Source organism: Provencibacterium massiliense, from assembly GCF_900169495.1.
Taxonomy (GTDB): domain Bacteria; phylum Bacillota; class Clostridia; order Oscillospirales; family Ruminococcaceae; genus Harryflintia; species Harryflintia acetispora.
Map to the genome: position 1 here is coordinate 230,687 of NZ_FWCH01000010.1, position 47,729 is coordinate 278,415.

A 47,729-nucleotide genomic window follows, 5' to 3' on the forward strand; every position below is an offset into this window, starting at 1 on the left:
GTTATTGCTTGCGGTCTTTTTCTAATATACCGTGTACCGCTTCTGCCGCCGGATTCGCCATCCGGCGGCTTTTTCTTATCCTGATTCTCATTTTCCTCCCTGCCGGGCCCTGTTTTTAGAATATGGTGCATAACTCTACAAAGTTTTCTCCTTCGCTTCGACCGCTCCCTTTTCCCGCGCGGCTTATAATGAAGGTTGTAATCCATTTTTAGGGGAAAAAGCGTGATTGTTTATGTAGATGTGCTTATCGTGCTAAACTTCATTGTCAATTACCTGCTCCTGCTGCTTTCAGCCCGCTTATGCGGCAGGGGGGTAAAGCTCTCCCGCCTGCGGATCACCCTGGCGGCCCTGATCGGGGCGGCGGGGTCGCTCATCATCTTTCTGCCACAGATGGGCGCGGCGGCGAACATCCTTTTTAAGCTCGCCTTCTCTTCCTTGCTCGCGGCGGTTTCGGGCGGCTATAAAGATGGGCGCGGCTACATAAAGCGGCTCTTTATGCTGCTTGCGACCAGCTTCGTCTTCGCGGGATTCATGCTCTTTATCACCCTGCTCTCGGGCGGGCGAAGCGGGTTCTATTACAATGGGGTCTGCTATTTCAATGTCTCCGGGGTCGGGCTGCTGATCTGCTGCGCGCTGGTCTACGGGATCGTCACCGCCTATCAGCGGCTGATCAGCAGGGGGGCGCTGGCGGTAAAGGAGCTGCCGGTGACCATCGTTAACGACGGGAAAGAGCTGTGCTGCACCGGCGTGGTGGACAGCCAGAACAACCTCTGCGACGCCTTCAGCGGCACGCCGGTGGTGATCGGCTCCTACTGCCTGCTCTCGCCCATCCTGCCCGACGGCTTCTGGCCGGCGGCGCAGACGGGGCAAGGGTGCGCGGGCCTGCGGCTGATTCCCTGCGCCACCGTGGCGGGACAGGACCTGCTGCCGGCCTTTCGGCCGGAACATATGCTGCTTGATCTGGGGGAAGGCCCCCTCATGGTGCAGGACGTTTACATTGCGGTTTCCAAGGAGCTCGACGGCGTCCCCGGGCAGCAGCTGCTGCTCAATCGCGCCCTGACGGGGAAGAGGGTACAGACAAAAATGAGAGAAAAGGCGGTGCACAAATGCTGACAATGGTGACGAGCGCTCCGTGCCGGTTGCTGCAGCGGCTGCTGAAAGCGCTGGGGCTTCTCGACACGGTCCATTATATCAACGGGCCGGAGGTGTTGCCCGCTCCGCTTTCCAAGGCGGAGGAGGAGAAGGTCTTCATCGAACTGAGCGCGGGGGAGAGCACGGCGCGCAAGACGCTGATCGTACATAACCTGCGGCTGGTGGTATACATCGCCAAGAAATTTGAGTCCAGCGGGGTCGGGGTGGAGGATTTGATCTCGATCGGCACCATCGGGCTGATCAAGGCGGTGAACACCTTCTCGCCCGAGCGCAACATCAAGCTGGCCACCTATGCCAGCCGCTGCATCGAAAACGAGATTTTGATGTATCTGCGCAAGTTCCAAAACCAGAAAAACGAAATTTCCATCGACGAGCCGCTCAATATCGACTGGGACGGCAACGAGCTGCTCCTCTCGGACATTTTGGGGACCGAAAATGACAGCGTGAACAAGAACATCGAGCACGACGCGGAGAAGAGCATGCTCCTTTCGGCGGTGGAGCACCTGGGCGAGCGGGAGCGCCACATCATGCAGCTGCGTTTCGGCCTGCTCGACGGCAAGGAGCGTACCCAGAAGGAGGTCGCGGACATCATCGGGATTTCCCAGTCCTACATCTCGCGGCTGGAAAAGCGGATCATCAAGCGGCTCAAAAAAGAGCTGGAGCGGCTGATATGACCCTGCGCGAGCTACGCCCGGGCCAGAGCGGGGTCGTCGTCGCCATGCGTTGCGAGGGCGCCCTGCGCCGCCGTCTGCTCGACATGGGACTGACGAGGGGAACATTGGTGCGCCTGCTGCGCATAGCGCCGCTCGGGGACCCGCTCGAGATCGCCCTGATGGGGTACGAGCTTTCGCTGCGCCGGGCGGATGCGGGAAAGATCGAAATCGAGCTTATTTCTGAATGAATACTATTTTGTCCTTGCCCGGCATAGGGATGTGGGGGAAAGCCCCGCGCCCTGCGCCGGGTTTTTCGCGTGAAGATGACAGCGAAAAGAGGACAAACCGATGGAAAAGAAAGCGGCGCTCGTAGGAAATCCGAACTGCGGAAAGACGACCCTGTTTAACCTCCTGACCGGGCAGCGGCAGTATGTGGGCAACTGGGCCGGGGTCACGGTGGACAAAAAGGAGGGCCGGCTCTCCCTTGGCCGGCTGAAAGTCAGGCTTACCGACCTGCCGGGGATCTATTCCCTATCCCCCTATTCCCTCGAGGAGAGGGTGGCGCTGGGGTTTTTGCTGGACGAGCGTCCGGACGTGGTCATCAACATCGTGGACGCCGGGAACCTCGAGCGCAACCTCTACCTCACGGTGCAGCTCATGGAGCTCGGGCTCCCGATGGTGGTCGCGCTCAATATGGTGGACGAGGTCGAGAGCCGGGGCGGCCGGGTGGACCATGCGCTGCTGCAGCGCCGTCTGGGGGTGCCGGTGCTGCCCATCTCGGCGCGCCGGGGCGAAGGGGTGCAGGAGCTCGTCGAGCTCGCCGGAGAGCTCTGCCAAAGGAAGGTGAGGCTGCTGCCCCGTGTGCGCTACGACCGCGAGACGGCGGGGGCGCTCGAGGAGATCGCGGGGCTGATCACCCGCCAGGTGCCGGAAAAACGGCTATGCGCCTTCTTCGCCGCCAGGCTTCTCGAGGGCGACACACAGACCGCCGCGCGGCTGCATCTCGGCGATGGTCTCCTCGCAAAGGCAAAGGCGGCCGCGGCGCGCTACCACCCCGAGCCCCAGCAGCGCCAGTCCCGCCTGGCCGACGCGCGCTGGCGGCTGATCCGCGCGGGGGCGGCGGGAGTGGTCCGCTACCCCCGGCGGGAGAAGGGGCCGGGGCTCACCCAGCGCCTGGACCGCATTCTCATCAGCCGCGTGTGGGGCCTGCCGTTTTTTTTGCTCATCTTCTTCTGCATGTTTTCCATCACCTTCGGGCCGCTGGGCAATATGCTAAAGACCCTGCTCGAGGGGCTGATCGGGAGGCTCGGCGGATTTTTCGGCGGGCTGCTCGCGCAGAGCGGCGCGCCGGACTGGACCTACAGCCTGCTGCTGGACGCGGTGATCGGCGGGGTGGGCGGGGTGCTCGCCTTCCTGCCGCAGATCATGCTGCTCTTTTTCTGCCTGTCTATTTTGGAGGACAGCGGCTACATGGCCCGCGCGGCCTTTTTGATGGACCGGCTGCTGCAGGGGCTGGGGCTGACGGGGAAGTGCTTCATCCCCATGCTGATGGGCTTCGGCTGCACCACCCCGGCGGTGATGGCCGCGCGGGGGATGGGGGACGAGCGTGAGCGGCGGCTCACCGTCCTGCTCATCCCCTTCATGTCCTGCTCGGCGCGGCTGCCGATCTACGCCCTTTTCGCCGGGGTGTTTTTTAAGGGGCACGAGAATGTGGCGGTGCTGGGGATGTACCTGCTGGGGCTGGCGGTGGCGGTTCTGTGCGGGCTGCTGCTGCGGCATACCCTCTTTCGCGGGCCGGGGCGTCCCTTCGTGATGGAGCTGCCGCCCTACCGGCTGCCTACCCTGGGCGGGACGCTGCGGCACATGTGGCAAAAATGCGTGGGCTTCCTCACCAAAGCGGGTACAATCATCTTTTCGATGAACGTGGTCATCTGGCTGCTGCAAAGCTTCACCCCCTCGCTGCAATACACCGTGCAGCCCGAGCAGAGCCTTTTTGGCGCCCTGGGCCGGGCGCTCGCGCCGCTGTTCGCCCCATTGGGCTTCGGGGAATGGCAGGCGGCGGTGGCGCTGCTCTCGGGGCTGATCGCCAAGGAATCGGTGGTGGCGACTTTTGGGGTGCTCTTCGGCGGGCAGGGAGGTCTGACCGCCGCGATCTCCGCCCACTTTACCCCGCAAAGCGGCCTGGCCTTCATGGTGTTTTCGCTGCTCTACATGCCCTGCATTTCGGCGTTTGTCGCCATCAGCCGGGAGCTTGGGAGCCTGCGCGCGGCGCTCTCGGCGGCGCTGCTGCAGTGCTCGGTGGCCTATCTGGTGTCCTTTGCCGCCTACCGGGTGGGCGGGATGTTTTTGGGAGGTGCGGTATGCTGATCCTGATTTTGACCCTCTGCGTCTTTTTGGTGCTGATCGGGCTGCTCCTGTTTTTGGAAAACCTTGCGCGTATGCTGCGCGGACGCTGCTGCGAAGGATGCCGCGGCTGCCCCCAGCGGGGGCGGTGCAGCGTCGGGGAAGGGGAGGAAAAAATCGGAGATAAAAAACGGCGGCGGTGAAAACTCCCGGGAGCCATCCATAGGGTTCCGGGAGTTTTCCCGGTTTTCTTCGGCAAAAACAGGGCTTTTTTCCCATTAACAGAACGGTGATTTTATGTTATGATGGGTGCGGTAATGTTTCAGCGGTGGGAGGGGATTTTATGAAAAAGAAAACGTCGATCAAATCCCAGCTCACCTGGTTGCTGATCTACTGCTGGATCGTGCCGGTGCTGGCCATCTCGGCAGTCTGTGTGATGTACATCCAAACCGCCGTCAAGGACCGCGCCGAGGGGAACATCCGCTCGGGCGCGAGCTATGCCGCCCAGATGAGCAGCCAGAAGCTCGAGTCGGCCATCCAGCAGATGCGTGACGTCATCTACGAGGGGGCCGTCGCCAAGCATTATAAGGAGCAGCAGGACCAAAACGCCCTCACCGCCGCGGTGCGCGGCGAGCTGCTGCGCAAGTTCGGGCTACAAAAGGAATACCTCTTCGCCGGGATCTTCTTTTCCGCCGATCCGGGGCGGATGATCTATGAAAGCCCCTACGGCGGCGCCTATCTGGACGCCTATCTCAAGGACGCCCACGCGCAGGTGGTGTCCGCCCTGGGCGAGGAGGACAACACCACCCACCTGCTGGTCAGCGGGAGGAGCCTCTACCTCTATCAAAACCTCCTGGACAACCGGGACCTGAGCCGCTATGGGGTGATTGTGATCCAGCTGGACCCCGCGGCGGTTTTCGACGCCTTTACCTCCCTCGACCCCGCCGCCGACTACGTCCTCCTCTCCCTGGACGGGCAGCCCTATTGGCTGGGGGGCGAGCCCACCGAAGGGCCGCTGCGCCAGTTCGAGTTCCCCACCGCGCGGCAGGAGATGAAGGTGGGCGCCCTGAGGGGGTATATCACCGGGACGGCCGTGCAAAAAGAGCAAAACTACGATTTCGGCTACCGCGTCTATGTGAGCGACCGGATCGTCTCCGAAAGGGCGTATATGGTGCTGGTGCTGGCGCTGGTGCTCGCCTGCGTGGTGCTGCCGCTGCTGGGAGTGGGCTTCTACCGCATTTATAAAAACATCGCCGGGCCGATCGATGCGCTGGTGGTCGCGACCGAAAAAATCGAGAACGAGCAGTGGGACGCCACCATCCCATTCACAAGCGACAACGAGTTCGGCCGGCTGATCCGCTCGTTCAACTCGATGAGCGCCCGGATCAAATACCTCTTCGACTACGCCTATAAGGAGGAGCTCGCCGCGAGCGAGTCGCGGCTCATGATGCTCCAGTCGCAGATGAACCCCCAATTCATGAAAAACACCCTCGGGCTGATCAACTGGAAGGCGCGCCTGGCCGGCAACGAGGAGATTTCCAAGATGATCGAGGCGCTGGACAACCTGCTCGACGCCAGCCTCGACCGTTCGCAGCAGCGCAGCATCCCGCTGCGCCAGGAGCTTTGCTACACGCGCTCCTACCTGTTCATCATCGGCGAGCGCTTCGGGCGGCGGCTGACGCTCGAGGAGCATATCGACGAGAGCCTGCTCTCCTGTCCCGTGCCCCGCCTGATCATCCAGCCGCTGATCGAAAACGCGGTGGTACACGGGATCGAGCCGGTGAGCGCCGGGACCATCGAGATCTGCATCGGGAAGATGGAGGGAAAGCTGGCCATCGAGATCATCAACGACGGCAACATCCTCTCGGACGAGGACCTGCGCCGGATTCGGGCGATCCTCAGCGAGGACTACGGCGCGCTGACCGACAAGCAGCGCCGGCTGGGGCTCAAAAACGTCTATGAGCGGATCCGCCTGATGTACGGCGATGCGGGGTCCCTCACCCTGCAGCGCACCGCCGACGGCAGGACGTGCACCCGGATCCAGATTCCGTTTGCGCCGCCCGAAGCGCAGCCTCCCGCGAAGGATGGCAGGCTCCCGGGCGCGCGGGAAGGAGAAGCCAATGATCGTTAAGGGTATGCTTCGCTTCCTGGCCGGGCTTTGCGCCTCGCTCCTGCTCGCCGGCTGCGCGCGCACGCGGCCCGAAGCCCCGGGCAAGAGCGCGCCCGGCGCCGTCGAGCTGCGCACCGCCTCGGTCTTCGGGGGGAGCGACCCCTCGGCGATGGATTACCAGGAGCTGATCGCAAAATTCATGGAGAAATATCCCGGCGTGAAGGTGCTCGACGAGTCCTCCCTCTCGGACGAGAGCTGGAAGGGCAAGGTGCTCGGCGACTTTGCCTCGGGCAACGAGCCGGATGTGCTCTTCTATTTTACCGGCACGGACGCGCGGGCCATCATCGCCAAAAACAAGGTGGTCTCCCTGGAGGAGATCCGTAAAGAGTATCCCGACTACGGGGGCAACCTCAAGCCCTCGGCCATGGAATACATGGTCGAGCCGAACGGCAAGTCCTACGCCCTGCCGGTGCGCGGCATCTGGGAGGGGCTGTATTGCAACCGGGACCTCTTCGAGCAGCACGGCATCGCGCTTCCCACCGACTGGACCACCTTCCAGGCGGCGGTGCAGGGCTTTTCCGGCAGCGGGATCATCCCTGTGGCGGTGTCGCTCTCGGACGTGCCGCACTACTGGATCGAAAACCTCATCCTCTCGGCGGGCGGGGCGCGGGAACACGCCTTCGAGCCCGTCCCGGGCGGTGGGGCGCAGCAGTATCCCGACAGCTGGAGCGAGGCGCTGATCGTACTGCGCAGCCTCTATGAGAAGGGCGCCTTCGCCCCGGACGCGGCGGCCATCACCAACGCCGCCGCCTGGCAGTCCTTTACCCGCAAGGAGGCGGCGATGATCCTCGAGGGCTCGTGGTTTTTGGAAGGGGTCGAGGACCAGGAGAACACCACCGTGCTGCCCTTCCCGGCGATGGGCGAGAGCAAGGGCGCGGGGGAGGCCGTCTCGGGATATTCCATGGGCTTCTATATCACCCGGCGCGGCTGGGACAACCCCGAAAAGCGGCAGGCCGCAATCAATTTCGTGCGGGAGATGACCAGCGACGAGTCGGTCGCCGTCTTTGCCAGGGTGGCGGGCAGCCCGGCCGCAAGGGTCGATTTGCCGCGCGGCCTGACGCCGCTGGCCGCGGCGGGCTTTAAGCTGTCCGAGTCGATAGAAAGGCCGGTCATGCCGGTCGACTCGCGGCTGACCAAGCGCGCGTGGGATAAGCTCTACTCCTCCATCCCCGGGATCGTCTCCGGCTCGCTCGGGATCGACGGGGTGCTCTCCCAGGTGGCCGACCTCAACGAATGATCGGGAAACGAATCCTGTGTCAGCGACAGGGACCGCGGCGGCGGTCCCTGTTTTTGTATGTTTTCTCCCCATTTGGCCCAAAATAAGCGGGATCAGACCGCAGGGCGGGAAAGGGGAGAGACGCGATCAGAGAGCAGACACTCGGTGAAATTGTAAGGCGGCTTCAAAATGAGGAGCACCCGGGCAGGCGCTGGAAGGCGCGGCTGAAGGGCGAGCTGCGCGATTTGCGCAATCGCTATCAGCAGGCCGGCTTGCGGCAGGAGCCGGGGGAGCGCGGCGCCCTCGGGCAGTGGCTGTTGGATAACTTTTACCTGCTTGAGGGGGAGTACCTTCAGGCGCTGCGCTCCCTGCGCGATGTGCGCGATAAGGACGGGGTATGCCTGCTCGCACAGGTATGGGCGGAGGGCTTTTGCGCGCGGCGGCTGCCCGTCGCCCAGCGGGAGGCCGGGGAGTTTTTGCGTCAGCTTTGCGCTTGCATGTATCTCAGCTTCGAGCAGCTTTCCCTGTGCGAGGCGGCGCTGCGGGCCGCCCTGCTGCACACCGCCCACAGCGCGCTCGCCCTGCCGGCCGAAGCTGCGGCCGCCGCGATAGGGTATGCCGTCGGCGGGCTGCGGGACGTCGGCTCGGTGGATTTCGTGTCCCTTACGGCGTCGGTCAGCGCCATCGAGGCGATCCTGCTGCGCGACCCTTCGGGGGTCTATCCCCGCATGGACAAGGAGAGCCGCACCGGCTACCGCGAGCTCGTCTACCGGATCGCCCGGCGCACCGGCACGGGGGAGCGCACAGTGGCTGAGAAGGCGGTTGCCAGCGCCGCCGGCTCTGACACGGAGCCGCAAAACCACGTCGGCTACCACCTGCTGTACCACCCCGCCCTCAAGGCGCAGCAGGGGCGGCACAGGGCCTTCTTCCTCTGGGGCAGCGTGCTTTGCACCCTGCTGCCGGCGCTCGCCTGCGCCCTGCTCGCTGGAAGTCCGGTGCCTGGGCTGCTCCTGCTGCTGCCGCTCTACGAGCCGGTACGGGAAATCATGCAGGGGCTTTCTTTGCGGGGGCTGCCGCCCGTCATGCTGCCCCGCATGGACCTTCAAAAGGTGCCGGCGGCGGAGGCTTACACCCTGGTGACGGTTTCGGCGCTGCTGGACGGCAAGGACCTCGAAAAGCGCCTTGAGGAGCGCCTCGAAGGGCTCTACCTCTCCAACCGGACGGCCCCGCTGGGCTTTTTGCTGCTCGGGGACCTGCCCGCCGCCGACCGCCCGCAGCTGGCAAAGGATAGCTCCGCCCTCGACGGGGCGCAGCGGGCCGTCGAGCGGCTCAATGAACGCTACGGCCAGCGCTTCTTTCTCTTTGTGCGCGCGCGCAGCTGGAGCCCCACCGAAGAGAGCTACAGCGGATGGGAACGCAAGCGCGGGGCGATCGGCGAGCTGGTGCGCTATCTGCATGGCGAGGAGACCTCCGCCTGCCGGGTGGTGGGCGACCTTGGCGTCATGCGAAGCGCGCGCTATCTCCTCGCTTTGGACAGCGACACCAGACTGCACTTCGACACGGCCGCCCTGCTCATCGCCAGCGCGCTGCACCCCTTATGCCGTCCGCGGCTGGACGCAGAGACGGGATATGTCAAGGAGGGCTACGGGATACTGATACCCCGCCTTTGCAGCGAGCTGTGCGCCCCGAACGCCACTCCCTTCGCCCGGCTGATGACCGGCTGCGGCGGGGTCAGCGGCTACGACCAGCCCGGGCGCGACGCCTATCAGGACCTTTTCGGCCAGGCGATCTTTACCGGCAAGGGGCTGATCGACCTTAACTGCTTTTACAAGGCGGGGCTCTGCCTCCCGCCGGGCCAGGTGCTCAGCCACGACATCCTGGAGGGCGGCCTGCTCGGCTGTGGGCTGGTGGGCGAGGTCGAGATGTCGGACGGCGAGCCCCAGACTTTTTCCTCCTGGCTGCGGCGGGCCCACCGCTGGATGCGCGGCGACTGGCAGAACCTGCTCTTTTTGCGCCGCAGCTTCCGGCTTTCGGGCAAGCGCTACCGCTACCGCACCAAGGGCGTGGTGCGGCTGCAGCTGGTCAATAACCTGCTGCGCTCTCTGGCCCCGGTCATGGCGGCGCTCGCGCTGCTGCTCTCGCCCCTGATGGGGAGCCGGGCCGCCGCCGTGCTGGCGGGCGGGGTGTTCCTCGCCGTGGCGGGCCGGCCGGTGCTCGGCGCGCTGCGCGCGCTTTGGCGCGGCGGGGCGGCTGTCCTTCTCAGACGTACCTTCTCGGGCGCGCTGCCGCAGGTCTATGACCAGCTGGGGCGGGCGGCCTTCTGGTGCATAACCCTGTTTGCGCGGGCGCAAAACAGCCTGGACGCCATGCTGCGCGCCCTTTGGCGGACCTTCGCCTCCCGCAAACATCTTCTGGAATGGACCACCGCCGCCCAGAGCGAGGGGCGGCGCGATTCGCTGCCCGGGCTGCTGCGCCGCTTTTTGCTGCCCGAGGCGTTGGGCGTGCTGCTGCTCCTGTTCGGGCGGTATCCCGCCTTGCGGCTGTGGGGGCTCGTGCTGGCGCTGCTCGTCCCCTTCGCGCACCGCACCGCCAGGCGGGGGGAGGAGGCCCCGACGGCGGGGGAGCACTACGACGAGCTGCGCGGCTATGTGGCCGACATGGTGCGCTTTTACGACGACTATGCCACCGCGCAGCGGCACTTCCTGCCGCCGGACAACGTACAGCTCGCACCCCGCTATGCGCTGGCCGAGCGCACCTCCCCGACCAACATCGGCTTTATGCTCCTCTCCTGGCTGGCGGCGCGGGACTTTGAGCTGATCGACACCCCCGCGCTGCTTGGCAAGGTCGGGGGTACGATCGACACCCTGCTCACACTCGAGACCTGGAACGGGCATCTCTACAACTGGTACGACCTGAGGGACCTTCGGGTGCTCCACCCGGCCTTCGTCTCCTCGGTGGACAGCGGGAACCTCGTCTGCTGCCTCGTCGCGCTGCGGCAGGGGCTTCGCGAATACGGGGCGCCGGGAGCGCTGCTGGAAAAGGTCGGCACACTCATCGCGCGCTGCGACTTTTCGCCGCTGTACGATAAGGCGCGGGGGCTCTTCTCGATCGGCTACGACAGGGAGGAAGAGAAGCTCAGCCCTTCCCACTATGATTTTCTGATGAGCGAGGCGAGGCTGCTCTCCTACTATGCCGTGGCCACCCGCCAGGCCGGGCGCAAGCATTGGGGGAACCTCTCGCGCACCCTCTCGCGGTGCGGGCCCTATCAGGGGCCGCTCTCCTGGACCGGGACGATGTTTGAATACTTCATGCCCCACCTGCTGCTGCCCGCCTATCAAAACTCACTGCTCCACGAGGCGCTTTGCTACTGCCTTTATTGCCAGCGCCGGCGCACGGGGCGCCTGGGGCTCCCCTGGGGAATTTCGGAAAGCGGGTATTACCGCTTCGACAACCAGTTAAACTATCAGTATAAGGCGCACGGGGTCCAGGCGCTGGGCGTCAAGCAGGGGCTGGACGACGAGCTGGTCCTCTCTCCCTACTCGACTTTTTTGGCCCTGCCCTTCGCGCCGAAGAGCGCGCTGCGAAACCTTGAGCGGCTGCGTGAGAGCGGACTCTACGCCGACTACGGCTTTTACGAGGCCGCCGACTGTACCCCCTCCCGGGTGGGCGAACGCATGGAGCCGGTGCGCAGCTTCATGGCGCACCATTTGGGGATGAGCGTCGTCGCCTGCGCCAACGCGGCGCTGGGGAACGTTATGCAGCGCCGCTTTCTGGCGGACAAGACGATGGCGAGCGCGGCGCAGTTTTTGCAGGAACGAATACCGAAGGAAGCGGTGGTGATCAAAGGAATGAAACAGAAACAGGAGGAGAAGCGCCCACAACGCCCTCAGGAGGACAGGCTGCGGGAGAGCTTTATCCCCTCGCCCACGGCGCCGCGCATGACCCTGCTCTCGGGCGGGCTGCAGGAGGTGCTCTCCGACTGCGGCGCGGGGCATTTGCAGCTGGCGGGACTCGACCTGACTGCAAGAGAGGAGGACCTGCTTTCGGGCGGGATGGGAATCTTTTGCCTGGCGCGGGCGGGTGAGGAGCTGGTCAGCGCCACGGCGGCCCCGCTCTATATAAAAGGGCAGAACGAAGCCGTCTTCGAGGAGGAGCGCGCCCTCTTCACCGGGCGGGGAGAGGGGCTTGAGCTGACGATGGAATGCCGCGTCTGCGAGCGGGAGAGCGCCGCGCTGCGCACCATCACGGTGCGCTCAAAGTCGAAGGAGGAGCAGGAAATAAGCCTTCTTCTCTACCTCGAGCCCACCCTGCTGCGCGACAGGGATTTTTCGGCCCACCGCAGCTTTGCGCGCCTCTTCGTCACCTGCCGCTACGACGGGGGACAGAATCTTTTGCACTTCACCCGGAGGCAGCGCGAGGGCGGGGAAGGGTACCACCTGTGCGCGGGCTTTTTGGAGGGGCAGGAGTTCGAGTTTGAGACTGACAAGATCGCCCTGCTGCGCCCGCCGTTGGGGCTCCAGTCGATCGGGGAATTTGCCGATCGGCCGTTTCGCTCCAGGCGCGACAGCCCGAACGCCGTCTGCGCGCTGCGCCTCCGGTTCCTGCTGCGCGAAGGCGAAGGGCGCACCCTGCGCTTCGCCCTCGCCGCCGGCAAGGATGAGACGGCGGCGAAAAACGCCTTCGCGGCGCTGCGCGAGGGGCCCCTCTCCTTCGGGCGCTGCCCGCTGATGGACGGCAGCGCCGAGGGGATGATCGGCCTTAGGCTTCTGCCCAAGCTCTTCTACGCCCGCCCGCTGCAAAAAAAGGTGCTCCGGGCCATCGAAGAGAACCGCCAGGGCAGGCAGGGGCTCTGGGGGCTTTCGATTTCGGGGGACTATCCAATTGTGACCCTGCCCGAGGAGGAATGCGGGGCGGGGCTGCCGCTGTGTCTGCTGCGCCTGCAGCGGCGGCTGCGGCAGGAGGGGATCCCGTTCGATTTGGTACTGCTGGCAAAGGACGCAGCACACCGTGAGGAGCTGCAAAGGGAAATCCTCGCCGCCGGCTACGGCCAGTCTCTCGAACATCAGGGCGGGGCCTTCCTGCTCGACGGCGGCGCGCTCTCAAAAGAGCAGCGCACCCTGCTCTATGCCTGGTCCTGCTACCTTTCGGGGAAGAGCACGCCCACGCCGCCGCAGGCCTTTCTGCCCGCCCGGGTGCGCCCCGCTCTGGCGGACCCGGTGGGGGAGGAGGGCTTAAGCGTCTACGGCGGGGTGTTCGACGACGGGCGCTTCACCGTGAACCGGCGCTCCTGGGCGCCCTACTGCCATGTGCTGGCCAACCCCACCTTCGGTACTCTGCTTTCGGACGGCTCGCTGGGCTTTTCCTGGGCAATCAACGCGCGGGAGAACAAGCTCTCGCCCTGGTGGGGCGACCCGGCGCGCGACAACCGGGGCGAACGGCTGTTCCTGAAGGCCGGTGGTGAGCTCTACGACCCGGTCTGGGGCGCGCGGGCGAGCTTTGGCCGCAGCGGCGCGCGCTACGAAGGAACCTGCGGGGCGCTGCACTGCACGGTGACGGTGCGCGTGCCGGAGAGGGGGAACCGCAAGGAGATTGCCGTCAGCCTCGAAAACACCGGGGAGCAGGAGCTTCCGGTCCTGCTCGCCTACTACCTCGAGCCGGTGCTGGGGGTGGAGCGCGGGACGGCGCGGATGATCACCGGCTCGGCCATGCCAGGGGGGATTGTGATGAAAAACGAGAGCAACACCGCGGTGCCCGGGTTCTGTTTCCTTGGGACCGATGCGAAAAACGCGCGCCCCTGCTTCTCCCGCCGCCGTATGCTGGCGGGGGAGTGGGACCAGCCGGGACACTTGCCGGGCCCCGATCCCTGCGGCGCGCTGATCGTGCCGAAGGTGCTCCCGCCCAGACGAAAAGAGAAGGTGACCTTTGTGCTCACCTTTGCGCGCAGCGAGGAGGCGGCAAGGAAGCTCGCCCAGCTGCCGCTGCCGCGCCAGGGCCGGGAGGAGCACATCCTGCTCGAAACGCCGGACCGCTACCTCAACGCCTTTTACAACACCCTGCTGCACAACCAGATCACCGCCTCGCGGCTCTATGGGCGCACCGGGTTTTACCAGTGCTCGGGGGCCTACGGCTTCCGCGACCAGCTGCAGGACGCCATGAACCTGGCGCTCGGCGACACACAGCCGCTGAAGGTACAGATCGCCCGCTGCTGCGCCGTGCAGTTTTTGGAGGGCGACGTGCTCCACTGGTGGCACCGCCTGCCGGGGGAGCGGCCCTTCCACGGGGTGCGCTCGCGCTACAGCGACGATCTGCTCTGGCTGCCGCTGGCGATCGCCGAATACCTGCAAAAGAGCGGGGACGAGTCCCTGCTGAAAAAAGAGATCGCCTACCTCGCGGGCGAGGAGCTGCGGGAGGACGAGCACGAGCGCTACTTTTCCCCCGTGCGCGGCGCGTGCAAAGAGAGCGTCTACCGGCACGGGCTGCGGGCGCTCGAGCGCGGCCACAACCTCAGCGAGCGGGGCCTCGCCAAGATCGGCGGCGGGGACTGGAACGACGGCTACAGCGGCGTCGGGAGCCGGGGAAAGGGGGAAAGCGTCTGGCTCTCGCTCTTCCTGTCGATGGTGCTCGAGCGCTACGCCCCGGTCTGCGAGCGGATGGAGGAGAGCGAGGCGGCAGAGCGCTGCCGCCTGCGGGCCGCCGCCCTGCGCGGGGCGGTGGACCGCCACGCCTGGGACGGCGAGTGGTACGCCCGCGCCACCTTTGACAGCGGCGAGGTGATGGGCTCAAAGGAGAGCGCCGAATGTAAAATCGACTCGCTGCCCCAGAGCTTCGCACTCCTCGCCGGCATGCCGGACCGGGAGCGGGTGGACACCGCGCTGGAGAGCGCTTACAAGCTGCTGGTGGACGAGGAGGACATGATCGTGCGGCTCTTCTGGCCGCCGTTTGAGCACAGCGACCCCTCCCCCGGCTATGTGCAGGCCTATCCGCGCGGGATCCGCGAAAACGGCGGGCAGTACACCCATGCCGCCGTCTGGCTGGCGCAGGCTTACCTGCAAGCCGGCTGGAACGAACGGGGTTGGAGGCTGCTGCAAATTCTCAACCCCGCCTACCGCGCCTCGGACAGCAAGATTGCCGCGCGCTACGCGCTCGAGCCGTATTATATCGCGGCGGACATCTACGTAAACCCCGCCCTCTACGGCCGGGGCGGCTGGTCGATTTATACCGGCGCCGCCGGGTGGTTTTACCGGGTGGCGGCCGAGGACCTCCTGGGGCTGCGGCGGGAGGGGAACACCCTCGCGCTCCACCCCTGCCTGCCGCCTCAGTGGGAGGGGGCAAAGGTGCTCTGCCATATCGGCGGCAGCGCTCTTACGCTGCGCTATTGCCGCTTGGCGGGCAGGCGGGGGCTCTATGTGGACGGGGTCGCGCGGGAGCGCATCCTTCTCGACGGCCGCCCCCACGAGGCCGAATACTATCTCTGAGGGGAAAAGGCAAATTAACAAAAATTTCATGCGAAAGCCGACGGTTTGTGGTATCCTAGAAGAAGATATGCCAAGGCGACAAGGAAAAACAAAATTTACCGGTTTGGAGATGAACGGATGGACCACGGTTTTAAGCGGGAGCGGATCAGCGATACGATCCACTTTTCCCATATCACCGACACAAAATTTAAAAGCAACCGGATCTCGGTCTGCCTGATCACGAAGCTGTCCCCCGAGAAGGCCGCCGTCAATGCGGTGGTGCCCAACATCCTGCGCCTGGGGTGCAAGAGCTGCCCGGACTTCACCGCCCTCAACAGGCGCCTGGGCAGGCTCTACGGCGCGCGGCTCTACGGCGACGTGACCAAATACGCGGACAAGCAGATCCTCGTGGTTTCGATCAAGGGGCTCGATTCCCGGGTCACGATCCACGGTGAGGACATGGTGCGCGAGCTGAGCTCTTTGCTTTGCGACATCGTGCTCGACCCGGTTATCGAAAACGGGGCCTTCCCCGAGGGGGCAACGGCCCTGGAGCGGCAGAACCTGATCGACACCATCGAGAGCGAGATCAACGACAAACGGGTCTTCGCCCGCGCGCGCTGCCTCGAGCTGCTGTTCGGCGGCGCGCCCCAGGCGGTGCGGCCCTACGGCGACGTCGAGCATGCGAAGGCCATCACCCCGCGCTCGGCCTACGAGGCCTACTGCGGGCTGTTAAAGAATGCCCGGATCGAGCTGCTCTTCGCCGGGAGCGGAGACCCCGCCGCGGCGAAGGAAACCCTGTGCGCACGCTTCGCTGCACTCGACCGTCCGCAGGCGGCCCCCCTCGGCCAGCCGGAGCGCGCGCCGGCCTCCGGCGAGGTCGCGCAGCAGACCGAGCCGATGGACGTCAGCCAGTCGAAGCTGGTGATGGGCTTCTGGTGCGGAAACACGGATGAGCAGGAGCGCTACGCCCTGCGCCTGATGAGCGCGATGTACGGCGGCACCCCCTCCTCCAAGCTGTTTTTGAACGTGCGCGAGAAGCTGAGCCTTTGCTACTACTGCGCCTCGCGGTACGACAAGGGGAACAATATCCTGCTGGTCGATTCCGGCGTGCAGGCAGAGAAGAAGGAGGCCGCGCAGGCTGAAATCCTGCGCCAGCTCGAGGCGATCCAAAACGGTGAGTTCACCGACGAGGAGCTGCAGAACACCAAGCTCGCCATGAACACCGGCTTTGCCGCCACCACCGATTCCCTGGCGGGGATCGAGAGCTGGTACCTGACCCAGATCCTGAGCGGGGGCGAAAACGCCCCGGCCTATGAGCAGGCGAAGATCGCCGCCGTGACCCGCGGGCAGGTGGTCGCCGCCGCGAAGAAGGTCACGCTCGGCGCGGTCTATTTCCTCAAGGAGAATGGGGAGCATAAGGAGGAAAGCAAGCAGTGATGAAAGAAACGATCCGCAGCCAGCGGCTCCATGAAAGCTACGTCGAGGTCCGCCATAAGAGCGGCCTGCGCATGCTGCTCTGCCCGATGGAAGGGTATTCGACCACCTACGCCATGTTCGGCACGCCCTACGGCTCGGTGGACGTCTGCTTTAAGACCGATAAGGACCCGGATTTCGTCACCGTCCCGGAGGGGATCGCCCACTTCCTGGAGCACAAGCTCTTTGAAAACGAGGATTGCGACGCCTTCGAGCGGTACGCCAAGACCGGCGCCTCGGCAAACGCCTTCACCTCGTTCGATAGGACCTGCTATCTCTTCGAGTGCTCGGAGAACTTTGAAGCCTCCCTGGAAATCCTGCTCGACTTTGTGACCCACCCCTATTTCACCGAGCAGACGGTGCAGAAGGAGCAGGGGATCATCGGACAGGAAATCAAGATGTATGAGGACGACCCGGACTGGCGGGTGATGTTTAACCTCCTGTGCGCGCTCTACCATGTCAACCCCGTGCGGATCGACATCGCGGGCACCACCGGCTCGATCGCGCAGATCAGCGCCGAGCTGCTCTACCGCTGCTACAACACCTTTTATAACCCCAGCAACATGGTCCTCGCCGTGGCGGGCAACTTCACGGTGGACAGCGTGTTGGCGGTGGCCGACCGGGTGCTGCAGTGTGCCGAACCGGTACAGATCGAATATAAGCGCGCCGACGAGCCGCGCGAGGTCTACAAAAAGGAGTGGGAGCAGTCCCTCTCGGTCGCGGTGCCGATGTTTTCGGTCGGCTTCAAGGCGGACCCCGGCCCGTATGAGGAGAACATCCGCGGCTCGATCCTCGATGAAATGCTCATCGAGATCATCGCGGGCGAGGCGAGCCCCCTCTACCGTCAGCTTTATGACCAGTCGCTGATCAACCAGACCTTCTATGGCGAGGCGATGGCCGGGCGGGATTACCTGTGCAACATGTTCAGCGGCGAGAGCCGCGACCCGCGCGCGGTGCAGAAAGCCCTTTACGGGGAGATCGCGCGGCTGCAGCATGAGGGGCTCGACCCCGAGATGTTCGAGGTCGCCAAGGCCACCGTCTACGGGCGGTACGTCGGTGCTCTGGACAAGAGCGAGGGCGTGGCCGGGCTGATGGTCAGCGGCGCCTTTAACGGTGTCGGGATGTTCGAGGTGATCGACATCGCGGCCGGGGCCACCATCGAGGCCCTGCAGCAGCGCCTGGCGGGCAGCTTCGACATTGCGCGCAGCGCCATTTCCATCATCAACCCCCTGCAATGAGCCCTGCCGCCCCGGGGGTGAAAGCCGCCGGGGCGCGGGCGCTGCTTTTCTGATTTTTGGCGGACGGGGCGGTATTGGCGCCGTCTCCCTTATGCCTGCCGGGCGTATGCCCGATATGAAGTGGAGGTCTATCCTATGAGCGAAACCTTGTCCTTCCCCGGCCTGGGGCTTGAGTTCACCCTGAACCGCGTCGCCTTTTCCATCGGCCCTCTGACCGTGTATTGGTACGGCGTCATCATCGCGCTGGCGTTTTTGGCGGGCATTACATATGTCCTGCTGCGGGTCAAGCATTTCGGCCTGGACGGCGACCGGGTGATCGACGTGATCCTCGGCGGCGCGATCGGTTCCATCATCGGCGCGCGGCTGTATTTCGTCATCTTTTCCTGGGACCAGTTCCGGGACAACCTGTGGGACATCTTCAACATCCGCCAGGGAGGGATCGCCATCTACGGCGGGATCATCGGAGGCTTCCTGGCTGGGCTGCTGATGTGCCGGCTGCGCCGGGTCAAGGCGCTGCCCATGCTCGATTTGGCGGTGGGCGGCCTGATTTTGGGCCAGGCCATCGGGCGTTGGGGCAACTTTGTCAACATCGAGGCCTTCGGCGGGAATACCAGCCTTCCCTGGGGGATGACCAGTCCGAGCATCGTGAACTTTTTGGACGCCAACCGCACCAACCTCGCGGGGATCAATATGGCGGTGGATCCGAGCATGCCGGTCCATCCGACCTTCTTTTATGAGTCGGTCTGGTGCCTGCTGGGCTTCCTCTTCATCGCCTGGTATACGCGCCGCCGCCGCTTCGACGGCGAGCTGCTCTTAATCTACAGCGCCTGGTACGGCCTCGGGCGCGCGGTCATCGAGGGGCTGCGCACCGACAGCCTGCTGATCGGCACCATCCGGGTGTCCCAGCTGCTGGCGATTTTATGCGTCATCGCCTCGGTGGTCATCTGGGGCGCGGTGCGCTCGAGGATCAACCGCAGCGGCGACCCGGAGTATCTCAGGCTCTACGTCGATACCGACGAGGGGCAGATGATCCTGGCCGGCACCTTCTATCAGAAAAAGAAGAAAGCCTCCGACGCGCCCGCGCAGGAGGCACCCGAGACGGAGGAGGCTCCCGAAGCGCAGGAAGCCTCCGAGGCGCAGGAGGCTCCCGAGACGCAGGAGGAGCCCGAAACGCCCGGGGAAAACGGGAAAGAGCAGAAGCCAAACGACAACGAATGAGGACGGAGGGGTTATCATGGCAGTCATCATTGATGGGAAGGCGGTATCCGCCTCCCTTCGCCAGGAGCTGAAAGCCGAGGTTGAGGCGCTGAAAGCCGGCGGGGTTACGCCGGGGCTGGCGGTGGTTATTGTGGGGAACGACGACGCCTCCCACAAATATGTGCGCAACAAGAAGCGGGGCTGCGAGGAACTGGGGATCTACTCCGAGGTGCACGAGCTGCCCGAGGAGACCAGCCAGCAGGAGCTGATCGGCCTGGTGCGAAAGCTCAACGTCGACCCGAAGATCGACGGGATCCTCGTCCAGCTCCCGCTGCCGAAGACGATCGACGAGAAGGCGGTCATCGAGAACATCAATCCCGACAAGGACGTCGACGCCTTCCATGAGACCAACGTCGGGAAGATCATGATCGGCAACTACCGCTTCCTGCCCTGTACCCCGGCGGGGATCATGGAGCTGATCGCAAGCCAGGGGATCGATCTGCGCGGCAAGGAGTGCGTGGTGATCGGGCGCAGCAACATCGTCGGCAAGCCGATGGCCATGCTGCTGCTGCACGCGCACGGCACCGTCACCATCTGCCATTCCCGTACCCGAGACCTCGCCGAGGTGGCCAGGCGCGCCGATGTGCTGGTGGTCGCCATCGGGAAGGCGAAGTTCGTCACCGCCGACATGGTGAAGCCCGGGGCGGTGGTCATCGACGTGGGGATGGACCGGGACGAAAACGGCAAGCTCTGCGGCGACGTGGACTTCGAGGCGGTCAGGGAGGTGGCGGGCTACATCACCCCCGTGCCGGGCGGCGTCGGGCCGATGACCATCACCATGCTGCTCAAGAACACCATCACCGCCGCCAAGGCGCGAAAGGGTTGACAACCTTTTCCCGCTGTGATAAACTAAATATTGCCGCATGTTCAAGGCTAGAAGTGCGCCCTGCGCCGCCTTGTGAGAACAGCGAGTCTAAGAAAGAGGCAGGTGCCTGTATCAATGTATGCAGTCGTAGAAGTCGGCGGTAAGCAGTACCGCGTAAGCGAGGGCGACATCATCTATGTGGAGAAGATGAACGCCGAGGAGAACTCCAATGTCGAAATCACCAGCGTGATCGCGGTGGGCGACGAGAAGGGTCTCAACGTGGGCGCTCCCTATGTGGAGAAGGCCAAAGTGACCGCCAAGGTCCTCAAGAACGGCAAGCAGAAAAAGGTGACGGTTTTCACCTACCGTTCCAAGAAGGATTCCAAGCGCAAGATGGGTCACAGACAGCCCTACACCAAGATTCAGATTGAAAAGATCAGCGCGTAAGAGCGTATGATCGTTGCAAGGTTTTTTTGCCGGGAAGGGCGGCCGCGCGGCTTTACGGTATCCGGGCACGCCGGCTATGCCGAGGCGGGCAGCGACATCGTCTGCGCGGCGGCGACTTCGGCGGTGCAGCTGGTGTGCAACACCATCACCGATGTGCTGTGCGAAGAGGCGCAGGTCGCGGTGGAAGAGGACCGGGTCACCCTTCGCCTTGACGGGGAAGAGTGCGCCGCGGCCCAAAGCCTGCTCGAGGGGCTTTATCTGCACCTCAACATTTTGCGGGAGCAGTATCCCGGCCATGTGAAAGCAACCAAAGTCGAAAATCAGTAACCCAAAGATAGGGAGGAGTTTCATCATGATTAAACTTTCCATGCAGTTTTTCGCTCATAAAAAGGGCGTTGGTTCCACCAAGAACGGCCGCGACAGCGAGTCCAAGCGTCTCGGCGTGAAGCGTGCCGACGGCCAGTTCGTCCTGGCGGGCAACATCCTGGTGCGCCAGAGAGGCACCCACATCCATCCGGGCGAGGGCGTGCGCATCGGCAGCGATGACACCCTCTTCGCCACCGTCGACGGGAAGGTGCGTTTCGAGCGCCTGGGCCGCGATCGCAAGAAGGTCAGCGTCTACGCCGTCGAGCAGTAAGCAGAAATCAAAGAAGGCAGAGAGCCCCGGGGCTCTCTGCCTTTTGTGCGTTTTACCGTCAGGAGGGACAGCATGATCAGCTTTAAAAACGACTACAGCGAGGGGGCCCATCCACGCATCCTCGAAGCGCTCCCCCGCCATAATTTCGAGCAGTCGGACGGCTACGGGTGCGACGAGGGCTGCGCGCGCGCCCGCGCGCTCATTCTGGACGCGGTGCGGGACCGCTCCTGCGACGTCCACTTCCTGGTGGGCGGCACCCAGGCGAACCTCTGCCTGATCGCCCACGCCCTGCGCCCGCATGAGGCGGCCGTCAGCGCCGGTGGCGGGCATATCAACGTGCACGAGACTGGCGCCATCGAGGCGACGGGACACAAGGTGCTCACCCGTCCTGCGGCGGATGGGAAGCTCACCCCCGCGCTGGTACGCGAGGTGCTCGAAGAGCACACCGACGAGCATATGGTCCGCCCGGGGCTGGTGTATGTTTCCCACCCGACCGAGGTGGGCACCCTCTATACCAAACAGGAGCTCGAAGCGCTGTCCTCCTTTTGCCGGGAGCGGGGATTGCCGCTCTATCTTGACGGCGCGCGGCTTTCTTCGGCCCTGGCCGCGCCGGGGAACGACCTGGAACTGCCGGACATCTGCCGCCTGACCGACACCTTCTACCTCGGCGGGACCAAGTGCGGCGCCCTCTTCGGCGAGGCGCTGATCATCCGGGACGAGACGCTGAAACGGGATTTCCGCTTCATCCAAAAGCAGCGCGGCGCGCTGCTGGCCAAGGGCTTCCTGCTCGGGATCCAGTTTGAGGAGCTGCTGCGCGACGGGCTCTACTATGAGCTCGGCGCGCACGCCAACGCCATGGCGGAGCAGTTGCGCGGGGGAATCCGCGGGATGGGTTACTCCTTCGCGCCCGAAACGAGGACCAACCAGCTCTTCCCCCGCCTGCCCGACGGGGTGGTCGAAGCGCTCTCGCAGGACTACGCCTTCGAGCTCTGGGCCAAGGGCGGGGACAAGCAGAGCGTCATCCGTCTGGTGACCTCCTGGGCGACAAAGGAGGAAAACGTCGCGCGGTTTTTGGAGGATTTGCAGCGGCTGAGCAGATAAAACAGAAGCTCCCCGGCTATACGCCGGGGAGCTTTGCTTCGTCAGTTCAGTTTGTCGGTGATCCCGCGCAGGTATTCCTTAAAGTCCGCCCCGATCTCGGGGTGACAGAGCCCCACCTCCACGATCGCCTGCAAAATCCCCAGCTTGTTGCCCATGTCGTAGCGGGTCCCCTCGAAGACCACGCCGGTCATGGTCTCCATCGAGGCGAGCTGGCGCATGGCGTCGGTCAGCTGGATTTCGCCGCCCGCCCCGGGCGGGGTGTCCTCGAGGATTTTGAAGATGCTCGGCGGCAGAACGCAGCGCCCGAGGATGGCATAGGGGGAGATCACCTGCTCGGGGGTGGGCTTCTCGACCATGTCGAACACCTTGAAGATGTTCTTGTCGATGTGCTTGACGTCCAGTGAGCAGTATTTGTGGATCATCTCGAGCGGGACTTCCTTGATCCCGACCACCCCGAGGCCGTATTTGAGGTAGGCGTCACAGAGCTGCCCACAGGCGGGGCGCTCACCGATGATCACGTCGTCGCCGTAGAGCACGGCGAACGGCTCGTCCCCCACGAAGGTCTTGGCGCAGAGCACCGCGTGCCCGAGGCCCTTGGTTTCCTTCTGGCGGATGTACTGGATGTTGCAGAGGTTCGAGATGCGCACCATCTGCTCGTAGACATCATGCTTGCCCGCGGCGAGGAGCTTTGCCTCCAGCTCGGGATTGCGGTCGAAGTGGTCCTCGACCGTGGTCTTGCCGCGGCTGGTGATGATGAGGATATCCTCGATCCCGGAGGCGACCGCCTCCTCGACGATGTACTGGATCGCGGGCTTGTCCACGATCGGGAGCATCTCCTTGGGCATGGCCTTGGAGGCGGGGAGCACCCGCGTGCCCAGGCCCGCCGCCGGTATGACCGCTTTGCGGATTTTCATTTGGCGTCCTCCTTGAAATGTTATACCAGGAACATGACCATCAGCAGGGACATGGCCATCGAGCCCGCCAGGAGCAGGAGCAGCAGCACCAGGATGAGCATGCGGTTGGTGCGGCCCTGCTTTGTCAGGGCGAGGATGTAGTCCTGCGCATAGAGGTCGCCGCCGAACTGTTCCTGGATTTTTTTGACCGAGCGGATGACCTTTCGGCAGTAGGCGCGGTTGAAAAGAATGGCGCACCCCACCGAGAGCAATGCGGACAGGAGACTGCCGGCAAAGCGCAGCTTGTTTAAAAGATCGAAGGTGGCCGGGGCCATCGAAATGAGCGGCAGGTTATAGAGCTGGGAGGCCAGCGCGAGGTTGATCAGGAGTGCTGGCAGCCCGATCGCCGCGGTGATCAGCAGCAGCGCGACCCCGAGGCCGTACATCTTGCGGTAGAGGAAGTAGTACCCGCGAAAGAGGAAGGCCGGCCAGTTCCAGGTCGAATGGCGGCCGCCGCCGGAAAAGGATTTGAATTTCGGGATGAAGTAGTGGGAGTTTTCCCCCACATACAAAGCGATGTCCCGCACCGAGACCCCGTCGATCTCCTCGTCCGGCGAGACGCCGCCGTAGGGGGTGGTAAAGGGGTTGAGGGTGATCGGATCGGGGTTCTGCGTAGGGTTTTGCGCGTGCGGTCCGCTGCCCTCTCCCAGGCGGGAGCCGCAGATCTGGCAGAAGATCCCGTCGGACGGGTTGACGGTGCCGCACTTGGGGCAGCGCAGCGGAAGGGAGGCGTCGTACTTGGTCTCCTCCTGGGCGCGCGCGCCCTGCTCGCTCCATTCGGTGTGCGTCTCGTGCAGCTTCTGGTTGACGCAGCTGCCGGCCTTTTGATAGCAGGTGCGGTGATAGGGGGTGCCGCAGACCGGGCAGACCACAATATCGTCGCCATCGGTGAACTTTTGCTCACAGATCGGGCATTTTACGCCGGTATATTTGCTCATATAGCCGAGGATCTCCTCTCACAGGTGGGCACATTCGGGTTCGTAATCCACAGTATACTATATTTTACCGCAAAAATCCATACCTATGAGAAAGGACTAAGGATATTGGGCAGGGCCGCCGGCGTTGTAAAAGGATAGACGGTATGATAAGATAAACGGTGCATACTTTACAAGGGCGCGTGTGATGATATATAATAAATGGTAAAGCGTTTGGCCGCATTGCGGCAGGAATGGAGACGGATTTATGCTGGAATTTGAACAGCTCATGCTAAAGCTGCGGGATACCAAAAAGGAGCTTTTGGACCTGCGCCAGGCGGTCGGGTACGACGCGGCCGCCGAGAAGCTCGGGGCGCTCGAGGAGCGCACCAAGGACGAATACTTCTGGAACGACGTATCCGGCAGCCAGAAGGTATTAAAGGAGATTTCCGCCCTCAAGGGGCGCAAGGAGGACTACGACAAGCTCTACGCCCTCTACGAGGACATCGAGACGCTCTGCGAGCTGGGCAATGAGGAGGGGGACCTCTCGGTGCTGGGCGAGGTGAGCGAAGCCTATGAGCAGCTCGAACGCAGGATCGAGGAGCAGCGCCTTTCCACCCTGCTCTCGGGCGAATATGACCGCAACAACGCCATCCTCACCTTCCACGCCGGGGCGGGCGGCACCGAGGCGCAGGACTGGGCCCAGATGCTCTACCGCATGTATACCCGCTGGGCCGAGCGCCGGGGCTTCAAATATAAGCTGCTCGACTGGCTGGACGGGGACGAGGCCGGGATCAAGAGCGCCTCGATCCTGATCGAGGGGCAGAACGCCTACGGCTACCTCAAGTGTGAGAGCGGGGTGCACCGCCTGGTGCGCATCTCCCCCTTCGACGCCTCGGGACGGCGGCACACCTCCTTCGCCTCGCTCGAGGTCATGCCCGAGATCGACGACGACACCGAGGTGGAGATCAACCCCGTCGATTTGCAGGTGGACACCTACCGCAGCTCGGGCGCGGGCGGGCAGCACGTCAACAAGACCGAATCGGCGGTGCGGATCACCCATCTGCCCACCGGGATCGTGGTGGCCTGCCAGAACGAGCGCAGCCAGCACCAGAACCGCGAGGTCTGTATGAAGATGCTGCGCTCCAAGCTCATCGAGATCAAGGAGCGCGAGCACCTCGAGCGGATCGAGGACATCAAGGGCGACCAGAAGGAGATCACCTGGGGCAGCCAGATCCGTTCCTACGTTTTTATGCCCTACACCATGGCCAAGGACCACCGCACCGGCTTCGAGGTGGGGAACATCGGCGCGGTGATGGACGGGGACATCGACGGGTTCATCAACGAGTACTTAAAGCAGCAGGCCAACGGCACCCTCGGCGAGGGAAAATAGCGGTTGACAAGCGGCAAAAAAGTGAGTACAATCAGAACCGGACAGTTTCATAAACCACAGGGGAGCTGGGAAGAGCCCGGCTGAGAGAGAAATCCGACTGATATTTCAAAACCCTCAAACCTGATCTGGGTAATGCCAGCGTAGGAAACGTGATTGCTTTGGTTGCGCCTCGCGGTATTTGCCGCGGGGCGTATCGTTTTCCGGGGGAGGTTTTCTGGACTGCCGAAATAAATTGATTTTGGAGGAAGGAAAGATGAACGAAAAAACAAAGAAACTGGTGGAAAGTGCGTTGATGATCGCCCTGGCGCTGATCCTCAACAACGTCTTTCGGATCAAGGTGGGGGCCGCGGGCGGCTCGATCACCCTGTTTTCGATGCTGCCGCTGACCCTGCTCGGCTACCGCCACGGAGTGCGCTGGGGCGTGCTCTGCGGAGCGGCCTACGGGCTGCTGGACATGATGACCGGCTTTTCGGGCGCGGGCGGCAGCGCCTGGGTGGTCATCGGCGCGGCGGTGATCGACTACCTGCTGGCCTACGGCGCGATGGGGCTCGGCGGCGTTTTCCGCCACTCGATCAAGAGCCAGACCATCGGCTATACCGCAGGCTCGGCGCTGGCGGTGCTGGTGCGCTTTGCCTGCCACTTCGTCTCCGGGTTCCTGGTCTGGGGGTCGCTCGTCTCGGACGGCTTCGGGGCGATTGCCTACTCCTTCACCTACAACATCGCCTACATGGGCCCCGAGATGGTCACCACCATCCTGGGCGCGCTGGTTCTCTCGAAGGTATTTTCCCTGGCGAGCGCCTCGATCACCCGCAAGAAGATGGCATAGGCGGCGAGGCGGTGAGCCACCGCTCCCGATTCGCGAAAGAATCTTTTACGAATGCGGCCATGCTCAGCCCGCGCTCTGAATAATAGGGTTCCAAGGGGGCTAACGGCGCCGATGGCGCCGTACTCCTCTGGCGGGGAGTTTGAGGGCGAGGAGCCCTCATCAATCGTAGAAAGGCGCAGGGAGGGGTGAACCCACCAAGAGGGGGTTCACCCCTTTTTGATGAAATTTCCCACCACTTTTCACAAAATGGTCAACTATTTTTCTCTACAATGCAGTATAATGGAAGGAAAGATGAGTCAAAGGAGTAACGTGATGTCCAGAGATTTGCGCACCTATCGCGGTTACGGCAACCGGCGCTACAGCCGGAAGGTGATGTTTTTCATCTCGCTCGCCATCTCCCTGTGCGTCGCCGGGATCGTGGTGGGGGTGATCATCCACGACTGGATGGGCCAGGCGAAGGCGTTTTCACCCGACGGCTATGAAACCGCCGCGCAGGTGGGGATGCTCACCGATACCAAGGCGGGGGATCTGTGGGACCTCGATTCCTTCAGCTACCGCCTCAACGAAAAGCCGGTCGTCAGCAGCAAGGAGGGCACGGCAAACCTGCGGATCGAAAATCCGCCCGAGAACCAGCAGCTCATGCGGGTGACCCTGACCCTTGCCGACGGCACCCAGCTCTACCGTTCGGGGCTGATCAAGCCCTATCATTACGTCGAGCATGCGGCGCTCTCCTTTGTGCCGGAGCTTGGCAGCCACGAGGCGACGGCCCTCATCGAAGCCTGCGACAGCGTCAGCGGCCAGACCCTTCACACGGTGGAAAAGTCCCTTACGCTCACGGTGCTTTAAATAGTATGAATTAAAAGCCCTTCCCGGCCATGGCCGGGAAGGGCTTTTTTTGCTTTAACCGGCCCGCGCGGGGAAGAGGATTATTCTGCCGGTGGTTCTAAATGGGGGGACAGGCTAATATGATGTGATATGCAAAGGACGGACAGGCCGTGGATCGCGGCCCGGGGGAGGCCGCCTTCGGCTGCCGGCTCCCGAGAAAGGAATGATCAAACACATGATACAACAAACGGGCGCCGGCGAGCGCTTCTATGAGGCGGCGAAGGCGCTGGGCGAACGGCTCTTTGGTCTGCTGCTGCAGGTTCCAGGCGAGACGGCGGCGCGGGTGCAGGAAATCCGCCTGCGGGTCGGCCAGCCGATGGCCTTACATACCGGGACCGAGCACCTTTTCCTCGACCGGCAGGGAGGGTGCCATCCATCCCCGCCGAATAGCGCTTACCTCGTCAGCAAGGCCGACCTCTTCGAGTGCTTTCGCACCCTGTGCGGCTATTCGATCCACACCCATCAGCATGAGATTGCCAGGGGCTATATCTCCCTCCCGGGCGGGCACCGCGCGGGGATCTGCGGGAGCCTCAGCGGCGAGGGGGAGCATCTCAGCGGGCTGCGGGAAATTTCGTCGATCAACCTGCGGGTGGCCCGCCAGATGCGCGGCTGTGCGAGGGGGCTTGGGCAAAGCCTCTTCGGGGAGGGGCTTTGCGGGGTGCTGGTGGCGGGGCCGCCCTCCAGCGGAAAGACCACCCTGATCCGCGACCTGGCGCGCTCGCTCTCGGACGGGGAGCTCGGGAGCTATTACAAGGTGTCCTTGGTGGACGAGCGCTGCGAGCTGGCGGCGGTCTACCAGGGGGTGCCCACCAACGACATCGGGACCTGCACCGACCTGCTCTACGGCTATCCCAAGCAGGCGGGGATCGAGATCGCGATCCGCACCCTCTCCCCGCAGGTGATCGTCTGCGACGAGGTAGGGCGCGAGGACGAGCTCGAGGCGGTGCGCATGGGCCTCTTCTCGGCGGTGAGCCTGATCACCACCGTGCACTGCGCGGGACGGGAGGATTTATACCGTCGCCCCCAGGCGCGCGCGCTGCTGCGCACCGGGGCGTTCGACAAGGCGGTGCTGCTCTGCGGCAGCGGCGCGCCGGGGGAAGTGCTGGAGATTCTGGACGTCAGGGAATTGGCGCAAGGAAAGGAAGGGTAATCATTATGAAGCTGATCGGAATGGTTTTGGTGGTTCTGTTTTGCTCGTCCTGCGGCTTGATGGGCGCGGCGTCGCTTCGCCGGCGGGAGGGGCACCTCAAGAAGGTGCAGCTCTTTTTGCATCTGCTGCAGGAACGGCTGAGCTATACCTTGAGCCCCCTCGGGGAGATTTTCGACGGGCTGCGAGACGAGCCGCTGCTGCGCGAGCTCGACTTCATCTCCCTGTGCGCCGGGAAGCTGGCGGGGGCGACCCCCTTTCCGCGGGCGTTTGTCGAGAGCCTCGATGAAAGCCGCTGCGCGCTGGACCAAAGGGACCGCGAGCTGCTGGGCGAGCTGAGCTCCATCCTGGGGCAGTCGGACCTCGAAAACCAGCTCGGCGGGATCAGGCTGGTGCGCGCCAACATGCTGCAGCAGGCCGAGGCGGCCGAGGAGGTTTGCCGCAGCCGCGCCAAGCTCTATTCCTCGCTGGGGGTGCTTTCGGGGGTGGCGGTGGCGGTCGTGCTGCTGTAAAACAGTCGGCAAAGGGTGCGTTTTTCTTCAGGTCGGAAATTGGTCTTGCGCCCTTTGGGTGCTCAAGGAAGGGGCGGAAAAGGAATGGATGTCGATTTGATTTTCAGAATAGCGGCCATCGGGATCATTGTGGCGGTGCTCAACCAGGTGCTGGTCCGCTCGGGACGGGAGGAGCAGGCGATGATGACCACCCTTGCCGGGCTGGTGGTGGTGCTGATGATGGTGGTCCAGCAGATCAGCACCCTCTTCGACACGGTCAAGACGCTGTTCGGGCTCTAGCGATCGGAGGGAATATGGAACTGACGGCGATTGTGGGACTGGCGATTGTGGCGGTGTGCATTGTGGTGCTGCTGCGGCAGTATAAGCCGGAGTATGCGCTGATGGTCTCGCTGATCTGCTCAGTGGTGATCTTCGCGGCGGTGCTCGGGGAACTGATCCCGGCTTTCGATACCATCCGCTCGATGATGCAGCAAGTGCAGATCGACGGGCAGTATATCGAAATCCTCTTAAAGTCCCTCGGGATCTGCTTCATCACCCAGATCGCCTCGGAGAGCTGCCGGGACGCGGGGGAGAGCGCCATCGCCTCGAAGATCGAGCTCGCGGGCAAGCTCATGCTGGTGGTGCTGGCGCTGCCGATGTTCGAGGAGATCGTGTCGATTGCGCTCGGCTTCATGGCGATGTGAAAGCGCCGCGCCGCCCGGCGGCGCGGCGGAAAGGACGCGGGACGATGAAACGACTTTTTTTTCTGGCGGCGGCGCTGCTGCTCATTTGGGGACTGCCGCTGCCGGTGCGCGCCGCGCCGCTGAGCGACGAGGTGCAGGGGCAGCTGGAACAGCAGCTGCAGAGCCTCGGCGCGCAGGAGCTCGCAAACGAGCTGCCGGGGGAGGCCAGGGACATCCTCGAGGAGCTCGACCTTGGCGAAATCGACCTCGGCGCGCTGCTCTCCCTCTCGCCCGGGGACTTCGTGCGGGTGGTGAAAGCGCAGGTGAAGAACACGGTGCAAAAACCCCTGGCGACGCTCGGAATGATCGCCGGGGTGGTGGTGCTCTGCGCACTGGTGGACACTCTGAAAAGCGGACTTTCCAAGGGGACGCTCTCCCCGGTTTTCTCCACCGTTTCGGTGCTCTGCGTCATCACCGTGATCGCGAAGCCGATCGGCGGGTGCATCGTCGGGGCGGCCGAGGCGATCCGCGGGTGCGCAAACTTCATGCTCTCCTTTATCCCGGTCTTCTGCTCGATCGTCACGGTGGGGGGCGCGCCGGTGACGGCGACGAGCTATAACCTGCTGCTCTTCTTCGCTTGCCAGCTGATCTCGAGCTTCGCTTCGAGCGTGCTGGTCCCCTTCATGGGGATCTATATGGGGCTTTGCGTGGCCGGCAGCGTGGGGGAGGATATCGGGGTGCTGCCGCTGGCCAAGGGGGTGCGCTCCTTCGTCACCTGGAGCCTGACGCTTACGATGACCGCCTATGTGGGGCTGCTCTCGATGCAGACGCTGGTCTCGGTGGGCGCTGACAATGCCATGCTCAAGACCGGTAAATTCCTGGTGGGGAGCTTCGTGCCCATCGTGGGCGGGGCGATTTCCGAGGCGCTCTCGGCCGCGCAGGGGGCTCTCCACCTGCTCAAGAGCGCGGTGGGCGCCTTCGGGATGGTGGCCGGGGCCGCGGCCTTCCTGCCGATTTTGGTGCGGGTGCTGCTGTGGTATTTTACGGTCAAGGTGGCCGCCTTCCTGGCGCAGACGCTCTCGCTCAAAAAGCTGGGGAGCCTGCTGGGCGCCTGCTCGGATTGCCTGGGGACCATGCTGGCGCTGCTCTTTTCCTTCCTGCTGCTGATCCTCGTCTCGATCATCCTGCTGCTGAGCTTCAGCGCGACGATCTGAAAGGGGGAGTCATGATGGAAACCATCCGCCAGTTCGCCGCGATGGTCTGCGTGGCGGCAGTCGGCTGCTGCGCCTTGCGCCTGCTGCTGCCGCAGAGCGCCCTGGAACCGGTACTCCGGGTCATCCTTTCGGCCTTCTTCCTGCTCTGCCTGCTGCTGCCGCTGCGGGGGATTTCCCTGCCCGAGTTTTCGGCGGGCAGCGCCCTCTTCGAGGGGGAGGTGGCGGGGGGGCAGCAGCAGCTCTCGGAGCGCCTGCGCGAGCAGGTCGAGCAGGCCGCGGGCGACAACCTGCGCACCGTCATCGACGAGAAGCTGAAGAAGTTTGGAATCAGCGGGACAAATATAGGGATAAAGATTCATACAAGCACTGCGGGAAGCATAGATATTACTGGAGTGGAGCTAATGCTCCCGCAGGAATATGCTCACCTGAGCGAAAAGGCAAGGGCGTATGTAGAGGATGAGCTTGAGCTTCCCTGTCAGATCGGGCTCATCGGGGAGGACAATGAAGATGGAACTTAAAGGAGGAACCCTTCGTCTGCGCGAACTCTTTGCGGGGGACAAGAAGGTGCGCCTGATCGTGGCGGTCGGGATTTTGGGGATGGTGCTCATCCTGCTTTCGCAATTTCTGGACTCGCCCAAGGAAAAGAAGGTCGCAAGCGACGAAACGGCGGTCGGCAGCGAGGAATACACCTCGCAGATGGAACAGAAGCTGGGCACGCTCATCAGCGGGGTCGAGGGGGTGGGGAAGGCGAAGGTGATGATCACGCTCGAAAGCTCGGCCCAGATGATCTATGCGACCGAGGAGAAGACCCAGAACGACCAGATGCAGGACGTCTCCGGGGAGGGCAAGCAGAAGACCCAGCAGAGCGACAACCGCCAAACCAGCTATATCCTGGTGGATAAGGGCTCGGGCAGCAAGCAGCCGCTGGTGACCACCCGGCTGGAGCCCACCGTCAAGGGGGTCGTGGTGGTCTGTCCCGGGGCGGACAGCCAGGTGGTGCGCGCGCGGGTGGTGGACGTTGTGACCACCGCGCTGGGAATCGGCTCGAACAAGGTCTGCGTGGTCAAGTACGGCGGATAGCCGTTATAGATTGTCCCATATAAACCTTAGCATATTATGAAAAATTCGAGGAGGGCATATCCACATGAACATGATCATTTCTAAGAAACACATCATCCTGGCGTCGCTGGTGATGGCGCTTTGTGTGGCAGTATATCTCAACTACCGCTTCAACCAGACCGGCGAGGACCTCGTGGCGACCGGCACCGTGCAGGAAACCAAGAGCTACGGCGAGGCGCAGTTCGTCGAGGGCACCGCCACCGGCGAGGACGCCAAGGACACCGAAGCCTATTTTGCCGAAGCCAAGCTCACCCGCTCGCGCAGCCGGGACGACGCGGTGGACGCGATGACCACCATGCTCAAGGACAGCGCCCTTTCCGCCGATGAAAAGGCCGAGCTGACCATGAAGGCCGCCGACATCTCGAAATCCATCGAAACCGAGGGCAAGATGGAGAACCTGATCAAGGCCAAGGGATTCGAGGACTGCATGGTCTACTACGACGGGGAGAAGGAAAAGGTGGATGTGGTGATCAAGACCGGCGGCCTGCTCGATAACGAAGTGGCCCAGATCCGGGATATCGTGGTGCAGGAGACCGGCGCGCCGGTTGAAAATATTGCGATTGTCGAAGTAAAATAGGTTGAGCTTTCGCGAAAGTGTGGTATAATAAACCATAGATTATCCACAAACGTTTATTTTACCACAGGAGGCTTTGCGGCGCATGGAGAATATGCAGGCTAAAACTCAGGGCAGTCTCAGGATTTCAAAGGACGTCATTGCGACCATCGCGAGCTGTGCCGCCACTGAAATCGCGGGCGTCGCGGGACTGGCGACCTATACCACCAACATCCGCAACCTGTTTACCAAGAACGCGGTGAACAAGTCGATCGCGGTGGAGCTCAGCGACGAGGTCGCCGAGATCGCGGTCCATCTCAACCTTCATTTCGGCGCAAAGATCCCCGCCGTGTCCGAGGCCGTGCAGCGCGCGGTGAAGGAAGCGGTGCAGAATATGACCGGGATCACCGTCTCGAAGGTGAACGTCTACATCGGGGACATCACGTTCCCCCAGGTCGCGCCCCCGTCCGCGGCGGCGGTCCGGGAATAAAGAGAGCATGGCACGCCATCCCGGGGCCTTCCTGGCCCCGGGACGGTTTTGCTTTTATGATTATAATTGAGACAAGATAGAAAAAGCGGAGGAATGGCCGTATGACCAGAAGCGAAGCGAGAGAGCTTGCTTTTATCCTGATGTTTGAAAAGACCTTCACCGACGACAGCTTCGAGGAGATCATTGAGAAAGCCACCGAGGGGCGGGAGCTCAGCCTCGACAGGTTCGCGGCGGAGCTGGCCCAGGGCACCTATAGCCACCTCGGGGAGCTGGACGAACTGATCTCGAAGAACTCCCAGAACTGGAAGATTTCGCGCATCTCCCGCGTCGCGCTCTCCGCGCTGCGGGTGGCCGTCTATGAGATGCTGTATGAAAGGAATATTCCGCGCAGCGTTTCGATCAACGAGGCCATCGAGCTGACCAAGAAATTCGCCACCCCCGAGGACGCCTCCTTTGTCAACGGGGTGCTCGGCGCGGTGGAAAAGTCGCTGCCGCCCGAGGAGCAGAAGAATACAAAGTAAGAAGCAAAAAGAGCCGGGACCATATGGTCCCGGCTCCTTTTTATTGTCCGAAAGATTACTCCTCATCCTGCGAGGGCTCCTCTTCAGAAGAGTCCTCCGACGACGACTCTTCCTCATCCTCCTGCGTGCCCTGCTCCTCGCTGGAGGAGGGCTCCGAGACGGACGGGGCGTCCTCCCCGCCCGAAGCGGATTCGGCCGGCGTGGCCGGTGCGACGGTCTTGGCGGCGGTCGCCGCCAGCTCGACCGCCTTCTTGAGCTGCGGGTCGAATTCCAGCAAGGTTTTAAGCTGCGGGTCCTGTGCGGGCGGGTCGAGCGCCTCGAGCGCCGCGGCCTGGTCGGGGGTGAGCTTCACCTCGAAGTCCGGCTTGACGCCCACCCCGTCGAAGGAAAGCCCCGAGGGGGAGTTGTATTTGGCCACGGTCACATCGATGGCCGAGCCGTCGCTGAGCTGCTGGGTTTCCTGCATGGAGCCCTTGCCCATGGTGAGTGTGCCGACCGACTTAACCCCCAGCTGCTCGTAATCCTTGAGCGCCTGGGCGAACAGCTCGGCGGAGCTGGCGGTTTTCTCGTTGGTGAGCACCACCATCGGCAGGTCGATGAACGCCGGATCGGAGGTGGCGAGCACCTGGGTGCTGCCGTCCTTATAGGTGGCGGAGACGATGTCCCCCTGCGGCAGGAGCTTGTCCAGAATCCGGGTGGCCTGGTCGATCGGCCCGGTCTGGTTGCTGCGAACGTCGAAGACCAGGGAATTGGCTCCCTCGCTGACCAGCTTGTCCACCGCGCGGCTGAACTGGTCGGCGGTGTTGGCGCCGAATTCCACGATCTGCACATATCCGACCCCGTCCTCGGTCATGTTGGTGTAGACGGTGGGCTTCTCCACGTCGCGGCGGGTCAGCGGATGGGGGGTATCCACATTGTCGCGGCGCACCACCACGTCGATCTGGGTGCCCGCCTCGCCGAGGATGGACTGCTGGAGCTCCTCACAGTTGTCCTTGGTCACGTCGGTCTCGTCGATCCGCACGATCAGATCGCCCGGCTGGATGTCCGCAGCCAGGGCGGGGGACTCGGGGTAGACCTCCTCCACCCGGATATAGCCAGTCTCGTCCAGGGAGGTGACCACGCCGATCCCCACCGATTTTGACAGGCCGCTCTGGTTCTGGCGGGAGTATTCCTCCACCGTCAGGTATTTGGCATAGGGGTCGCCGGTGCCGGCCATGTAGCCCTTGGCCAGGCTGTCGGTCAGCGCGCTGTCGTCCAGATTCCCGTAGTAGTTCTGGCGCACCCACTTGTCGATCTCGGCCAGCTTGGAGTACATCGCCTCCCGCTCCTTGATGTTGTGTACCGTATCGTTGAAGGTCTGGCGGGAGTAGACCATCGTGACCGAGAAGGTGGCGGAGGCGATGATCGCCATCAGCGCGATGGCCGCCCCCAAAGAAATCTTTTTGTTCATCCTGACTCTCCATGTCCTTATTTTCGGCAGCCCCGGCATACGCCCTGGGGCGAAAACATAACATTTTACTTTGGTTAGTATAGCACAGTCGGCCTAAAATGTCATTAAAAGAATGTAAACAGAGAGCCGCGGCGAAGGGGCGCCCTTCGCCGCGGCTCTCTGTTCTAATGGGCTCCCCTTTTTTGCCTACCGCGCACAGGCGCAGGCGCAGGGGATCGGAACGGGCGCCATCATCTCATAGACCGCACCGGTGAGGGAGTGAACCTGCTCGAGCTCGGACTTTAAGCTGGCCAGGCCGTAGCAGGGGTTTTGTAGCAGCGACACGGCGTCCTCGCAGCTGTTGGCAGCGGCGGTGCCGCCGCAGCCGCACTGGCAAGCGCAGTTCTGGCGGGCACAGCGGCCCGCGTTTTCATAAGTCACATGGGAGAACCCGCCGGTATAGCCGCTGTAATCCACCTGGCGGCCCTGCGCCGCGCAGGCGGCCGAGCAGGGGAAGGGCTCCTCCGGGGTGGGAATGAAGCCGCCGCTGGCGACCCACGGATAGGCGCAGCCGCAGCCGTAGCCGGCCGCGCAGTTGTTCTTGTAGCAGCTGTAATTGACCGAATAGTTGGAGGTGCTGGTGGTGTCCAGGGCATAGGGGGTCGCACAGTTACAGCCGCAGCTATTTGAGCAACCGCATCCACAGCCACACCCGCAGCCACAGCCGCACCCGCACCCGCAGCCACAGTCGGGCTTGGCGCCGCAATTGTTAAAAGGACTGCAGTTAATGATGTTCATCTTGATTTCCTCCGTCTGAAACTACATGGATTTTGCCGCGCCGCACAAACCTTTCACAGTTCCGGCGCGTCGTCCGCCTCCCGGTAGCGGGAGGTGATATGGATACCGGCATCCAATTTGGATGCCACTCTATTATATGGCCCGGTGGGGAAGGCCGTTCATCAAAAAGACGATTCCCCGTCACACATCGCTTGCTTATTTCGGCGGGAGGAATGCTATAATAGAAAATAGATACATGCAAGGGGGCTTTTACAATGTCCGACAGACAAATCTACTACAATGGCAATATCCTGACACTGGAGAAAGGTGCGCCTGCCGAGGCGCTGCTCGTCGAAGGCGGGGCCGTCAAAGCGCTGGGGAGCTATGACGAGCTGCGCCTTGCCGCCGGGGACGGCGCTCGGCGCGTGGATCTTTTGGGCCGCACGCTGCTGCCCGCCTTTATCGACGCGCACAGCCACATCACCTCGCTGGCGAGCACCCTCGCCTCGGTCCCGCTTGAGGGGGCGAAGTCCCAAGAGGAGCTTGCGAAGCGGATACGGGACTATGTCGCCGCGCACGGGGTGCCCGCCGGGAAGTGGGTCACCGGCTTTGGCTATGACAACAACCTCCTGCCGGGAAGGGAGCACCCCGACCGCAGGCTGCTGGACGCCGCCGCACCGCAAAACCCGGTGGTGATCTCCCACGCCTCGGGGCATATGGGGGTGATGAACACCCAGGGCCTGCGGCAGATGGGGATTGCCGCCTCCACCCCCGACCCGGCGGGCGGAAAAATCGGACGGGAGCTGGACGGGGAGCCGAGCGGCTACCTGGAGGAGGCGGCCTTCACCGCGACCGCCGCGCGCATGCCGGAGCCTTCGCGGGAAGAGAGCCTGCGCCTGCTCGAAGAGGCGCAGAAGGTCTACCTGCGCCACGGGATCACCACGGTGCAGGACGGCTTCACCGCCCCCGCGCAGTGGGAGCTGCTGCGTCAGGCGGCGGAGGAAGGGAGGCTCATGGTCGATACCGTGGCCTACGCCGACCTTTGCGGCAGTCCCGGAATGCTGCATGAAAACCGGGACTGGCGGGAGTATCAAAACCACTTGAAGCTCGGCGGGTATAAAATTTTCCTCGACGGTTCGCCCCAAGGGCGCACCGCCTGGATGAGCGAGCCCTATCTCGGGGGCGAGCCGGGTTATCGCGGCTACCCGGCCCACGAGGATCAGCAGGTGCGCGCTTATCTGGACACCGCGCTGCGCGAGGGAGCGCAGCTGCTGGCCCACTGCAACGGGGACGCCGCCGCGCAGCAGTTCCTCGACGCTTACGCCGCCGCGCGGGAGCAAAACCCCGGCGCGCCGGACATCCGCCCGGTGATGATCCATGCCCAGCTGCTGCGGCGCGACCAGCTGCCGCGCCTGCGGGCGCTTTCGATGATCGCTTCCTTCTTCGTGGCCCATGTCTGGCATTGGGGGGATGTGCACCTGCACAACTTCGGCCCCGCGCGGGCGAACCTCATCAGCCCGGCGGCCAGCGCCCTGCGCGAAGGGGTGACCTTCACCTTCCATCAGGATACGCCGGTTCTGCCGCCGGATATGCTTGAAACGCTCTGGTGCGCGGTCTGCCGGCGCACCAAGGACGGGGTGCTCCTGGGCGAAAGCGAGCGGATCACCCCTGCCGCGGCGCTGGCGGCGGTGACCAAAAACGCCGCCTACCAGTATTTCGAGGAGGGGCGCAAGGGTACCCTTCGCCCCGGGAAGCTGGCCGACCTGGTAATCCTGGACCGGGATCCCCTACGGGTGTCGCCCGAGGAAATCCGGAATATCCGGGTGATGGAGACCATCAAGGAGGGGAAGACCCTTTACCGCTGCGAGGAGTGAGACAACATGAACTATGGAATCGTGGACCTCGGGTCAAACTCGATACGGCTGTCGATCTACGAGGTGCAGGATGGGCAGCCGCGGCTGCTGATCAATAAAAAAGAGATGGCGGGGCTGGCAGGCTACGTCAGCGGGGGCATCCTGGAAGAAACCGGAATCGAGCGCGCCTGCGCGGCGCTGGAGAGCTTCCATGAAATCCTCGGGCATTTCGGGATCAAAGAGATGCACGCCTTTGCCACCGCTTCGCTGCGCAACATTGAAAACCGTTCCGAGGCAGTGGCTGAGATCGCCCGGCGCACCGGGGTGAAGCTGGTGGTGCTCTCCGGCTCACAGGAGGCGCACCTCGATTTCGTGGGGGCGGCCCATACGCTGAGCCTGGACGAGGGGATGCTGGTGGACATCGGCGGTGGGAGCACCGAGCTGGTCCATTTCCGGCAGCGCCAAATCGTCCATCTGGTGAGCCTTCCCATCGGCTCGCTCTCGCTGCACAAGGCGTATGTCGAGGGACTGCTGCCCACGCCGAACGAGCGTAAGGAGATCAAGAAAGCGATCCGCAGGGAGTTTGACGCCTTGGACTGGAAGGACGCCGGGCGCTGCGACCTGCTTTGCGGGGTGGGCGGCACGGTGCGCGCGGCGCTGAAAATCAGCCGGGAGCTGTTCGGGGCGGCGAAGGGGGAAACCGCCTTTCCCGCCGGGAACGTGTCGCAGATCGTGCACCGGCTGCGCTCCCGGGACGAGGCCGAGCAGGCCGCGGTTTACCGGATCGTGCCCGAGCGCACGCCGAGCCTGCTGCCGGGGATGATGATCCTCAAGGAGACGGTGCGGCGTTTCGGCTGCCAAACGGTGGAGGTCAGCAGCAGCGGCGTGCGGGAGGGCTATCTGCTCGAACGGGTGCTGGGGGCACAGGGCTGATCCTCACGGGACCTATAGTGTGGATAGGCGGGGGTGTCGGATTTTCTGATCTTGATGCGGGGATAGGCACAGTGACCGAAAGCGTTTATATGATAACCCTTTCCCCTAAAAATAAAGTTGACATTCACTGAATGTCAACTTGAAAAAAATTTGGGATTCCAAAGGGTCAAACGACCCTTTGGCGGGGTGTGGGGCGGTGCCCCACGAACATATCGCGCCAGCGAAAAGGGGAAGAGGGAATCAAAGCGTCCAGTGGACGCTTTGAGGGGGAAACCCCGAGATGGGTTTCCCCTTGTTTTTGGGGAACCCCTCTTGGGGTTCCCCTCTCGGACCTCCACTGGAGGTCCGATTCACCCCTCCTACGCCTTTTTACGATTGATGAGGGCTCCTCGCCCTCAAACTCCCCGCCAAGGGGGCGCAGCCCCCTTGGAACCCTATTATTCAGGACGCGGGCTGAGCATGTCCGCTTTGTAAACTGGTTCTTTCGCGAATAGGGAGCGGCGGTCTGCCGCCTCGCCCTCAAACTCCCCGCCAAGGGGGCGCAGCCCCCCTTGGAACCCTATTATTCAGGACGCGGGCTGAGCATGTCCGTTTTGTAAACTAGTCCCTTCGCGAATTGGCTACAGCGCCTCGCTGTCGGCGGCTCGCCGCTCCTTGCAGAAGTGGTAGAATGCGAGGTAGTCCTCCATAAAAATATCATTTTGCAGGCAGACGAAGGAAAACTCCCGTCCGGCGGCAAAGCGCTCGATGGGGATTATAGCCAGTTCTCCGCTTTGCAGCTCCTTTGCCGCCACCTCGCGGTAGGCGAAGGTGATCCCCATCCCGGCCGCCACCAACCGTTTGATGGCCCCGAAGCTCCCCAACTCACAACGCAAAGGGAAGCTCGTGAGCGGGAGGTTGTGCTCGCTTAAAATGGATTCCAGCACCTCGCGGGTGCCCGATCCGCGCTCCCGCAGGATAAGCCTCTCCCCGACCAAGGCCCCGAAGGGAACGGGCTGCCGCGCGAGCGGGGAACCCCCCGCGCACAGTGGTACGAATTCCTCCTCGGAGAGCGGGAAGGAGGCGAAGTCTCGGCGGCTGAAATTCCCCTCGATAAAGGCGAAGGAGATTTCGCCGTGCTCCAGCGCATGCAGCAGGCTCTGGGTGTTCTGCACCGTCATCTGCACCTCGTCCTGCGGGTGGAGTGAGAGGTATCTTTCCAGCAGGGCGGGCATGACGTATTCTCCAATGGACAGGGTGGCCCCGAAACGCAGCCGCCGCCCTTCGGCGCGCGGCGCGCGCAGCAGCCGCATCGCCCGCTCGCTGCCGGCGCGCAGCCCCAGTGCACAGCTGCGCAGCAGCTCCCCCCGCTCGGTCAGGGAGAGGGACTTGCGGCTGTAGCAAAACAGCTTGCAGCCATATTCATTTTCTAAAAATTGGATGTGCTGGGTTACGGTGGGCTGGGTGATGTGCAGCAGCGCGGCGGTCTTGGTATAACTGAGGGTTTCGCAGAGGGTCAGAAAGGTCTGGATCCGGAAGTCGAGCATAGAAAGAATTCCTTTCCAATGTCATATATTATTTTTATAAATCGATTTATAAGAATTAATAATTTTATTTTATATTAAAAGAGGAGTATAATCAACCCCAGTGTGACAAAAAGGGGTTGGAGAAAATGACAAAGTGGTTGACGGTGGTAAAAGAGGTGCTGCCGGGGCTGGTAGTCTGTGTGATCCTGGGGATGCTCGCGAAATATGCGGCCACCTTCCTGCCGGCGGTGGGCGCGGCGATGTTCGCCATCGGCTTTGGAATCCTGCTGGGGAACACCCTGCTGGACCGGCCGGTGTTCGAGCGGGGCAGCAAGTTTTCCGAAAGCCGGCTGTTGGAATATTCCATCGTGCTCACCGGCGCGACGCTCAATCTCGGCGACGTGCTCTCGGTCGGGGCGGGCGGCCTTGGCTTCATCCTGATCCAGATGGGACTGACCATCGCGGCGGCCTACCTGATCGGGCGGGCGCTGGGCTTTGGCAAGAAGTTTTCCCTTTTGATGTGCGCGGGCAACGCGGTCTGCGGCTCGAGCGCCATCGCCTCGGTGGCGCCGGTGGTGAAGGCCGACGGGAAGGACAAGGGCTTGTCGATCACCATCGTCAACGTGACCGGGACCTTTTTGATGGTGCTGCTGCCCATCCTGTCCGGCTTCGTTTACCAGCACGAGGTGCTGCACACCTCGGCCCTGATCGGCGGCACTTTGCAGTCCATCGGCCAGGTGATCGCTTCGGCCAAATTTGTCAGCGACCCGGTGGTGGAGATGGCCACCGTCTTCAAGATTATCCGGATCATTTTTCTGGTGTTGGTCGCCCTGCTCTTTTCGCGGATGAACACCGAGGAGGAGGGCCCGCTCTTCGCGCGCGGCAGGCAGGAGGGACACGCGAAGGTCAAGGCGGGGGTCCCCTGGTTCATCATCGGCTTTTTCGTGCTGTGTGTGATCAATAGCCTGCATCTGATCCCCGGCATTTTGAGCGAGGGTGCGCACTTCGTCAGCAGCCAGTTCGAGATCATTGCGCTGGCGGCCATCGGGATGCGGGTGAAGTTCAAGGTCCTGCTCAGCGAGGGGCCCAAGGCCATGCTCTACGGCGCGCTGACCGGCTGCTGCCAGGTGCTCTTCGCGCTCGGGTTAATCTTCCTCCTGCTGCGTTAAGGGGATATTTTGCTTGACGTTTTTCCCATTTGCTGGTATAATTTCCAGTAATACGAAGCTGATGTCAAAAAAGAATTCTGCCGGGAGCGGGATTCTTTTTGCGTTTTTGGGGGGACATCTCTTCCTATTCGAAGGTGGGGGATCAGATGGAAAACAGGGAAGTCATCCTCTTCGCGCCGCAGGAGGCGCAAAGGTTTCTGACGCGCTTCGGGCGGGATTTCGAGCTGGCGGGGGAAAACGATGCGCCCGCGCTGCTTCGCCGGGCAAGCGCTGTATCGCCCCGCCTCTCGCTCATCCTGCTGGCGCTGCCGGGGGAGGAGTCGCTGGCGGCGCTCGAGGCCTTGGGGCGGGAGGAGGCGCTCAGGCGGGTGCCGGTCGTCGTCTTCTTGCCGGACGGGGCGCTTGAGGAGCGGGCGCTGCGGCTGGGCGCTTATGAGGTGCTGCTCGGCTGCCAAAGCGCGGCTGCGACGGAGCTCCGCCTGGCGCGCGCACTCGCCCATTCGCCTTGCGAGGCGAAGGCGCGCGCGCTCCAGGAGCAGGTGCGACTGGGGGAGGAGCGCTACCGGCTGATCATGGAAAAGTCGGACGGGGTGATCTTCGAGTGGGACATCGGGCGGGACCGGGTGCATTTCTCCGAGGTATGGGAGCAGCGCTTCGGCCATCCCGCCCAGATGGAGCATTTTTTGGGCGGCTTTGACGCGCAGAGCTTTCTGGAGCCGCAGGACGCGCCAATCTTTCGCGCGCTGCTCGAGCGGGTGCGCGCCGGCGCGCCCTATAGCGAGGCGACGGTGCGGGTGCGCAAGGGCGAGGGGAGCCTTTGGATGCGCGTGGGGCTGACCGGGCTCCGGGAGGAGTCCTTGCACAGCGCGGTGGGCATTTTGATCGATGTGGACCGGGAGATGCGCGAGGCGCAGCGCCAGCGCCGCCGCGCCGAGCGCGACGGCCTGACCGGGCTATATAACAAGACCACCGCCGAGGCGATGATCCGCGACTACCTGGACGGCGAGGGAAAAGGCAGGCTGCACGCGCTGATGGTCCTCGACTTTGACAACTTCAAGGCGGTCAACGACAGCTACGGCCACCGCTACGGGGACCGGCTTCTGGTCGAGGTCACCCGCAGGATCAGCGGGTTCTTCCGCGCCAGCGACATCATCGGGCGCGCGGGCGGGGACGAGTTCATCATCCTGATGAAGGACCTGCCGGGGCGCGTCCCGGTCGAGGAGCGCGCAAGAGAGCTCTGCGGCGCCTTTTTGCAGACTTCGCCCGGGGGGCAGGTCAGCGGCAGCGTGGGGATCGCGCTGAGCACCCCGCAGGGCGGCGGCTACGAGGCGCTCTACGAGCAGGCCGACCTTGCGCTCTACGAGGCCAAGCGGCAGGGGAAGGGCACCTTCTGCTTTTATAGCGGGGGGCTGCGGCGCGAGGGGGCTCCTTCCCCAAAATCCGACCGGCGCTGAGGGGAAATTTCTACATTTTACATGGTTGACAGGGCGGCGCCGAGCCTTTATACTGGATACAAAGAAGAGCGCTGCGTGCGACTGACGGGTAATTGTAGAATAACTACAGTGGAGCACGAAAGCGGATTGAGCCGACCGTCTGGGCGATTCCTGTGGGGAACCATGGGAATGGCCCTTTTGTTTTGCCAAAGGGGCCGCGAACATACAGGAGGTAGACATATGCAGCAGTGGGAAGGCTTTGCGCCGGGCAGATGGCAGGACAAGATCGACGTGCGGGATTTCATCCAGAAAAACTATACCCCCTATATCGGGGACGACGGCTTCCTTTGCGGCGCGACCGAGCGCACGGCGCGCCTGATGGAGAGGCTGAATACCCTGCTCAAGGTGGAGCAGGAGTTCGGCGGGGTGCTGGACATCGACACCACCACCGTTTCCTCTCTTACCAATTACCAGCCGGGGTATCTTTGCAAGGACGAGGAGCTGATCGTGGGGCTGCAGACCAACCGCCCCTTAAAACGCGGGGTCAACCCCTTCGGGGGGATCCGCATGGCGCGCAGCGCCTGTGAGAGCTATGGCTATACGCTCTCGCGCAAGATCGAGGACGAGTTCACCTACCGCACCACCCACAACGACGGGGTATTTAGGGTCTACACCGACGAAATGCGCCGCGCGCGCAAGAGCGGGGTGATCACCGGCCTGCCCGACGCCTACGGCCGCGGGCGGATCATCGGGGACTACCGCCGGGTCGCTCTCTATGGGGTCGGCAGGCTGATCGCGGAGAAGCAGCGCGACAAGGCCGCCCTCGGCGAGGGCGAGATGAACGTGGATACCATTCGGCTGAGCGAGGAGCTCTACCAGCAGATCGCCTTTTTGCAGAAGCTCATTGAGATGGCCAAGATGTACGGCTTCGACATCAGCGAGCCGGCAAAGGACGCGCGGGAGGCCATCCAGTGGACCTATTTCGGCTACCTCGGGGCGATCAAGGAGCAAAACGGCGCGGCCATGTCGCTCGGGCGGGTGAGCACCTTTTTGGATATTTATCTCGAGCGGGACATGAAGAACGGGGTGCTCGACGAGAGCGGCGCGCAGGAACTGATCGACGACTTCGTGATGAAGCTGCGTATGGCGCGCCACCTGCGCACCCCGGATTATAACGAGCTCTTCGGCGGCGATCCGATGTGGATCACCGAGAGCGTCGGCGGGGTGGGGGAGAACGGCGTCCCCCTGGTGACCAGGAGCTCGTTTCGCTTTCTCAATACCCTGTATACCCTCGGCCCCGCGCCCGAGCCCAACCTGACCGTGCTCTGGTCGGAGCGCCTGCCGGAAGGCTTTAAGCGCTTTTGCGCCAAGGTTTCGGTGGACACCGATTCGATCCAGTATGAAAACGACGACCTTATGCGGCCCATCTACGGGGACGACTACGCCATCGCCTGCTGCGTCTCGGCAATGAAGATCGGTAAGCAGATGCAGTTTTTCGGGGCAAGGTGCAACCTACCCAAGCTCCTGTTGCTCTGTTTAAACGGCGGGCACGACCAGCTCTCGGGGATCGACATCGGCCCGAAGGGGGAGGTCTATGAGGGCGAGGTGCTCGACTACGATAAAGTGACCGCCCGGCTGGACGAGTACCGCGCCTGGCTGTGTAAGCTCTATGTCAACACCATGAACGTCATCCACTACATGCACGACAAGTACGCCTATGAAAAGACCCAGATGGCCCTGCACGACACCGACGTGCACCGCTTCATGGCCTTCGGGGTGGCGGGGCTGTCGGTGCTGGCCGACTCGCTCTCCGCCATCAAGTACGCGAAGGTAAAGGTGGTGCGGGACGGGGAGGGCTACATCAAGGACTTCGAGACCACCGGCGAATTCCCCAAGTTCGGCAACGACGACAGCCGGGTGGACGAGATCGCAGGGGAGCAGCTGCGCCTGATGATCGACGAGCTGCGAAAAACACCCGCCTACCGCGGCGCGGAGCACACCCTCTCGGTGCTGACCATCACCTCCAACGTGGTCTATGGCAAAAAGACCGGCTCCACCCCCGACGGGCGCAAGCAGGGCGAGCCCTTCGCCCCCGGCGCGAACCCCATGCATAACCGCGAGGAGGCGGGGGCCCTGGCCTCCCTTTCCTCGGTGGCCAAGCTCCCCTACGACTGCTGCCGGGACGGGATTTCCAACACCTTCTCGATCACCCCGGGGACGCTTGGGAAGACGAAGGAGGAGCAGGTGCAGAACCTGGTGGACATCCTGGACGGGTACTTTGGGAACCGCGCTCACCACATCAACATCAACGTGCTCAATAAACAGAAGCTGATCGAGGCCTACAACGATCCCGCCCTCTATCCGAACCTCACCATCCGGGTGTCGGGTTACGCGGTCAATTTCCACAAGCTCTCCCGCGAGCAGCAGCGCGAGGTCATCTCCCGCACCTTCCATGAGGCGATGTAGTTTTGCGCCTTTGCCGCAATTGGCGGCAGTTTCTCACGGCGGCACCGGCGCAAAACGTCCGAAGAGGGGAGGGTATTGGTGATGGAGGAGCTTTACGGACAGGTCCATTCCTTCCAGTCGATGGGCACCCTGGACGGGCCGGGCGTGCGCTCGGTCGTCTTTTTACAGGGCTGCCCGCTGCGCTGCTGCTATTGCCACAATCCCGACACCTGGGAGAGGGCGGGCGGCGTGCGCACCGGGGCCGGGGCGCTCTTCCAGCGGGTGCGCCGTTACAAGGGATATTTCGGCGCGCGGGGCGGAGTGACGGTATCGGGCGGCGAGCCGCTGCTGCAGGCGGCGTTTGTGCGCCGGCTCTTTTCACTTTGCCGCGGGGATGGGATCCATACCGCGCTGGACACCAGCGGATGTATCCTTGATGAGGAGGCAAGGGCCCTGCTCGACGTGTGCGATTTGGTGCTGCTGGACCTCAAGTTCACCACCGAGGAGGCGTACCGCGCGCATACCGGCGGCTCGCTCGCCAAGACACTGGGTTTTCTCGACGAGCTGGAGAAGCAAAAAATTCCGGTCTGGATCCGCCAGGTGATCGTACCGGGGTTTAACGACGACGAAGAGAGCATCGGGCGGCTCAACTCCTTGATCGCGCCTTATTCCTGCGTCGAGCGGGTGGAGCTGCTGCCCTTCCGGAGGCTCTGCCTGGAAAAATACCAGGAGATGGGAATTCCCTTCCCGATGGGAGAGACCCCCGAGGCCGACCCCCTGGCGGTGGCGCGGCTCCAGTCGCTGGTGCGGCTGGCAAAATAAAAGGGGAAACAGGGTACCCCTTCCGGGACGCTTACTGAAAAGGCATGCGGGCGGCAGATTCAATCTGCCGCCCGCAAGGCTTTCTAAACCGGTTTTATGGATGTTTTTGCGTAAAGATTTTGAGGACCGGGGCCGAGACCCGAGAGGAACTGCCGGTGGAGCGCTGAAAGAGGACGGTGCCCATTTCCCAATCCGAACCCAGCCCCGGAGGGAGGGAAGAGAAGCTAGTGAGGGCGGCGCAGCCCGCGTTGCTTGGCCCGGGGTTGACGGTGGCCTGGCCGAAAGCACCATACCAGGCACCGATCCCATAGGCGGGCGCGTAGCGTGCGGTGGAGAGCCAATAGTTGTTGGCGGAGTAGACGAGGCCGGAATAGCAGTTGCTGCCGACCCAGAAGGAGCTATCACCGGTAATGGCTCCGATCAGGCTTGGCCAAATCGAAGAGCCGTAATTCAGGTCGGCCATGTTATAGGTGTTGGTGATGATGCACTGCTTGTTATCACTTCCGCGGGCATAGGGCGTGATTCCGCCGATTAGGCGCAGGTCGGGACTGGTGCCGCTGCCCAGCGAAGTGTTCTGGATGGTTCCAGCAAAATAGCAGTTTGTGACGGTGGAATTCATTAGCCCGCCTGCGATTCCTCCGGTGGAGGGGTAGGCTGGCGCGACGTGATCGCAGGACATGATTTTTGCCTCCACAAAGCAGTTTTGGATAGTGGCGCCATCACATGCGCCGGCGATCCCGCCGACATTATAGCCTGTGATCCAGTTGGTGGTGGTAACGCCCACATTCTGAACGGTGCTATTATCCAGCCAGCCAAAAAGTCCGCCATTACCGGTCTCGTTGACTGAAAGATTTTTGATATAATAGCCGTTTCCGTCGTAAACCGCGCCACTGAGCTTGGAGGTCGCGCCGCCGGTTTGGGCCAATGTGATGTCGTTTTCCTGTAAAAAGGATTTTCCGGTATTGTGCTGGTCAATATGGCGCAGCTGCGCCTCGGTGCCCACCTTCCAAGGACTGCCTGAGGTACCGGCCCCGGAGCCGTAGCCGCCGGCTGAGAGGGCATGCTCACACCCATTAACAGTGACCGTCCCGGTCTCCGACACGCCCGAGCCGTCGGCGGCGGTGGCCTTCACCGTAACCGTGCCGTTGCTGCCGACCCCGCCGGTGACCAGGCCGGCAGCACTGATGGAAGCCACATTCCCCGAGTCCAGCGACCAGGTAATATTCCGGTTGAGGGCGTTCGCGGGGCTCACGGTGGTGCTCATCTGCACCGTACCGCCCTTGTCCACCGACTTTTGGGCAATGGTGATGCCCGTGACCTTCTGGTCGGTGACGGTAACGGTGTAGGGGGCGCTGGTCATTCCGTCCACAGTGGCGGTGAAGGTGGCACTGCCCGCCGCGGTGGCGGTCACCAGCCCGGAAGCGTTGATGTTGATGCTGGCGCTGCCGCCGGTCTTCGCCCAGGTCACCGCCGGGAAAGTGACGTTGGGGGGATCGGTGGTGGCAGAAAGCTGGGAAGTGGGACTGAGGTTGTCACTGGTGCGCACCAGGTTGTTGTTTCCGCTGACTGTCACCGAGGTGACAGCGATCCTGTCCTTGACCGTGACGGCGCAGCTGGCGCTCTTGCCACCCACGGAGGCTGTGACGATGGCGCCCCCCGGCGCGACCGCCGTAACCAGCCCGGTTTCATTCACTGTGGCCGCCGACAGATTGCTGCTGCTCCAGACCGGGGCGGCGTTGGGCGTTACCGTCGCGGCCAGCTGGACCGTCCTTGGCTCGGCCAGGGTGTAGATGGTGTAGTTCCCGGGACTGACCGACACGCTGCCGATGGTCACCACTGTAACGGTGCAGCTCGCCTTGTACTGCGCTGTGTCCGGCGCGCCCTTGATGTGGGCGGTGATCGTCGTGCTGCCCGCCGTCCTGCCGCTGGCATCGATGGTGGCGCTGCGCCCATCCGCCGCGACTGTCATCGCGGCGGCGCCGGGATCGCTGTTCGTCCATTCCAGCTCGTCGCTGGATACCCCGCCCGTCAGGGTGGCCGAGAGGGTGAACTGCGTCTCGGCCGCCGTGCCGCCGGTGAAGAGGGTATAGGCGGTGTGGCTCAGCGACACCCCCGTCACCGCCGAGACGTTGACCGTGCAGGTAGCCTTCACCTTGCCGCCATAGACGCTGGCGGTGACGGTCGCCGTCCCGCCGGTGTGGGCGGTGATGAGGCCGGGCGCGGCCACC

41 protein-coding genes and 2 riboswitches are annotated in these 47,729 nt (G+C 63.1%); of the genes, 35 read left to right on the top strand and 6 right to left on the bottom strand.

All coding sequences use genetic code 11. From position 1 onward, the window contains the following. Positions 1 to 222: 222 nt before the first annotated feature. From B5477_RS03505 to B5477_RS03585, 16 genes are all read left to right on the top strand, one after another. Entirely contained in the window at positions 223 to 1,113 is an 891-nt protein-coding gene (locus B5477_RS03505; protein ID WP_159448913.1) for a sigma-E processing peptidase SpoIIGA, read from the top strand. A gap of 2 nt (positions 1,114 to 1,115) precedes the next feature. After that, on the top strand, positions 1,116 to 1,826 hold the full coding sequence (gene sigE, locus B5477_RS03510) for an RNA polymerase sporulation sigma factor SigE (protein WP_242942115.1): 711 nt from the start codon (positions 1,116 to 1,118) through the stop codon (positions 1,824 to 1,826). Beyond that, on the top strand, positions 1,823 to 2,053 hold the full coding sequence (locus tag B5477_RS03515) for a FeoA family protein (RefSeq protein ID WP_079698417.1): 231 nt from the start codon (positions 1,823 to 1,825) through the stop codon (positions 2,051 to 2,053). The genes sigE and B5477_RS03515 overlap by 4 nt, the downstream gene beginning before the upstream one ends. Positions 2,054 to 2,153: 100 nt before the next feature. Next, on the top strand, positions 2,154 to 4,172 hold the full coding sequence (gene feoB / locus B5477_RS03520; RefSeq protein ID WP_079698418.1) for a ferrous iron transport protein B: 2,019 nt from the start codon (positions 2,154 to 2,156) through the stop codon (positions 4,170 to 4,172). Next, positions 4,166 to 4,351: a hypothetical protein gene (locus B5477_RS03525; protein ID WP_079698419.1), complete on the top strand. Its 186-nt coding sequence runs from the start codon at positions 4,166 to 4,168 to the stop codon at positions 4,349 to 4,351. The genes feoB and B5477_RS03525 overlap by 7 nt, the downstream gene beginning before the upstream one ends. Before the next feature lie 140 nt (positions 4,352 to 4,491). After that, positions 4,492 to 6,279, top strand: a complete 1,788-nt coding sequence (locus B5477_RS03530; protein ID WP_079698420.1) for a sensor histidine kinase — start codon at positions 4,492 to 4,494, stop codon at positions 6,277 to 6,279. After that, complete coding sequence (locus tag B5477_RS03535; RefSeq protein ID WP_117507918.1) at positions 6,269 to 7,555, top strand: ABC transporter substrate-binding protein; 1,287 nt, start codon at positions 6,269 to 6,271, stop codon at positions 7,553 to 7,555. The genes B5477_RS03530 and B5477_RS03535 overlap by 11 nt, the downstream gene beginning before the upstream one ends. Before the next feature lie 224 nt (positions 7,556 to 7,779). Then, a complete protein-coding gene (locus B5477_RS03545) occupies positions 7,780 to 15,009 on the top strand; it encodes a GH36-type glycosyl hydrolase domain-containing protein (protein ID WP_117507916.1) in 7,230 nt (2,409 codons plus the stop codon). Positions 15,010 to 15,126: 117 nt separating this feature from the next. Then, a complete protein-coding gene (yfmF, locus tag B5477_RS03550; protein WP_079698424.1) occupies positions 15,127 to 16,425 on the top strand; it encodes an EF-P 5-aminopentanol modification-associated protein YfmF in 1,299 nt (432 codons plus the stop codon). Further along, a complete protein-coding gene (yfmH, locus tag B5477_RS03555) occupies positions 16,425 to 17,699 on the top strand; it encodes an EF-P 5-aminopentanol modification-associated protein YfmH (protein WP_079698425.1) in 1,275 nt (424 codons plus the stop codon). The genes yfmF and yfmH overlap by 1 nt, the downstream gene beginning before the upstream one ends. A 135-nt stretch (positions 17,700 to 17,834) precedes the next feature. Next, positions 17,835 to 18,917, top strand: coding sequence for a prolipoprotein diacylglyceryl transferase (lgt, locus tag B5477_RS03560; protein ID WP_079698426.1), 1,083 nt, complete (start codon positions 17,835 to 17,837; stop codon positions 18,915 to 18,917). A 16-nt stretch (positions 18,918 to 18,933) separates the two neighbouring features. Continuing rightward, complete coding sequence (gene folD, locus B5477_RS03565) at positions 18,934 to 19,782, top strand: bifunctional methylenetetrahydrofolate dehydrogenase/methenyltetrahydrofolate cyclohydrolase FolD (protein WP_181966708.1); 849 nt, start codon at positions 18,934 to 18,936, stop codon at positions 19,780 to 19,782. Between the two features lie 114 nt (positions 19,783 to 19,896). Then, entirely contained in the window at positions 19,897 to 20,208 is a 312-nt protein-coding gene (gene rplU, locus B5477_RS03570) for a 50S ribosomal protein L21 (protein ID WP_079698428.1), read from the top strand. 6 nt (positions 20,209 to 20,214) lie between these two features. After that, a complete protein-coding gene (locus B5477_RS03575; RefSeq protein ID WP_079698429.1) occupies positions 20,215 to 20,535 on the top strand; it encodes a ribosomal-processing cysteine protease Prp in 321 nt (106 codons plus the stop codon). 25 nt (positions 20,536 to 20,560) lie between these two features. Beyond that, on the top strand, positions 20,561 to 20,845 hold the full coding sequence (rpmA, locus tag B5477_RS03580; RefSeq protein WP_079698430.1) for a 50S ribosomal protein L27: 285 nt from the start codon (positions 20,561 to 20,563) through the stop codon (positions 20,843 to 20,845). 72 nt (positions 20,846 to 20,917) lie between these two features. Next, entirely contained in the window at positions 20,918 to 21,946 is a 1,029-nt protein-coding gene (locus B5477_RS03585) for a threonine aldolase family protein (RefSeq protein ID WP_079698431.1), read from the top strand. 41 nt (positions 21,947 to 21,987) lie between these two features. Here the strand turns inward: B5477_RS03585 and galU are convergent, their stop codons facing one another. Next, positions 21,988 to 22,860 carry a UTP--glucose-1-phosphate uridylyltransferase GalU gene (gene galU / locus B5477_RS03590; protein WP_079698432.1) on the bottom strand — a complete coding sequence of 291 codons (873 nt, stop codon included), beginning with the start codon at positions 22,858 to 22,860 and terminating at the stop codon, positions 21,988 to 21,990. Between the two features lie 20 nt (positions 22,861 to 22,880). Then, a complete protein-coding gene (locus B5477_RS03595; protein WP_079698433.1) occupies positions 22,881 to 23,837 on the bottom strand; it encodes an RING finger protein in 957 nt (318 codons plus the stop codon). A gap of 244 nt (positions 23,838 to 24,081) precedes the next feature. Between B5477_RS03595 and prfB the strand changes: the two genes are divergently transcribed. The 13 genes from prfB (at position 24,082) to nusB (ending at position 33,135) form a co-directional block, all read left to right on the top strand. Then, positions 24,082 to 25,206 (top strand): peptide chain release factor 2, encoded by a 1,125-nt coding sequence (gene prfB / locus B5477_RS03600; protein ID WP_079698434.1) that lies wholly within the window; start codon positions 24,082 to 24,084, stop codon positions 25,204 to 25,206. A 50-nt stretch (positions 25,207 to 25,256) separates the two neighbouring features. Beyond that, positions 25,257 to 25,370, top strand: a riboswitch (TPP riboswitch). An 89-nt stretch (positions 25,371 to 25,459) separates the two neighbouring features. Continuing rightward, positions 25,460 to 26,032 carry an energy-coupled thiamine transporter ThiT gene (locus tag B5477_RS03605; RefSeq protein ID WP_079698435.1) on the top strand — a complete coding sequence of 191 codons (573 nt, stop codon included), beginning with the start codon at positions 25,460 to 25,462 and terminating at the stop codon, positions 26,030 to 26,032. A gap of 312 nt (positions 26,033 to 26,344) precedes the next feature. After that, complete coding sequence (locus B5477_RS03610) at positions 26,345 to 26,878, top strand: hypothetical protein (protein ID WP_079698436.1); 534 nt, start codon at positions 26,345 to 26,347, stop codon at positions 26,876 to 26,878. A 214-nt stretch (positions 26,879 to 27,092) separates the two neighbouring features. Beyond that, on the top strand, positions 27,093 to 28,067 hold the full coding sequence (locus B5477_RS03615) for a hypothetical protein (protein ID WP_079698437.1): 975 nt from the start codon (positions 27,093 to 27,095) through the stop codon (positions 28,065 to 28,067). A 5-nt stretch (positions 28,068 to 28,072) separates the two neighbouring features. After that, the gene (locus B5477_RS03620) at positions 28,073 to 28,576 is read left to right on the top strand and encodes a stage III sporulation protein AB (RefSeq protein WP_079698438.1); all 504 of its coding nucleotides are present in this window, start codon (positions 28,073 to 28,075) and stop codon (positions 28,574 to 28,576) included. A gap of 84 nt (positions 28,577 to 28,660) precedes the next feature. Continuing rightward, entirely contained in the window at positions 28,661 to 28,855 is a 195-nt protein-coding gene (spoIIIAC, locus tag B5477_RS03625) for a stage III sporulation protein AC (protein ID WP_079698439.1), read from the top strand. A gap of 14 nt (positions 28,856 to 28,869) precedes the next feature. Further along, the gene (locus B5477_RS03630; protein WP_079698440.1) at positions 28,870 to 29,259 is read left to right on the top strand and encodes a SpoIIIAC/SpoIIIAD family protein; all 390 of its coding nucleotides are present in this window, start codon (positions 28,870 to 28,872) and stop codon (positions 29,257 to 29,259) included. A gap of 44 nt (positions 29,260 to 29,303) precedes the next feature. Then, on the top strand, positions 29,304 to 30,452 hold the full coding sequence (locus tag B5477_RS03635) for a stage III sporulation protein AE (protein WP_079698441.1): 1,149 nt from the start codon (positions 29,304 to 29,306) through the stop codon (positions 30,450 to 30,452). 14 nt (positions 30,453 to 30,466) lie between these two features. After that, on the top strand, positions 30,467 to 30,970 hold the full coding sequence (locus tag B5477_RS03640) for a hypothetical protein (RefSeq protein ID WP_143533532.1): 504 nt from the start codon (positions 30,467 to 30,469) through the stop codon (positions 30,968 to 30,970). Beyond that, positions 30,960 to 31,532, top strand: coding sequence for a hypothetical protein (locus B5477_RS03645; protein ID WP_079698443.1), 573 nt, complete (start codon positions 30,960 to 30,962; stop codon positions 31,530 to 31,532). Before B5477_RS03640 ends, B5477_RS03645 begins: the two co-directional genes overlap by 11 nt. A 64-nt stretch (positions 31,533 to 31,596) precedes the next feature. Next, a complete protein-coding gene (locus tag B5477_RS03650; protein WP_079698444.1) occupies positions 31,597 to 32,148 on the top strand; it encodes a SpoIIIAH-like family protein in 552 nt (183 codons plus the stop codon). Positions 32,149 to 32,230: 82 nt separating this feature from the next. Next, positions 32,231 to 32,614, top strand: a complete 384-nt coding sequence (locus tag B5477_RS03655) for an Asp23/Gls24 family envelope stress response protein (protein ID WP_079698445.1) — start codon at positions 32,231 to 32,233, stop codon at positions 32,612 to 32,614. Between the two features lie 101 nt (positions 32,615 to 32,715). Then, positions 32,716 to 33,135 (top strand): transcription antitermination factor NusB, encoded by a 420-nt coding sequence (gene nusB / locus B5477_RS03660; protein ID WP_079698446.1) that lies wholly within the window; start codon positions 32,716 to 32,718, stop codon positions 33,133 to 33,135. 55 nt (positions 33,136 to 33,190) lie between these two features. On the opposite strand, the gene B5477_RS03665 is transcribed toward nusB, so the two are convergent. Then, positions 33,191 to 34,585, bottom strand: a complete 1,395-nt coding sequence (locus B5477_RS03665) for a S41 family peptidase (RefSeq protein WP_159448914.1) — start codon at positions 34,583 to 34,585, stop codon at positions 33,191 to 33,193. 186 nt (positions 34,586 to 34,771) lie between these two features. Continuing rightward, a complete protein-coding gene (locus B5477_RS03670) occupies positions 34,772 to 35,362 on the bottom strand; it encodes a hypothetical protein (RefSeq protein ID WP_079698448.1) in 591 nt (196 codons plus the stop codon). Positions 35,363 to 35,616: 254 nt separating this feature from the next. Here B5477_RS03670 and B5477_RS03675 point away from each other — a divergent pair, with 254 nt between their 5' ends. Together B5477_RS03675 and B5477_RS03680 are read left to right on the top strand one after the other, a co-directional pair. Then, positions 35,617 to 37,215, top strand: coding sequence for an amidohydrolase (locus B5477_RS03675; protein WP_079698449.1), 1,599 nt, complete (start codon positions 35,617 to 35,619; stop codon positions 37,213 to 37,215). 6 nt (positions 37,216 to 37,221) lie between these two features. Further along, positions 37,222 to 38,127 carry a Ppx/GppA phosphatase family protein gene (locus B5477_RS03680; protein ID WP_079698450.1) on the top strand — a complete coding sequence of 302 codons (906 nt, stop codon included), beginning with the start codon at positions 37,222 to 37,224 and terminating at the stop codon, positions 38,125 to 38,127. 620 nt (positions 38,128 to 38,747) lie between these two features. On the opposite strand, the gene B5477_RS03685 is transcribed toward B5477_RS03680, so the two are convergent. After that, on the bottom strand, positions 38,748 to 39,653 hold the full coding sequence (locus B5477_RS03685) for a LysR family transcriptional regulator (RefSeq protein ID WP_079698451.1): 906 nt from the start codon (positions 39,651 to 39,653) through the stop codon (positions 38,748 to 38,750). A 125-nt stretch (positions 39,654 to 39,778) separates the two neighbouring features. Between B5477_RS03685 and B5477_RS03690 the strand changes: the two genes are divergently transcribed. The 4 genes from B5477_RS03690 (at position 39,779) to pflA (ending at position 45,501) form a co-directional block, all read left to right on the top strand. Beyond that, positions 39,779 to 40,801: a YeiH family protein gene (locus B5477_RS03690; RefSeq protein ID WP_079698452.1), complete on the top strand. Its 1,023-nt coding sequence runs from the start codon at positions 39,779 to 39,781 to the stop codon at positions 40,799 to 40,801. A 146-nt stretch (positions 40,802 to 40,947) separates the two neighbouring features. Continuing rightward, positions 40,948 to 42,255 carry a sensor domain-containing diguanylate cyclase gene (locus B5477_RS03695; protein ID WP_079698453.1) on the top strand — a complete coding sequence of 436 codons (1,308 nt, stop codon included), beginning with the start codon at positions 40,948 to 40,950 and terminating at the stop codon, positions 42,253 to 42,255. A gap of 67 nt (positions 42,256 to 42,322) precedes the next feature. After that, positions 42,323 to 42,407: riboswitch (ZMP/ZTP riboswitch) on the top strand. A 67-nt stretch (positions 42,408 to 42,474) separates the two neighbouring features. Further along, entirely contained in the window at positions 42,475 to 44,700 is a 2,226-nt protein-coding gene (gene pflB / locus B5477_RS03700; RefSeq protein ID WP_079698454.1) for a formate C-acetyltransferase, read from the top strand. An 81-nt stretch (positions 44,701 to 44,781) separates the two neighbouring features. After that, a complete protein-coding gene (gene pflA, locus B5477_RS03705) occupies positions 44,782 to 45,501 on the top strand; it encodes a pyruvate formate-lyase-activating protein (protein WP_079698455.1) in 720 nt (239 codons plus the stop codon). A gap of 94 nt (positions 45,502 to 45,595) precedes the next feature. On the opposite strand, the gene B5477_RS03710 is transcribed toward pflA, so the two are convergent. Continuing rightward, positions 45,596 to 47,729, bottom strand: a 2,134-nt coding sequence (locus tag B5477_RS03710; RefSeq protein WP_187138716.1) for an Ig-like domain-containing protein, incomplete at its 5' end; no start/stop codon positions are given.

What these genes read in the sequence shown, in the direction of transcription:
- B5477_RS03535 (WP_117507918.1), top strand. Translation starts at nt 6,269, where the DNA reads ATGATCGTTAAGGGTATGCTTCGCTTCCTGGCCGGGCTTTGCGCCTCG.
- prfB (WP_079698434.1), top strand. Translation starts at nt 24,082, where the DNA reads ATGCTGGAATTTGAACAGCTCATGCTAAAGCTGCGGGATACCAAAAAG.
- B5477_RS03620 (WP_079698438.1), top strand. Translation starts at nt 28,073, where the DNA reads ATGAAGCTGATCGGAATGGTTTTGGTGGTTCTGTTTTGCTCGTCCTGC.
- B5477_RS03605 (WP_079698435.1), top strand. Translation starts at nt 25,460, where the DNA reads ATGAACGAAAAAACAAAGAAACTGGTGGAAAGTGCGTTGATGATCGCC.
- yfmF (WP_079698424.1), top strand. Translation starts at nt 15,127, where the DNA reads ATGGACCACGGTTTTAAGCGGGAGCGGATCAGCGATACGATCCACTTT.
- spoIIIAC (WP_079698439.1), top strand. Translation starts at nt 28,661, where the DNA reads ATGGATGTCGATTTGATTTTCAGAATAGCGGCCATCGGGATCATTGTG.
- feoB (WP_079698418.1), top strand. Translation starts at nt 2,154, where the DNA reads ATGGAAAAGAAAGCGGCGCTCGTAGGAAATCCGAACTGCGGAAAGACG.
- sigE (WP_242942115.1), top strand. Translation starts at nt 1,116, where the DNA reads ATGGTGACGAGCGCTCCGTGCCGGTTGCTGCAGCGGCTGCTGAAAGCG.
- B5477_RS03530 (WP_079698420.1), top strand. Translation starts at nt 4,492, where the DNA reads ATGAAAAAGAAAACGTCGATCAAATCCCAGCTCACCTGGTTGCTGATC.
- rplU (WP_079698428.1), top strand. Translation starts at nt 19,897, where the DNA reads ATGTATGCAGTCGTAGAAGTCGGCGGTAAGCAGTACCGCGTAAGCGAG.
- B5477_RS03525 (WP_079698419.1), top strand. Translation starts at nt 4,166, where the DNA reads ATGCTGATCCTGATTTTGACCCTCTGCGTCTTTTTGGTGCTGATCGGG.
- B5477_RS03670 (WP_079698448.1), bottom strand. Translation starts at nt 35,362, where the DNA reads ATGAACATCATTAACTGCAGTCCTTTTAACAATTGCGGCGCCAAGCCC.
- yfmH (WP_079698425.1), top strand. Translation starts at nt 16,425, where the DNA reads ATGAAAGAAACGATCCGCAGCCAGCGGCTCCATGAAAGCTACGTCGAG.
- B5477_RS03585 (WP_079698431.1), top strand. Translation starts at nt 20,918, where the DNA reads ATGATCAGCTTTAAAAACGACTACAGCGAGGGGGCCCATCCACGCATC.
- pflB (WP_079698454.1), top strand. Translation starts at nt 42,475, where the DNA reads ATGCAGCAGTGGGAAGGCTTTGCGCCGGGCAGATGGCAGGACAAGATC.
- B5477_RS03610 (WP_079698436.1), top strand. Translation starts at nt 26,345, where the DNA reads ATGTCCAGAGATTTGCGCACCTATCGCGGTTACGGCAACCGGCGCTAC.
- B5477_RS03675 (WP_079698449.1), top strand. Translation starts at nt 35,617, where the DNA reads ATGTCCGACAGACAAATCTACTACAATGGCAATATCCTGACACTGGAG.
- folD (WP_181966708.1), top strand. Translation starts at nt 18,934, where the DNA reads ATGGCAGTCATCATTGATGGGAAGGCGGTATCCGCCTCCCTTCGCCAG.
- B5477_RS03685 (WP_079698451.1), bottom strand. Translation starts at nt 39,653, where the DNA reads ATGCTCGACTTCCGGATCCAGACCTTTCTGACCCTCTGCGAAACCCTC.
- B5477_RS03645 (WP_079698443.1), top strand. Translation starts at nt 30,960, where the DNA reads ATGGAACTTAAAGGAGGAACCCTTCGTCTGCGCGAACTCTTTGCGGGG.
- B5477_RS03690 (WP_079698452.1), top strand. Translation starts at nt 39,779, where the DNA reads ATGACAAAGTGGTTGACGGTGGTAAAAGAGGTGCTGCCGGGGCTGGTA.
- B5477_RS03640 (WP_143533532.1), top strand. Translation starts at nt 30,467, where the DNA reads ATGGAAACCATCCGCCAGTTCGCCGCGATGGTCTGCGTGGCGGCAGTC.
- B5477_RS03630 (WP_079698440.1), top strand. Translation starts at nt 28,870, where the DNA reads ATGGAACTGACGGCGATTGTGGGACTGGCGATTGTGGCGGTGTGCATT.
- B5477_RS03515 (WP_079698417.1), top strand. Translation starts at nt 1,823, where the DNA reads ATGACCCTGCGCGAGCTACGCCCGGGCCAGAGCGGGGTCGTCGTCGCC.
- B5477_RS03595 (WP_079698433.1), bottom strand. Translation starts at nt 23,837, where the DNA reads ATGAGCAAATATACCGGCGTAAAATGCCCGATCTGTGAGCAAAAGTTC.
- B5477_RS03615 (WP_079698437.1), top strand. Translation starts at nt 27,093, where the DNA reads ATGATACAACAAACGGGCGCCGGCGAGCGCTTCTATGAGGCGGCGAAG.
- pflA (WP_079698455.1), top strand. Translation starts at nt 44,782, where the DNA reads ATGGAGGAGCTTTACGGACAGGTCCATTCCTTCCAGTCGATGGGCACC.
- B5477_RS03575 (WP_079698429.1), top strand. Translation starts at nt 20,215, where the DNA reads ATGATCGTTGCAAGGTTTTTTTGCCGGGAAGGGCGGCCGCGCGGCTTT.
- lgt (WP_079698426.1), top strand. Translation starts at nt 17,835, where the DNA reads ATGAGCGAAACCTTGTCCTTCCCCGGCCTGGGGCTTGAGTTCACCCTG.
- nusB (WP_079698446.1), top strand. Translation starts at nt 32,716, where the DNA reads ATGACCAGAAGCGAAGCGAGAGAGCTTGCTTTTATCCTGATGTTTGAA.
- B5477_RS03650 (WP_079698444.1), top strand. Translation starts at nt 31,597, where the DNA reads ATGAACATGATCATTTCTAAGAAACACATCATCCTGGCGTCGCTGGTG.
- galU (WP_079698432.1), bottom strand. Translation starts at nt 22,860, where the DNA reads ATGAAAATCCGCAAAGCGGTCATACCGGCGGCGGGCCTGGGCACGCGG.
- rpmA (WP_079698430.1), top strand. Translation starts at nt 20,561, where the DNA reads ATGATTAAACTTTCCATGCAGTTTTTCGCTCATAAAAAGGGCGTTGGT.
- B5477_RS03665 (WP_159448914.1), bottom strand. Translation starts at nt 34,585, where the DNA reads ATGAACAAAAAGATTTCTTTGGGGGCGGCCATCGCGCTGATGGCGATC.
- B5477_RS03680 (WP_079698450.1), top strand. Translation starts at nt 37,222, where the DNA reads ATGAACTATGGAATCGTGGACCTCGGGTCAAACTCGATACGGCTGTCG.
- B5477_RS03655 (WP_079698445.1), top strand. Translation starts at nt 32,231, where the DNA reads ATGGAGAATATGCAGGCTAAAACTCAGGGCAGTCTCAGGATTTCAAAG.
- B5477_RS03695 (WP_079698453.1), top strand. Translation starts at nt 40,948, where the DNA reads ATGGAAAACAGGGAAGTCATCCTCTTCGCGCCGCAGGAGGCGCAAAGG.
- B5477_RS03635 (WP_079698441.1), top strand. Translation starts at nt 29,304, where the DNA reads ATGAAACGACTTTTTTTTCTGGCGGCGGCGCTGCTGCTCATTTGGGGA.